Source organism: Clostridium algoriphilum (assembly GCF_020443705.1).
In the GTDB taxonomy this organism is placed as follows: Bacteria; Bacillota; Clostridia; order Clostridiales; family Clostridiaceae; genus Clostridium_AD; species Clostridium_AD algoriphilum.
Window position 1 is genome coordinate 346,029 of record NZ_JAIZZK010000001.1, and the last position, 57,671, is coordinate 403,699.

At 30.8% G+C, this 57,671-nt stretch carries 57 protein-coding genes, 1 pseudogene and 1 other annotated feature (2 of these 59 cut by a window edge); of the genes and pseudogenes, 6 read left to right on the plus strand and 52 right to left on the minus strand.

Annotated elements, in window-relative coordinates; translation table 11 throughout:
- From der to LGK95_RS01875, 31 genes are all read right to left on the minus strand, one after another.
- A protein-coding gene (gene der / locus LGK95_RS01725; protein ID WP_226121513.1) for a ribosome biogenesis GTPase Der crosses the window boundary here: on the minus strand, positions 1-1,187 show its 5' portion. The gene continues 130 nt to the left of window position 1, outside the view; only the first 1,187 of its 1,317 coding nucleotides appear in the window; it begins with the start codon at positions 1,185-1,187; its stop codon lies beyond the left edge, outside the window.
- Entirely contained in the window at positions 1,187-2,524 is a 1,338-nt protein-coding gene (locus LGK95_RS01730; protein WP_226121515.1) for a DUF512 domain-containing protein, read from the minus strand. The genes der and LGK95_RS01730 overlap by 1 nt, the downstream gene beginning before the upstream one ends.
- A 312-nt stretch (positions 2,525-2,836) precedes the next feature.
- The gene (locus tag LGK95_RS01735) at positions 2,837-3,661 is read right to left on the minus strand and encodes a substrate-binding domain-containing protein (RefSeq protein ID WP_226121517.1); all 825 of its coding nucleotides are present in this window, start codon (positions 3,659-3,661) and stop codon (positions 2,837-2,839) included.
- Positions 3,662-3,736: 75 nt separating this feature from the next.
- On the minus strand, positions 3,737-4,393 hold the full coding sequence (phoU, locus tag LGK95_RS01740; protein WP_226121519.1) for a phosphate signaling complex protein PhoU: 657 nt from the start codon (positions 4,391-4,393) through the stop codon (positions 3,737-3,739).
- A gap of 23 nt (positions 4,394-4,416) precedes the next feature.
- Positions 4,417-5,169 carry a phosphate ABC transporter ATP-binding protein PstB gene (pstB, locus tag LGK95_RS01745; RefSeq protein ID WP_226121521.1) on the minus strand — a complete coding sequence of 251 codons (753 nt, stop codon included), beginning with the start codon at positions 5,167-5,169 and terminating at the stop codon, positions 4,417-4,419.
- Between the two features lie 11 nt (positions 5,170-5,180).
- Entirely contained in the window at positions 5,181-6,068 is an 888-nt protein-coding gene (gene pstA / locus LGK95_RS01750) for a phosphate ABC transporter permease PstA (protein ID WP_226121523.1), read from the minus strand.
- Positions 6,068-6,979, minus strand: a complete 912-nt coding sequence (pstC, locus tag LGK95_RS01755; protein ID WP_226121525.1) for a phosphate ABC transporter permease subunit PstC — start codon at positions 6,977-6,979, stop codon at positions 6,068-6,070. The genes pstA and pstC overlap by 1 nt, the downstream gene beginning before the upstream one ends.
- 69 nt (positions 6,980-7,048) lie before the next feature.
- Entirely contained in the window at positions 7,049-7,924 is an 876-nt protein-coding gene (locus tag LGK95_RS01760; protein ID WP_226121527.1) for a phosphate ABC transporter substrate-binding protein, read from the minus strand.
- Positions 7,925-8,105: 181 nt separating this feature from the next.
- The gene (gene pnpS / locus LGK95_RS01765) at positions 8,106-9,809 is read right to left on the minus strand and encodes a two-component system histidine kinase PnpS (RefSeq protein WP_226121529.1); all 1,704 of its coding nucleotides are present in this window, start codon (positions 9,807-9,809) and stop codon (positions 8,106-8,108) included.
- Positions 9,810-9,811: 2 nt separating this feature from the next.
- Positions 9,812-10,507 (minus strand): response regulator, encoded by a 696-nt coding sequence (locus LGK95_RS01770; protein ID WP_226121531.1) that lies wholly within the window; start codon positions 10,505-10,507, stop codon positions 9,812-9,814.
- A 27-nt stretch (positions 10,508-10,534) separates the two neighbouring features.
- The gene (gene pgeF, locus LGK95_RS01775; protein WP_226121533.1) at positions 10,535-11,248 is read right to left on the minus strand and encodes a peptidoglycan editing factor PgeF; all 714 of its coding nucleotides are present in this window, start codon (positions 11,246-11,248) and stop codon (positions 10,535-10,537) included.
- Positions 11,249-11,326: 78 nt separating this feature from the next.
- A complete protein-coding gene (gene nrdR / locus LGK95_RS01780) occupies positions 11,327-11,782 on the minus strand; it encodes a transcriptional regulator NrdR (RefSeq protein ID WP_226121535.1) in 456 nt (151 codons plus the stop codon).
- A gap of 60 nt (positions 11,783-11,842) precedes the next feature.
- Positions 11,843-12,103: a YlmC/YmxH family sporulation protein gene (locus LGK95_RS01785; RefSeq protein WP_226121537.1), complete on the minus strand. Its 261-nt coding sequence runs from the start codon at positions 12,101-12,103 to the stop codon at positions 11,843-11,845.
- 236 nt (positions 12,104-12,339) lie between these two features.
- Positions 12,340-13,047, minus strand: coding sequence for an RNA polymerase sporulation sigma factor SigE (gene sigE, locus LGK95_RS01790; protein ID WP_226121541.1), 708 nt, complete (start codon positions 13,045-13,047; stop codon positions 12,340-12,342).
- Positions 13,048-13,137: 90 nt separating this feature from the next.
- Positions 13,138-13,944: a sigma-E processing peptidase SpoIIGA gene (spoIIGA, locus tag LGK95_RS01795; protein ID WP_226121543.1), complete on the minus strand. Its 807-nt coding sequence runs from the start codon at positions 13,942-13,944 to the stop codon at positions 13,138-13,140.
- Positions 13,945-14,234: 290 nt separating this feature from the next.
- The gene (gene ftsZ / locus LGK95_RS01800; RefSeq protein WP_226121544.1) at positions 14,235-15,326 is read right to left on the minus strand and encodes a cell division protein FtsZ; all 1,092 of its coding nucleotides are present in this window, start codon (positions 15,324-15,326) and stop codon (positions 14,235-14,237) included.
- 15 nt (positions 15,327-15,341) lie between these two features.
- Positions 15,342-16,595, minus strand: coding sequence for a cell division protein FtsA (gene ftsA / locus LGK95_RS01805; protein ID WP_226121546.1), 1,254 nt, complete (start codon positions 16,593-16,595; stop codon positions 15,342-15,344).
- A gap of 372 nt (positions 16,596-16,967) precedes the next feature.
- Positions 16,968-18,023: a type IV pilus twitching motility protein PilT gene (locus LGK95_RS01810; RefSeq protein WP_226121770.1), complete on the minus strand. Its 1,056-nt coding sequence runs from the start codon at positions 18,021-18,023 to the stop codon at positions 16,968-16,970.
- A 250-nt stretch (positions 18,024-18,273) separates the two neighbouring features.
- Complete coding sequence (gene sigK / locus LGK95_RS01815) at positions 18,274-19,002, minus strand: RNA polymerase sporulation sigma factor SigK (protein ID WP_226121548.1); 729 nt, start codon at positions 19,000-19,002, stop codon at positions 18,274-18,276.
- A gap of 95 nt (positions 19,003-19,097) precedes the next feature.
- Positions 19,098-20,828 carry a penicillin-binding transpeptidase domain-containing protein gene (locus LGK95_RS01820; RefSeq protein WP_226121550.1) on the minus strand — a complete coding sequence of 577 codons (1,731 nt, stop codon included), beginning with the start codon at positions 20,826-20,828 and terminating at the stop codon, positions 19,098-19,100.
- Between the two features lie 61 nt (positions 20,829-20,889).
- Positions 20,890-21,525: a uridine kinase gene (udk, locus tag LGK95_RS01825; RefSeq protein ID WP_226121552.1), complete on the minus strand. Its 636-nt coding sequence runs from the start codon at positions 21,523-21,525 to the stop codon at positions 20,890-20,892.
- The gene (locus LGK95_RS01830) at positions 21,525-22,757 is read right to left on the minus strand and encodes a peptidase U32 family protein (RefSeq protein ID WP_226121554.1); all 1,233 of its coding nucleotides are present in this window, start codon (positions 22,755-22,757) and stop codon (positions 21,525-21,527) included. The genes udk and LGK95_RS01830 overlap by 1 nt, the downstream gene beginning before the upstream one ends.
- A complete protein-coding gene (locus LGK95_RS01835) occupies positions 22,754-23,422 on the minus strand; it encodes an O-methyltransferase (RefSeq protein ID WP_226121556.1) in 669 nt (222 codons plus the stop codon). Before LGK95_RS01835 ends, LGK95_RS01830 begins: the two co-directional genes overlap by 4 nt.
- Before the next feature lie 165 nt (positions 23,423-23,587).
- Positions 23,588-25,414, minus strand: coding sequence for a translational GTPase TypA (gene typA / locus LGK95_RS01840; protein WP_226121558.1), 1,827 nt, complete (start codon positions 25,412-25,414; stop codon positions 23,588-23,590).
- Between the two features lie 240 nt (positions 25,415-25,654).
- A complete protein-coding gene (locus tag LGK95_RS01845) occupies positions 25,655-26,107 on the minus strand; it encodes a Fur family transcriptional regulator (RefSeq protein ID WP_226121560.1) in 453 nt (150 codons plus the stop codon).
- A gap of 154 nt (positions 26,108-26,261) precedes the next feature.
- Positions 26,262-26,519, minus strand: coding sequence for a DUF1292 domain-containing protein (locus LGK95_RS01850; protein ID WP_226121772.1), 258 nt, complete (start codon positions 26,517-26,519; stop codon positions 26,262-26,264).
- 63 nt (positions 26,520-26,582) lie between these two features.
- Entirely contained in the window at positions 26,583-27,002 is a 420-nt protein-coding gene (gene ruvX / locus LGK95_RS01855) for a Holliday junction resolvase RuvX (RefSeq protein WP_226121562.1), read from the minus strand.
- Positions 27,003-27,072: 70 nt separating this feature from the next.
- On the minus strand, positions 27,073-27,330 hold the full coding sequence (locus LGK95_RS01860) for an IreB family regulatory phosphoprotein (RefSeq protein WP_216306100.1): 258 nt from the start codon (positions 27,328-27,330) through the stop codon (positions 27,073-27,075).
- A gap of 181 nt (positions 27,331-27,511) precedes the next feature.
- A complete protein-coding gene (gene alaS, locus LGK95_RS01865; protein ID WP_226121564.1) occupies positions 27,512-30,157 on the minus strand; it encodes an alanine--tRNA ligase in 2,646 nt (881 codons plus the stop codon).
- Positions 30,158-30,215: 58 nt separating this feature from the next.
- Positions 30,216-30,409 (minus strand) — a binding site (T-box leader).
- A gap of 63 nt (positions 30,410-30,472) precedes the next feature.
- Positions 30,473-31,501, minus strand: coding sequence for an AI-2E family transporter (locus LGK95_RS01870; RefSeq protein WP_226121567.1), 1,029 nt, complete (start codon positions 31,499-31,501; stop codon positions 30,473-30,475).
- Positions 31,488-31,994, minus strand: coding sequence for a PRC-barrel domain-containing protein (locus LGK95_RS01875; protein ID WP_226121569.1), 507 nt, complete (start codon positions 31,992-31,994; stop codon positions 31,488-31,490). The genes LGK95_RS01870 and LGK95_RS01875 overlap by 14 nt, the downstream gene beginning before the upstream one ends.
- Before the next feature lie 181 nt (positions 31,995-32,175).
- Here LGK95_RS01875 and nagZ point away from each other — a divergent pair, with 181 nt between their 5' ends.
- Positions 32,176-33,384, plus strand: a complete 1,209-nt coding sequence (gene nagZ, locus LGK95_RS01880; protein ID WP_226121571.1) for a beta-N-acetylhexosaminidase — start codon at positions 32,176-32,178, stop codon at positions 33,382-33,384.
- Positions 33,385-33,437: 53 nt separating this feature from the next.
- Here the strand turns inward: nagZ and nifU (LGK95_RS01885) are convergent, their stop codons facing one another.
- The 5 genes from nifU (LGK95_RS01885) to LGK95_RS01905 form a co-directional block, all read right to left on the minus strand.
- A complete protein-coding gene (gene nifU / locus LGK95_RS01885) occupies positions 33,438-33,836 on the minus strand; it encodes a Fe-S cluster assembly scaffold protein NifU (RefSeq protein ID WP_226121573.1) in 399 nt (132 codons plus the stop codon).
- A 95-nt stretch (positions 33,837-33,931) separates the two neighbouring features.
- Entirely contained in the window at positions 33,932-35,008 is a 1,077-nt protein-coding gene (mnmA, locus tag LGK95_RS01890; protein ID WP_226121575.1) for a tRNA 2-thiouridine(34) synthase MnmA, read from the minus strand.
- Between the two features lie 9 nt (positions 35,009-35,017).
- Positions 35,018-35,446, minus strand: coding sequence for a Fe-S cluster assembly scaffold protein NifU (nifU, locus tag LGK95_RS01895; RefSeq protein WP_226121577.1), 429 nt, complete (start codon positions 35,444-35,446; stop codon positions 35,018-35,020).
- A gap of 2 nt (positions 35,447-35,448) precedes the next feature.
- Positions 35,449-36,633 (minus strand): cysteine desulfurase NifS, encoded by a 1,185-nt coding sequence (gene nifS, locus LGK95_RS01900; protein ID WP_226121579.1) that lies wholly within the window; start codon positions 36,631-36,633, stop codon positions 35,449-35,451.
- A complete protein-coding gene (locus LGK95_RS01905; RefSeq protein ID WP_226121581.1) occupies positions 36,626-37,066 on the minus strand; it encodes an RrF2 family transcriptional regulator in 441 nt (146 codons plus the stop codon). The genes nifS and LGK95_RS01905 overlap by 8 nt, the downstream gene beginning before the upstream one ends.
- Before the next feature lie 466 nt (positions 37,067-37,532).
- Between LGK95_RS01905 and hisS the strand changes: the two genes are divergently transcribed.
- Together hisS and LGK95_RS01915 are read left to right on the plus strand one after the other, a co-directional pair.
- Positions 37,533-38,849 carry a histidine--tRNA ligase gene (hisS, locus tag LGK95_RS01910; protein WP_226121583.1) on the plus strand — a complete coding sequence of 439 codons (1,317 nt, stop codon included), beginning with the start codon at positions 37,533-37,535 and terminating at the stop codon, positions 38,847-38,849.
- Between the two features lie 94 nt (positions 38,850-38,943).
- Entirely contained in the window at positions 38,944-40,293 is a 1,350-nt protein-coding gene (locus LGK95_RS01915; protein WP_226121585.1) for an aminotransferase class V-fold PLP-dependent enzyme, read from the plus strand.
- A 98-nt stretch (positions 40,294-40,391) separates the two neighbouring features.
- On the opposite strand, the gene LGK95_RS01920 is transcribed toward LGK95_RS01915, so the two are convergent.
- From LGK95_RS01920 to LGK95_RS22635, 5 genes and pseudogenes are all read right to left on the minus strand, one after another.
- On the minus strand, positions 40,392-40,892 hold the full coding sequence (locus LGK95_RS01920) for a flavin reductase family protein (RefSeq protein WP_226121587.1): 501 nt from the start codon (positions 40,890-40,892) through the stop codon (positions 40,392-40,394).
- A 32-nt stretch (positions 40,893-40,924) separates the two neighbouring features.
- Positions 40,925-41,833 carry an AEC family transporter gene (locus LGK95_RS01925; protein ID WP_226121588.1) on the minus strand — a complete coding sequence of 303 codons (909 nt, stop codon included), beginning with the start codon at positions 41,831-41,833 and terminating at the stop codon, positions 40,925-40,927.
- A gap of 128 nt (positions 41,834-41,961) precedes the next feature.
- Entirely contained in the window at positions 41,962-42,732 is a 771-nt protein-coding gene (locus LGK95_RS01930; protein WP_226121591.1) for a histidinol phosphate phosphatase, read from the minus strand.
- A gap of 148 nt (positions 42,733-42,880) precedes the next feature.
- On the minus strand, positions 42,881-43,288 hold the full coding sequence (locus tag LGK95_RS01935) for a hypothetical protein (protein WP_226121593.1): 408 nt from the start codon (positions 43,286-43,288) through the stop codon (positions 42,881-42,883).
- Between the two features lie 156 nt (positions 43,289-43,444).
- Positions 43,445-43,555, minus strand: a pseudogene (locus LGK95_RS22635) (hypothetical protein); the annotation flags it as partial.
- A gap of 224 nt (positions 43,556-43,779) precedes the next feature.
- On the opposite strand from LGK95_RS22635, the gene LGK95_RS01945 reads away from it, so the two are divergent.
- Positions 43,780-44,856: a PTS transporter subunit IIC gene (locus LGK95_RS01945; RefSeq protein WP_226121595.1), complete on the plus strand. Its 1,077-nt coding sequence runs from the start codon at positions 43,780-43,782 to the stop codon at positions 44,854-44,856.
- A 99-nt stretch (positions 44,857-44,955) separates the two neighbouring features.
- On the opposite strand, the gene LGK95_RS01950 is transcribed toward LGK95_RS01945, so the two are convergent.
- Positions 44,956-46,197 (minus strand): serine hydroxymethyltransferase, encoded by a 1,242-nt coding sequence (locus LGK95_RS01950; protein WP_226121597.1) that lies wholly within the window; start codon positions 46,195-46,197, stop codon positions 44,956-44,958.
- A gap of 446 nt (positions 46,198-46,643) precedes the next feature.
- Here LGK95_RS01950 and LGK95_RS01955 point away from each other — a divergent pair, with 446 nt between their 5' ends.
- Positions 46,644-47,417 (plus strand): threonine/serine exporter family protein, encoded by a 774-nt coding sequence (locus tag LGK95_RS01955; protein WP_226121599.1) that lies wholly within the window; start codon positions 46,644-46,646, stop codon positions 47,415-47,417.
- A complete protein-coding gene (locus tag LGK95_RS01960; protein WP_226121601.1) occupies positions 47,414-47,839 on the plus strand; it encodes a threonine/serine exporter family protein in 426 nt (141 codons plus the stop codon). The genes LGK95_RS01955 and LGK95_RS01960 overlap by 4 nt, the downstream gene beginning before the upstream one ends.
- A gap of 42 nt (positions 47,840-47,881) precedes the next feature.
- On the opposite strand, the gene LGK95_RS01965 is transcribed toward LGK95_RS01960, so the two are convergent.
- The 10 genes from LGK95_RS01965 to secD all read right to left on the minus strand — a co-directional run.
- Complete coding sequence (locus LGK95_RS01965; RefSeq protein ID WP_226121603.1) at positions 47,882-48,169, minus strand: metal-sensitive transcriptional regulator; 288 nt, start codon at positions 48,167-48,169, stop codon at positions 47,882-47,884.
- Between the two features lie 55 nt (positions 48,170-48,224).
- A complete protein-coding gene (gene aspS, locus LGK95_RS01970; protein WP_226121605.1) occupies positions 48,225-50,006 on the minus strand; it encodes an aspartate--tRNA ligase in 1,782 nt (593 codons plus the stop codon).
- Positions 50,007-50,101: 95 nt separating this feature from the next.
- The gene (locus tag LGK95_RS01975) at positions 50,102-51,529 is read right to left on the minus strand and encodes a coproporphyrinogen III oxidase (protein ID WP_226121607.1); all 1,428 of its coding nucleotides are present in this window, start codon (positions 51,527-51,529) and stop codon (positions 50,102-50,104) included.
- Positions 51,530-51,579: 50 nt separating this feature from the next.
- On the minus strand, positions 51,580-52,194 hold the full coding sequence (locus LGK95_RS01980; protein ID WP_226121609.1) for an MBL fold metallo-hydrolase: 615 nt from the start codon (positions 52,192-52,194) through the stop codon (positions 51,580-51,582).
- Positions 52,195-52,213: 19 nt separating this feature from the next.
- Positions 52,214-52,651: a D-aminoacyl-tRNA deacylase gene (gene dtd, locus LGK95_RS01985; RefSeq protein ID WP_226121611.1), complete on the minus strand. Its 438-nt coding sequence runs from the start codon at positions 52,649-52,651 to the stop codon at positions 52,214-52,216.
- A 35-nt stretch (positions 52,652-52,686) separates the two neighbouring features.
- Positions 52,687-54,867: a RelA/SpoT family protein gene (locus LGK95_RS01990; protein ID WP_226121613.1), complete on the minus strand. Its 2,181-nt coding sequence runs from the start codon at positions 54,865-54,867 to the stop codon at positions 52,687-52,689.
- Between the two features lie 129 nt (positions 54,868-54,996).
- On the minus strand, positions 54,997-55,515 hold the full coding sequence (locus LGK95_RS01995; RefSeq protein ID WP_226121615.1) for an adenine phosphoribosyltransferase: 519 nt from the start codon (positions 55,513-55,515) through the stop codon (positions 54,997-54,999).
- Positions 55,516-55,646: 131 nt separating this feature from the next.
- On the minus strand, positions 55,647-56,522 hold the full coding sequence (locus LGK95_RS02000; protein ID WP_226121617.1) for a DHH family phosphoesterase: 876 nt from the start codon (positions 56,520-56,522) through the stop codon (positions 55,647-55,649).
- A 173-nt stretch (positions 56,523-56,695) separates the two neighbouring features.
- Positions 56,696-57,562, minus strand: coding sequence for a protein translocase subunit SecF (gene secF / locus LGK95_RS02005; protein ID WP_226121619.1), 867 nt, complete (start codon positions 57,560-57,562; stop codon positions 56,696-56,698).
- A gap of 4 nt (positions 57,563-57,566) precedes the next feature.
- A protein-coding gene (gene secD / locus LGK95_RS02010; RefSeq protein ID WP_226121621.1) for a protein translocase subunit SecD crosses the window boundary here: on the minus strand, positions 57,567-57,671 show its 3' portion. It continues 1,134 nt past the right edge of the window; 105 of the gene's 1,239 nt are visible here — the last part of the coding sequence; its start codon lies off the right edge, out of view; its stop codon occupies positions 57,567-57,569.

The window sequence follows — 57,671 nt, forward strand, 5'->3', positions numbered from 1 at the left end:
AATGTTGGCGGTTTTGAATCTACTTGAGTAACGTAGAATATCTTAAGTCTCTTATTTGCTACTGTTGGAGGTTCTTGCATAAGTACTGCTTTATTTATAACCTCATTAAGTATCCCTGTAGATATTCGTTTTGAATAATTATCAAAACATTCTTTTACTGTTGCTAATACCTTATGTACTCTTTGACCTGTTTTTGCAGATATAAATAAATAAGGCGCATATGCCATAAAGTTTAATCCTGCTTGTATTCTCTTCTTATACTCAAGCATTGTTTTGTCATCTTTCTCAATAAGATCCCATTTATTTACTATTACCAGGATTGCTTTTTTCATTTCATGAGCATAGCCGATAATTTTTTCATCTTGATCACTTAATTCTTCAGTCGCCGTAAGCATAAGCATAACCACATCAGCTCTCTCAACAGCCGCAAGTGATCTAATAACACTATATCTTTCAATACCTTGTTCTACCTTACTTTTTCTTCTGATTCCTGCAGTATCAATAAGTACAAATTTACCTTCATTAGTTTCTAATTTACTATCTATTGCATCTCTTGTAGTCCCTGCAATAGCAGTTACAATATTTCTTTCTTCTCCAAGCATTCTGTTTATTAATGAAGACTTACCAACATTCGGCTTGCCTACTACTGCAACTTGAATATATTCTTCATCTTCTACTTTTGAATAAACACTATCAAAATGTACTACCACTTCATCAAGCATATCACCAAGTCCAAGACCTTGAGTTGCCGAAATAGCTACAGGAGTACCTATACCTAAATTATAGAACTCAAATGCATTAGCTTCTAGTTCAAGATGATCTATTTTATTTACTACAAGTACTATTGGTTTTTTACTCTGTCTTAGCATTTGAGCAACTTCATAATCTGAACCTGTAAGGCCTTGTTTACCATCTACAATAAAGATTATAACATCTGCTGTTTCTATAGCTATTTGTGCCTGTCTTCTCATTTGAGCTAAAATAATATCTTGACTTTCAACTTCAATACCACCTGTATCAATTATTGTGAAATTATGCCTTAGCCAATCAGCATCAGCATACACCCTGTCTCTTGTTACACCTGGTGTATCTTCAACTATTGATATCCTTTTACCTGCTAACTTATTAAATAAGGTAGATTTTCCTACATTGGGTCTTCCTACTATTGCTACGATCGGTTTTGCCATTATTTTTCCTCCTTACTATTTTCGTTTATTATATGGATTAAATCTTCTCCTGAATAATCACATATTAAAACTTTTGTGTTTAAACTTTTTTCTATATCCCTAACGGTAATATCATCTAAGAATATTTGCTGATCATTGTTTCCTAATTCATATCCGTTTTTCAGCATATTACTAGGCATAATTAAATAATCACCTAGTTTTTCATCCTTTAGTTGCTCAATTATATCGCTTCCTGTTAAAAGACCTGCTACAGTAATAGTTTCGCCAAAAAAATGGTTTGTTATTTTCTTAACTTCAATTTTAATTTTATTATTACAAGCAGTAATTTTCTCAGCTACCTTTAATATTTCCGCGTAAGCTGAATGACCAGTTACAAAAGTAAAACTACCCCTGTTCTGTAGTTCTAAGGTTGCTAAATCTTCATTAATAACACTTCTTAGTAGTCTTATCATGCCAATGCCATCCTCTAATTGCTCATAACCATCATAAAACTCTTCTCCTGGAACATCAATTCCAGCTGAAACATAAAATTCATCAGACAACCTTATGAAAGGTGAACCTATTTCCCTAAGATATTTTTCTTGCAAATGTTTCACACTTTCAATCTCTTGCGACGAAGAGTATTTATCATACAATGTTAAATTAAATAGCCCTTTTCTGTATTTGGTTACTCCAACTGGAACAACTGCCAAATTTTCAATGTTCGGGTAAAGTTTATATAAATCCTCGATAGTTTTTATAAGCTCAGACCCATTGTTTATACCGGGACATGAAACCACCTGACAATTAATTTTAATACCAGCTTGAGCTAATTTTTCTAACCTAGCATATACATTTCCAGCAAATTTATTGTTTAACATTCTTTTTCTAAGTTCAACATCAGTAGTGTGGACTGAAACATTTATAGGGCTTATTTTATATCTAATAATCCTATCGATATCCTCTTCCTTCATATTCGTTAAAGTTACAAAATTACCTTGAAAAAACGATAATCTTGAATCATCATCTTTGAAATATAAAGTTTCTCTCATTCCCTCTGGCAATTGGTCAATAAAACAAAATATACAATTATTATGACAACTCTTTGGCTTATCTAAAATCGCATCAATAAATTCGATTCCTAAATCTTCATCATATTCCTTTTCTACTTCAATTTCCCAAACTTCGCCATAAGTCTTCTCAATTTCAATATTAATAAGTTCATCGGTAATTAAAAATTTGTAATCTATAATGTCTATTACATCATTTCCATTTATACTAATTAATCTGTCTCCCACTTCTAACTCGATTTCTTCTGCAATACTTCCTGGAAGTATCTTAGCAATTTGGTTTTTCATTTTTACCTCCTGTTTGTAAGTAACCTTTATTGTATAAGGTTTTATGAGGAATTAGAAATACTAATTAACATTAAATAATAGCTTTTAACGTTAGATTTAAATATATAATAAGTAATCAATTGAATAATAAATTATAGCATTCCATTAGTTATATTACATGAATTAAATACCTAAGTCAACGCATAAGCCTCTAAAACAAGAAAAAAAAGCAAATATCGCGTATTTTGCTATTTTTTTAATACCTTCTATTAAAAGCATCTAAGTTGTCACAAAATTTGTTACAGAATAAAAATACCTCCTAAGAAGGAGGTACTAAAATGCTTCTATGCAATATTTTCTTATAATCTTCTTACCATCTTCACTTTTAAGGTACTGAAACAAGTCTTTTAAACTATCAACTTTTTCTTTAGAATAATACATTTTAATTGGAAATCTAAGTACATAAAGTTTATTTTTTATATTTGACGCAGTCATTTCAATACCACTTAATGTTAAAAGCTTATTCTCTTTATTATACCACTGTCCTGGTATAAAACCTATAGCATTCTTATTCTGAGCAACAAAATTATTCATTTCTTCCACACTTGACACATATTGAATGCTATTACTCATTTGTTCTTTTACAGGAGTATCTTTTATTTGCATACTAAATTCTTGCTCTACTGAATTAAAATTGTCTTTATATGCTACAGGTACTATTGTTTTAGATTCACCATTTAACTTTCCCCAATTTGTTATGCTTCCAGTGTATATTTTTTTTAATTCTAGAGTTCCAATACCATTTACTTTATTGCTAGTGTTAACAATAACACCTATAGCATCGTAAGCTATTTTTTCGGACTCAACTTCCTTATTAGTTTTCTGAACATACCCAACTAATGTATCTGCCGTGGATTCATTTAGTTTATTAAAAGCACTTTCTCTCTCGTCACTTTCAACTGTAACTACTGAGTCGTTATTCAAATTATAATCACGGGCTAAGTCTTTTACCATTGGTAAAACTGAGTCTTCACAAACAATTTTAATGCTTTTGGGTTTCTCTTCATTGGCTGCTGTATCTTTTTTGCATCCAACATTAATCATTATCATGATAATACAAAAAAATAATGTATAAGTTCTTAATTTTTTTTTCTTCATAATCACTACTCCACTACAATATTCTGAATATATCCCTATCCAGGTTTATTGTAGTTTTTGTATTTTTATATAAAACTATTCGTTTAAATTAATTTTTTCTCCTGTAACCAAATAAATTGTCCATTCACATATGTTTGTTGTATGATCGGCAATTCTTTCTAGCCATTTACAAATAAATAAAAGTTGAGTAGATTGATTTATTGTGTCTTGATTTATAATCATTACTTGTAGAAGATCATTAAATACTTCCTTATATAACTTATCAACTTCATCGTCTCTTTTGCAAACCTCATATGCCTTTTCAACATCTCCTTCAACATAGGCGTCCAAGGCGTCTCTTATCATAAGCACAACTAGTTCACCCATTCTAGGTATACATACTAACTGCTTCACGTATTTTTCATCTTTTATTCTTACTGTTATTTTAGCAACATCAACAGCGTAGTCAGCCATTCGCTCGAGATCAGTTACTATTCTTGTTGTAGTGAAAATGTTTCTTAAATCTATTGCTAAAGGAGCTTGCATAGCGATTAATCTTATTGCTTTGTTTTCTATCTCTCGCTCCAAATCATCAACTATATCATCATCCTTCATTATTTTTTTAGCTTTTTCAACATCTTTAGTAACTAAAGCATCAATACAGTCATGAATTTGTTTTTCAACAATGCTTCCCATCCTAATTAAATCATTGTGAAGTTCTTGAATATTCGCTTCAAATGCTTTTCTTATCATATAATCACCTTCCCTTCTATATTTTAGCCGAATCTTCCTGTAATGTAGTCTTCTGTCCTTTTATCTTTAGGTTTATAAAATATTTCCTCTGTTTTTCCATCTTCAATAATTTCTCCATTTAAGAAAAATGCTGTAAAATCAGAAATTCTACCTGCTTGTTGCATATTATGCGTAACAATTATAACTGTATATTTTTTTTTCAAGACATCCATTAGTTCCTCAATTTTCAGAGTCGATATAGGGTCTAAGGCTGAAGTTGGCTCATCCATAAGCAGAACATCAGGTTCTACAGCCAAAGTTCTAGCAATGCAGAGACGTTGCTGTTGTCCGCCAGATAATCCTAATGCACTCTTTTTAAGTCTATCTTTTACTTCATCCCATAGCACCGCACCCTTTAAGCTATTCTCTACAATTTCATCAAGTTCTTTCTTGTTTTTAATTCCATGAATTCTAGGTCCATAAGCTACGTTATCATATATAGACATAGGAAAAGGATTAGCTTTTTGAAACACCATTCCTATTTTTTTTCTTAAATCTATTACATCATAATCGGGATCGTATATATTTTTATTTTCATATATTACTTCACCTTCTATTCTAACAGAACTTATTAAATCGTTCATCCTATTAATTGTGCGTAAAAATGTTGACTTACCACACCCTGATGGACCTATAAGGGCAGTAACCGAATTTTTCTCTATATTAATGTTTACATTTTTTAATGCTTGAGTATTTCCATAATATAGATTTAAATTCTTTGTAATAACTATTCCCATATTGTTACCTCCTATTTACTTCCTGCGTGAGATTCATATAATTTCTTTCCTATTATTCTTGCTGATATGTTGAATATAAGCACTGCTATTATTAAAACTGCTGAAGCTCCATTTGCTATCTTACTAGCATCAGGTACCATTCCTTCAGAATTAATCTTCCATATATATACAGATAAAGTTTCAGCTGGTCTTAATAAACTAAAAGCTGAAATTTTACCGGTTAAGCTTAAATTGGTAAAATTTAAAGTTGGTGCACTCATACCTGCAGTATATAGTAAGGCTGCGGCTTCTCCAAATATTCTTCCAGCAGCTAGTATAACACCTGTTAATATTTGTGGCATTGCAGATGGCAATATAACATTTTTAACAGTTTGCCACCTAGTAGCACCTAATCCTAAACTAGCTTCTTTAACATCATATGACGCTGCTTTAATAGCATTTTCACAAACTCTTGTCATACCTGGTAAATTAATTATAGTTATTGCTAATGCTCCAGCAATAAGAGAATATCCCCATTTTGCCATGTTAACAAAAACTAAAAGTCCAAATAAACCAACAACTATAGAAGGTAATGCTGCCATAGTTTCTATGCATAACCTTATAACATTTAATAGCTTGCCTTCTTTTGCGTATTCAGCTAGATATATTCCAGCTCCTATACCCAGTGGTATAGTAATTATAAGTGTTATTACAAGCAAATGTATTGAATTGTATAATTGACGTCCTATTCCTCCGCCCGCTTCACCAATTTTTGGTTCACCAAGCAAGAACTTTAGATTTAAAGACTCTCGTCCATTATACACTATATATCCAATGAGGCTCACAAGCAATAGAATTACTAAAGCAGAAACTATGTATAGAACTATTGTTGCTATCTTGTCTTTAACCTTAGAACTCATTATACCTCACCCCTTTTCCCAATTTTTCTAATAATAAGTATAAATATAAATGATATTATAAGTAATAGTAATGCCATTGACCATAATGCATCATTCCAAGCCGTACCAGATAATGTATTTGCCATATCCATAGTAAGAATACTTGTTAATGTTGATGTTGTTCCAAGCAATCCCTTAGGGAACGTAATTGAATTTCCTATAACCATTTGCACGGCAAGTGCTTCTCCAAATGCTCTTGAAACGCCTAATACAATGCCTGTTAAAATCCCACTTTTTGCTGCAGGGATAATTACCTTAATTATAGTTTGCCACCTAGTTGCCCCAAGTCCATAAGATGCTTCTATGTAATCTTTAGGTATAGTTCTTATAGCATCTGAGGAAATACTTGTGATTGTAGGTAGGATCATTACGCTTATAACTAATACACCTGCAAGGAGACTAAAACCTATTCCTCCAAAACAAATTTTAAGAAAAGGTACTAATACACTTATACCTATCCAGCCATAAACAACTGAAGGTATTCCTACAAATAACTCTATTGCTGGTTGAAGAACTTTCGTTCCAAGTTTCGGTGAAATCACATTCATAAATACAGCTAATGCTACTCCTATTGGTGCACTAACAATTACCGCAAGTAACGACACTACTGTAGACGCAACTACAAATATTAAAGCTCCAAATTGAGGAGGCACAGCTCCACCACTACCATCTGGGTTCCAATCACCAGAAGAGATGAATTTAATTATTGAGTAACCATGTTTTATAAAGGTATTTAATCCTTTGGTAGTTAAAAAAATTATGATTGTAAACGTAAGAATGACTATAAGTGCACCACAAAATGTTGCATATCCACGTCCTAAATATTCATTTTTTAATTTAAGTAAAAATTTATTTATATTATTATTTTTCATATAATTTTACCTCGAAGAAATTATTTTAATGCAAAATAAAGACTGGTTTTAACCAGCCTTTAGAGAACATTAATCTCTTGTAGCTTTCATATCTGCCATTGGAATATATCCTAATTTTGCTATTGATGATTTCATTTCATCACTTAACATATAAGTTACGAATGCTTTTGTAATTCCTGTAGCTTCACCTTTAGTGTACATATGTTCGTATGACCAAATTTTATATTTATCTGTGCTTATATTTGCTGTAGTTGCTTCAACACCGTCTATTTTCAATATATTTAAGCCTTCTTTCTTAGCTGGATCAGCGAAGTAAGATAATGCTAAATAACTAATTGCTCCATCTGTTGCTTTAACTACTTTTTCAACACTTCCGCTTGAGTCCTGAGTTAAACCAGCTGCTTCTTGCTTACCATCCAAACCATATTTTATGAATGTCGCTCTAGTTCCTGATGATTTTGTTCTATTTATAATAGTAATCTTAATGTCAGCTCCGCCAACTTCTTTCCAATTTTTTATTTTTCCTGTAAATATATCAATTAGTTGTTGTTTTGTTAAAGATTCAACCTTAGCTTTTGGGTTCGTAACTGCTGCAAATCCTATAACACATACCTTATTATCTTTTAATGCTGTCGCATCAACTCCGGTTTTTTCTTTTGCATATATATCAGAATTACCTATTTGTGCGCTACCTCCGGATACTAATGTTAGTCCAGTACCACTTCCCCCACCTTGAACATTTACAGTTGCTCCTGGGTTTTTATCTAGAAATTTTTGGGAAGCTAGTTCAGCTAAAGGCTGAAGTGCAGTTGATCCTGCTGCAGTTATTGAACCTGACAATTCGGCTTGTTTAGTTTCTGTTTTACTTGAACAACCAGTAAAAATTCCTGCTGTCATTGCAACTGCAAGTGCAGCCACCATAAATTTTAAGTTTTTCCTTGTCATTGATATTTCCTCCATTCATTCTTTAAATTCATTTCGGTTACTACTCATTACTCTTATTATAATATACCCTTTAAGTTAACTTTGTATTATGCCAAAGTTAACTTAAGTTTAACTAATGTTAATTAAACTTAACAATGCGTAAAAATAAAGCTATCACTATGATATTGTGATAGCTTTATCATTATTTGTTATATGGAATTTCAACTATAAATTTACTTCCTACACCTAATTTACTTTCCACATATATTTTTCCATTAAATTGAAGCACTATATGCTTAACAATTGCAAGTCCTAATCCCGTACCACCTTTAGACCTTGACCGAGCCTTATCTACTCTGTAGAATCTTTCAAAAAGACGTGAAATTTGTTTTTTATCTATTCCAACTCCTGTATCTTCAACCCACAGAATACACTTATCAGCCTTACTCTCCATTCCAATACAAACACTATCTCCTGATTCTGAGTAGTTTAGTGCATTGTCTACTAAGTTAATTAACATTTGTTTAAACCTATCTGTATCACCTATAATTGTCTTTATGATCTGCTTTTGAACTACCAACTTAATTCCTTTTATATTTGCGGTATTTATCATTAAATTATAGACATCTTCTATAATTTTATTAACATCAATATTTTCATTTTTAACTTCCTTTTGTTGTTCTATATGAGAAAGCGTTAAAATGTCAGTAATCAATCTAGTTAATCTTTCAACTTCTTCATTAATTATATTTAAGAATTTTTCCTTTGTTGGGGCATCATCAACATATTTCAGTGTTTCTGCAAACCCTTTAATAGATGTTAAAGGTGTTTTAAGCTCATGCGAAACGTTTGCTACAAATTGAGTCCTCATTTTTTCTAGTTTTTTCACCTCAGTAATGTCTTGTACAACTGCCACAGTCCCAATGTGCTCGTTATCGTTAATTATATCAGCAGTTTTAATTCTTAATTCTCTTTCTTCTGGCCAAGCTATTTTTATTTCTTTATAATTATCATCACTATTATTGAGCATATTCTCTAATTCAAAATTTCGTATGTTATCAAGAAGATTTTGTCCTATAATGTCTTTAGTAATTCCAAATGTTTTTTTTGCATATGGATTAATTATTATTACCTTATTCTTTCTGTCAACTGCAATAACTCCACTCTCCATACTTTGAAGAATAGCCTCTAGCCTATTTTGTTTGTCTGTAACCTCCTTTAATGTAAGCTCTAATTTATCTGCCATCTCATTAAAATTTTTAGCAAGCTCACCTATTTCACCATCCGATAGTATTCTAACTCTTCGATGAAATTCACCCTTACTGATTCTTGAGGTAATAAAAATTAGGTCTGTAATAGGTTTTACTATATTGCGGGATAGTTTTAGTGAAAACCAAATTGATACTATTGCCGAGAATATGATAGCCAAAATGTATAGTTGGAAATACTTACTTCCTAATCCATTTACAATTTTAAGAGGCATCGAACTTCTAATAACAAAACCGTCATCAAACGTGGTTGCAAAATACATCATATTTTTCTCAGTGGATTTACTATATCTTACAGTAAATCCATTGCCATTTTTCCTTGCTTTTATTATTTCTTGCCTTTCATTATGATTATCCATAGTTTCTGCATTTATAATTGAATCTTGAATAACTTTGCCATTTTTATTAACATATGTAACTCTAAAATCTGAACTAGCTAAGTTCTCCTTAAAAAATTTCCCGTAGTCTTTTAAATTATTACTTTGAATTAAGCTAATTATCATATTGTTATTTGTTTGGAGTTTACTTTTTAAATTTTGTTCATATTCATAATTAAAAATAGATACAATTAATGTAGTTACTACTAAAAATATAAAAATCACAGTACTTAATAAATATATTAATAATTTTTTTTTCATTATCATTCCCCAAAGTTAAATCTATATCCTATACCTCTAATGGTTTGGATATATACTGGATTTTTATCATCATCTTCGATTTTTTGTCTTAAATGTCTTATATGAACGTCTACCGTTCTTGTTTCTCCCACATATTCATACCCCCATATTTTATCTAGCAAGAAGTCTCTAGTCATCACTCTACCTTTATTCTTTATTAGTATCTGTAATAATTCAAATTCCTTTAATGTTAAATCAATCTTGTTTTCACTTTTAATAACCTCGTGTTTACCAAAGTCAATAACTAGATTCCCAACTTTAAACGTTTTTTCAACTATTTGCATAGTAGTCCTTCTTAGAATAGCTTTAACCCTTGCAACCATCTCTCTTACTGAGAATGGCTTTGTAATATAATCATCAGCACCTAGTTCAAGTCCTATTATTTTATCTATTTCTTCTCCTTTTGCTGTTATCATTATTATAGGCATATTTGCCATGTTAGAGTCTCTTCTTATTTCTTTGCATACGTCTAATCCGTCCATTCCAGGTAACATTAAATCTAATAACATTAATTGAGGCAGTTGTTCTTTAACAAGTTTTATAGCATCTATGCCGTTGTTTGCACATATAACTTTATAACCACTTTTTTCTAAATTAAATTTAATTAATTCCTGTATATGTTCTTCATCATCAACCACTAATATTTTTTCTTCAGCCATATTAATCCCTCCATATTTTTAATAACTTTATTGGTTTAGATAAACAAAAGAAAACATTCTTCCTTGTTTATTTTCACTAAATCTATAAGAATATAAATCATGTTCCTTATTACAAGCAGTGCAAATTTTAGTAGTACTAATATTTTCTTCCTTAATATTTTTTTCTTTAAGTTGTGCTAAAATACATTTTTCTAAATCTAATCTATTATTATTACTTATTTTAATATTACTATAAATAGCCTGACTAGTAAACTCTTCTATAAGTTCACTACTCACTTCATAGCAACACCCTCCAATATGTGGTCCAATATAAGCCCTAATATCCTTCATCCTTGAGCCATAGTTTTCCTTTAGTTTTTCTATAGTTTTGCTCACTATCATTAATTTTGTACCTTTCCAACCACTATGTATTGCAGCTATTACCGAGGCTTTACTGTCTACTAAAATTACTGGAACACAATCTGCCGTAAAAATGCCTATAGCCAAGTTTCGCTTATCTGTTATTAAAGCATCTCCATCTCTTATCTCACCATTAAACTCAAAAATATTATCACTGTGAATCTGATTTAAATATCCAATGTCTTGTAGATTGTAATATGCTTTTATTTTTTTTAAGTTTATTAACCCTTCATCACAATTTTTATTAAAGTTTAGTCCATTTTTTGCAGTTGAAAACACAATTACTGCGTCATCATGTTCAAACTTTATAAATTCATAATTATTAATAGTTTCACTATTCATTAATTCAACCCCCATTATTTCCCTTATAAGCCTTTAACAAAATTTAATATTTTAACGGAAAAATGTCTAAGGGTATTCCTACTCCTTAGACATTAGTTTTCTTATTTCTTCCATGAAAGTGTTAATATCTTTAAATTGCCTATAAACCGAAGCAAACCTAACATACGATACCTCATCAACATTCTTTAAAATACTCATGATAATTTCTCCTATGTAATCAGATTTTACTTCTGTAAGCATTTCATTGTTTAACTGTTTTTCTACTTCATCACATATAGTTTCTATTTGCATTCTTGAAACTGGCCTCTTTTGACATGCCTTCATAAGACCATTCAATATTTTTGTTCTATCAAAATATTCTCTATTGTTATCCTTTTTTATTACTAAAATAGGTACATTTTCCACTTTTTCATAAGTAGTATAACGTTTAAAACAATTTAAACACTCTCTTCTTCTTCTAGTCGCAATATTATCATCTGTTGATCTAGAATCAACTACTTTACTTTCTTCACAGCTACAATATGGACATTTCAATGTTATTCACGCCCTTTTCCTAGTATAGTTAGCAAATATACTAACATTATACACTCTTTCTTATTCGTTTTCTATATCAACATCACTTCCATCTACAAGAATAACATCTACACCAATTTTTTTAATTTTTTCCCAAGGTATCTCAACGCTATTATTTTTATTGAACCAAGATGATTTTTGAGTTGGAAGAAGAATTGAAATAATTCTATAATCATCACAATCCACTTTAAAATCCTTAATATATCCTAATTTTGATCCAGAATTAATATCTATAATTTCCATCTGTCTTAAGTTATTTATTGCAAACATTAAGCTTTCCATTTTATTACCCCCCTATCAGTTTTCTCCAAACGTTTATCAATACAGCTAGTTAGTATGCTAGTCTATTTTTTTAAAATACCTATACTTTATATTATTTATATTCATTAGGTGTTAGATTTATTATTTAAAATTGAAATATTTTTTTAATTTTAAAATAGCATTAAAAATAAGCTTACAAAAAGGGTCCTACTAGAGAACCCTAAACATAATTTCTATCTAAACTTATTCAGTTTTGACTAAACCATTTTATTAATTTCTTTTTGCAATCTTTTTATTATTCTTTTTTCAAGTCTCGATATATAAGATTGCGATATTCCAAGAATGTCCGCCACTTCCTTTTGTGTTTTTTCTATAGTCCCATTTAAACCAAACCTTAACTGAACAATTTCTTTTTCCCTTGCATTTAAACGTTGCATAGCAAGCCAAAGTAATTGTTTATCTACATCCTCTTCAATAATATTGTAAACTACATCATTATCTGTGCCAATAATGTCTGAAAGCAATAGTTCATTACCATCCCAGTCAACATTTAATGGCTCATAAAGAGATATTTCTGTTTTAATTTTACTATTTCTCCTAAGATACATTAATATTTCATTTTCAATACATCTTGAAGCATATGTAGCTAGCTTAATTTGCTTTTCTGGATCAAAGGTATTAACTGCTTTTATTAATCCAATGGTTCCTACAGAAATTAGATCTTCAACATTTACACCTGTATTCTCAAATTTCCTTGCTATATATACTACGAGTCTTAAATTTCTTTCAATCAAAGTGGCCCTTATTTGTTTATCACCTGTGTCTAATTTATTCACTAATTCATACTCTTCATCTTTTGTTAAAGGAGGCGGAAGTGCATCATTTCCTCCTATATAAAACAAATTGTTTGAAAACATTTTGAATTTTGCAAATAAATTGTTTAACATCACTTTAAAATTAAACATAATATCCCCCTTAACTCTATTATTATCATAAAACAATCATTATCATTAATCAATTATTATCATTAAGCAATTATTAATATTTGCAGCTAACTAACTGAGTATGCCTCTAGACATTAATCCATTATAGTCGTTATCTTTGCTTAATTTGTACTCACAAAAGGCTATAATTACATCCTTTGTTTCAATATTTTTTTCGTCAATATGAATACTAATATATTCTGGTTTGAAACCTATAAGTTTGCCATTTGTTCCATTAACTACAGTGTATGGAATAAAGTAGGTATTGTTTTTTTCAAGCATTATTTCACTTAAACTATCCCGTTCAACAATTAATACTGGTAATTTTGTAGCAGGCTCGCGAAGCTCGTTTCCGGTATCTAAAAATGCCTTAATAGTTTTTTTATAGTTTTTATTTATTATATCAATAGTGTATATAAGCGTTGACATTTTTTTTCTATCTCCTATAAAAATGATAATCCTATATATCAATATATAAATTATCATTACTGAAAGTAGTAATTTTTCATAAGGAAAATTTATTATGATTACATTGAATGACATATCTTTACTATTATTCATCTGAATAAATAAACACATTCCTGCTAAAAGAATTGAATATAATAAAAAGATTAAAGATGCCTTAATATTGAATAAAATATTCTTTTCTCTAAAAGTGATTAAAATCATCACAATTAATATTAGTATTTTAAAAGGAAAGTATGTTAAGGATTTAAGCTCTGGGTACAACACTGTTAAGACATACAAGCTACCTACAAAACTTGATACACACATCCAAATAAGCTTTACTCTTTTTCTTAATGTCTGAACGGTAACATGCAATATGAATAGATTAACTATAAAATTCACTAACAAAAGAACATCTACATATACTACCACTCGCTCCTCCTCCTTTGGAATTATTATATAACTTTTGAGCTCAATATTTTGTCATTTTTTACCACATAATAATATTTTTATTTCTCTATAAAACGTCATTACTTCCCATATTATCTTAAATATATATTTAATAAAAAAAAAGGCACATTCCCAACATATTAATTGTGTTAACAAACCCCCTTTAAATGGTTTCTGCTAAGTCAATTACAATATGTAGAGCTATATGTCCTATAAAGGTTTAAATCTGTTCTAAACAAAAATAAAGTGCCATATAGGCACTTTACTATGTATTATTTGTTTTGTCTTCTTAAAAAAGCTGGAATTTCTAAATCTGAGTCTTCATAATCTCTAGTTGACGCAACTTCTTCAATAGGTTTAATTGTCTCTTTTACTTTAGATTTTGGTACAGGTTTATTTTGCATTACTTTGTCATTTTCAAAACCAGTTGCAATAACTGTTATTCTTATTTCATCCTTTAGACTTTCGTCTATAACTGCTCCAAATATAATATTGGCATCTGGATCAGCTGCTCCTTGAACAATTTCAGCCGCTTCATTAATTTCTAATAATCCGAGGTCCATACCACCAGTAATATTTAAAAGTACTCCAGTAGCACCAACTATAGAAGTTTCTAGAAGTGGACTTGAGATAGCTTGTTTAGCAGCCTCTTGAGATCTATTATCCCCTGAAGCTTTACCAACACCCATATGTGCAAGGCCTTTAGCAAGCATTATTGTTCTCACATCTGCAAAATCTAGATTTACAAGACCAGGTATAGTGATCAAATCGGATATACCTTGTATACCTTGTCTTAATACATCATCTGCCATTTTAAAAGAATCCATTAGTGTTGTTTTCTTATCAACCATGGTTAATAATCTTTCATTCGGAATCGTTACTAATGTATCTACTACTTCTTTAAGAGTTTTTATTCCCATTTCAGCATGAATCATTCTTTTTCGGCCTTCAAATGGGAATGGTTTTGTTACAACTCCTACCGTTAATATTCCCATGGATTTAGCAATCTCCGCAACCACAGGTGCAGCTCCAGTACCTGTGCCACCTCCCATACCTGCAGTAATGAATACCATATCTGCTCCTTTTATTGCTTGAGAAATTTCTTCTTTACTTTCTTCTGCTGCTTTCATACCTATTTCCGGATTAGCTCCTGCTCCTAGACCCTTAGTTAGTTTATCACCAATCTGAATTTTTTGAACCGCATGGGAAAGAATCAAAGCCTGTTTGTCTGTATTTATAGCTATAAACTCTACATTTTTAAGACCCTCAATAATCATTCTGTTTATAGCATTATTTCCTCCGCCTCCACACCCAATTACCTTAATCTGAGCAAATTCTTGAACATCAACATCAAAATCTAGCACAACACTACCTCCTCTTTAGAAAAAATCTGCAAAAAAACCTTTAACTTTTGATGCAAATCCATTTTTCCCTTTTATATTTTGGTTTTTTGACCAATTATTATCATATGATTGTTCATCTAATTCTTCAAATGAACTATTACTAGTTTTCAGATTATTAACAGCTTGTATAACTATTCCTACTGCAGTAACATATATAGGGCTAGCCGCTCCTACATACTCCGGTGAACCTATTCTAACTGACTTATCTAGTACCTCTTTGCTTAGTTCATTAGTGCCTCTAAATAAAGATATACCTCCACCAACTATAACAACACCCGAAACTTCTTTATAAAATCCACTATTTAATAAATTTCTTTTTATTAGTTGTAATAATTCTTCTACTCTCGCATGAATTATATCAACTAATAAATTTTCATCAATTTCCATTAAATTATTATAAGAATCCTTAACTCTTATTTTATGTGTGTCGTCTCCTTTTCCTTTAACAAGACTTCCATATTTAAGCTTTAATCTTTCGCCTTCGCTAAAAGGAACTTTAAGGCATACTGATATATCATTAGTTATGTTATCCCCACCTAATTGAACAATGGAAGTATATTTTAATTTACCACTTTTGTAAATAGATATATCAATAGTTTGAGCTCCAACATCTACAAGGGTTATGCCCATATCCTTCTCTTCTTTTCTAAGTACAGCCTCAGATATTGCTGATGGTTGAAGTACTATACCATTAACTTTAATTCCCGCTCTTTTAACACTTTTCAGTAAATTACTAACTACTGTGGATTGAGCCATGACAACTTGTCCTTCTACTTCGAGCCTTACTCCACTCATGCCTCTAGGATCTTTAATATTGTCATATCCATCGACAATATATTGCTCAGGCTCAACTCCTACAATTTCTTTATCTGATGGAACTGAGATAAGTTTAGCTGCTTCAATTACCCTGTCCACATCACTCTGTTTAATTTCTCTGTCTTCAGAAGATATCGCAATCATACCTGTATTTCTTACCAGTTCACAAATCCCTCCAGGCAATGATATATATCCCTCACTGATTTGTGTATCTGTCATACGTTCTAATTGTGTAATGCATTGTTTTATAGCTTCAGCTGTGCTATCAATATCTATGACAACTGATTTATTTAAACCACTACATGCAACTGATGTAATGCCTATAATCTGAAGTTTCCCATTACTACTAACTTTACCAACTGCTCCGCATACTTTTGATGATCCTAAGTCTATTCCTACTATTTGTTCATTCATTAAGTTTATCCCCCCTCATAAGAGAAACCTTAAGTGTATATATTCAACAAAAAAATAAATTTTCCTCTTATTTAAATCATTTTTTTAAAATATTTATTATAGATACAAATACAATTAAAACTAATTACATTTTATTGTATTTTTGCGGATATATATAAACTTAATTTCAAATTAGTAAACTACATTAAATTAATAATGTTAAAAAGCTAACTTGTTCTTCTAAACTAAGTATAATAGCAATATATAGAAAAAGCAATATTATATCGTGAAGAATATTTATCCAAACGGAATAATCTCCTTTTTTTTACATTTTAACATAAAAAGAAAGCTAAAAGCTATAATTCTTTATACTTTTAGCTTTTTTTATTATTTCTATAATGATAACATTCTTAGCATCATTTCATTATCAACTGAATAAGTCATGGCTTCATCTTTAGATATAGTACCTTTTTTATATAACTCTGCAATTGACATATCCATAGTTTTCATACCGTATTTACCACCAGTTTGAACACATGATTGCAATTGATGTGTTTTACCCTCGCGAATAAGATTTTGAATTGCTGGAGTTGATATCATTATCTCGAGCGCCGCAACTCTTCCTTTTTCACTTATCTTAGGTATTAATTGCTGCGAAACTATTCCCTGCATTACAGCGGCTAATTGTACTTTAATTTGTTGCTGTTGGTGTGTAGGGAATACATCCACTATTCTGTCTACTGTTTTTGCTGCGCCTATAGTATGTAGCGTAGAGAAAACCAAATGTCCAGTTTCTGCTGCAGTAATAGCAATAGAAATTGTTTCAAGATCCCTCATTTCCCCTACTAATATAACATCTGGATCTTCTCTAAGTATAGCCTTCAATGCATTTTTATAATTTTTACTGTCTTTCCCAATTTCTCTTTGATTAATAATGGATTTATTGTGTTTGTGCAAATATTCAATAGGGTCCTCAAGTGTTATAATATTACATGCTCTAGTAGAATTAATTTCATTAACCATAGCAGCGAGTGTGGTACTTTTACCACTTCCCGTAGGCCCCGTTACTAAAACTAACCCTCTTTGTTTTGTAGTGAGAGACCTTACAACCTCTGGAAGACAAAGCTGTTTAAGTGTAGGTATTTTTAGCGCAACTACCCTAATAGCTATAGTATCGCTTCCTCTTTGCTTATAAACATTAACTCTAAATCTTCCGAGACCTCCAACAGAGTACGAAGTATCAATTTCCCCATTTTCAAGGTATTCTCCATAATAATCTTCTAGAATTTCCCTGGAGTATTTTTCTGTATCAGCTGGAGTTAGTTTATCTTCTCCTACTCGTATTAAATGACCATTAACTCTAATTACCGGTACCGATCCAACTGTTAAGTGAAGATCCGATGCATTTTGATTCGTGGTTTTTTCTAGTAATTCATTAAGAGGTATCATCATTGGTCCTCCTGTTCTTTAATGAAGTTTCACAAATATCTATGGCAATATCAGTTTAAAACTTTCACATATCTTTGCCATTTATAAATTCGCTCCATTTTCTTCAAATAACTGTATAAACTTTGTTTTATATAACATATAAGATTAGTTATAAATTACTTTTCACTAAATCATTTTTAAGCTTTAGCCTAAATTAGTTAACTCCATTATTACATATAATGGTGTACAATTTACAATTATACCATAGTTGCTACAATTTATTAGAATTATTTAACCTATTTTTATTAGTACCATTTAATTTCTTATTAAGTTTCTTTAATGCTCTCTTTTCAATTCTTGAAACATAGGACCTAGAAATGCCTAAAATTAATGCAATTTCCCTTTGAGTTCGAGGGTTACCGTCAAGTAATCCATAACGCATTTGAATTATCATTTTTTCTCTATCCAATAGAGCTACATCTATCATGCTATAAAGTTTTTTAACTTGTATTTTACTCTCTACAATATCTATAATTGAATCTTCATCACTACTTAAAACATCCATAAGAGATATCTCATTTCCCTCTTTATCAATACCAATAGGGTCCTGCAGGTATACTTCCCCTTTTGTTTTCTTATTATTTCGAATAAGCATAAGTATCTCATTTTCTATGCACCTTGCAGCATACGTGGCAAGCCTTGTTCCCTTACTTATATCAAATGAATCAATAGCTTTTATGAGTCCTACAGTTCCAATAGATATGAGGTCATCTACATCCTTGCCTGGATAAGAATATTTTTTCACTATATGTGCAACCAGTCTTAAATTCCGTTCAACTAATACGCCTTTAGCTAATAGGTCACCATCCTTTAACTTTATTAAATAGGATTTCTCTTCTTCCTCACTTAATGGTTGCGGGAATGAGCTACTTCCAGTTATATAAGCCGTTAAAAATGTAACATTTCCAATCATATTTAATAAACAATTTACGAAAAACACAGCTGTTCCTCCTAATAGAGCTTATTAATATGATATGATTGATACTTTTTAAAGTGCATGGACATGAAAAAAACATCTAATCAATTGAAACGTTTTTAGTCCATAACTTTAAGTGCATTAACCACTTTTTTAAAGATCGGAGCAGCTGTACCTCCGGCTTCTTCATCTGCTACATTTTTTGCATTACTTATCGTAATATTATTCACATATACAACCAGAGAATAATTTTTTCCATCTAAATTAAAAAAACCAACAAACCATCCATCAGAACTTTTTTGGCGTTCTTTTTTTCCATCTACAATTTTACTTGTATAATACGTAGTAGTCCCTGTTTTCCCACCTATACCCATATTTTCAATGTAAGCTGATTCCCCTGTGCCTCCCTTAACTTTATCTACTACGTCCATCATATGAAGTTTCACAATTTCTGCCGTTTCACTTTTTAATATGGTTGTAGTTTTAGATGTATTTTTTTCTACAATTTTATTATTATCATCAACATATGTGTCTATTATTCTTGGCTGTACATATATACCATCATTTATTATAGTATTAGGGATACTTATGGCTTCTAAAGGCGTCATTGTAACATTTTGACCAATAGCTGTTTGACTTGTTTCCGACGGTGTAGGATTTGATATATCCTCCTGAAACTTACCACTGCTCTCTTGCTCAAGATTTAATACTTTACTTAATATCCCTTGTTTTTGGGCATAATTATATATATTCTTAATGCCTACTCTCCAACCAATTTGAGCAAAAACGTTATTAGAAGAAACAGTTAGAGCCTTCCCAACTGTAAACGGTCCTCCGTTTCCCTTCATAGGTTCCTCTTTAAATATATTAGACTTTAATTTAAATTCTTCATTATCTTTTATCAAATTCGTGTCTAACCCAGCCTCATCAACAATAACTTTAAATATCGATCCTGGCAAATATCCATTTGTACCTGCCATTCCTAAGTTTGCATTATATGTATTATCATCTTTTTGTGCCATTGCTTTTATCTTTCCACTACTGCTCTCCATTAATACGACACCAATTTGAGCATATTTTTCATAGTTTTGTTCCTTAAGAATTGCTCCAACTTTATCTTGAATTTTTTTATCTATTGTAAGTCTTACATTAACATTGTTTTTAGGTTTAATAATTTTCCCTGTAGATATTTCGCCATTAACCCCTTTAGAAAACCTAATTTTTGTGTATTCGTTATCTTTAGTTTTGTTGTATATTTGCATTTCTAAAGATTCGGATTTCTTTGTTGTCTCTACTCCTGCCGCATTAAAATATTTTGTATTTGTCAATATATTTTCTATTTTCCAATATCCGTCCTTTATTACATCATTAGATTTAAAAGTATAAAAGCCTTTCACTTTTTTTATATCCTTAAGTTTATTATAAGTTACCTCATCTATTTTATATCTTAGTTTCTCCCCATTACCATTGCCTTTAATTTTTTCTAAATCATATTTCTTATTATAGTTTCGTAGTGTAATAGTCAATGCTTCTAAGTCATATTTACTGGTATATTCATTGAACCTTATATAATCTACTGGGTCAATAATTGCATAGTAGTTTATTTCATATGTTAAAAGATCGTGTCCATTGCAGTCAGTTAAACTATATTTAGGTCCATACGTCTCATCTATAGTATATTGTGCATTAAACATAGTTTTTAAAGGCTCTGAATTAAAATACATGAAGTTTGCAATTCTCCAAGTTAACAAACAAAATAATAGCATAAATAGACCTAATATCATCCAAGTTCTTTTTCGTATTTCACTCCTTTGATTTGAATAACCAAAGATATTATTTCTACTATTCATAAAAAACACCTCACCTAGACTAATTCTCGCCTAGAATGAGATGTTTTATACTCTGGTGTTATTATTTCTGAACCTGTTGTTTCTGAAGTATTTGACTTATGTTTGCAGTTATTATATCTATAGCTACCTTATTATGTCCACCCTCAGGTATAATTATATCTGCGTGTCTTTTGGTGGGCTCAATGAATTGTTCATGCATTGGTTTAACCACATTTAAATATTGTGTTATAACAGAATCAGTTGTTCTTCCTCGCTCGTTTATATCTCTAGTAAGTCTTCTTATAAACCTTACATCTGCATCAGTATCTACATATATCTTAATATCTAGCATATCACGAAGAACTTTATCAGCTAGTATAAGGATTCCTTCAAAAATAATGATTTCTCTTGAATTTACAGAAACTGTTTCTTTTATTCTATTATGTATTTCAAAATTATATATGGGCTTTTGAATAGCTTTCCCTTCTAAAAGAAGATTTAGATGTTTAACTAAAAGATCTGTATCAAAAGCGTCTGGATGATCATAGTTTGTTTTGGTTCTTTCGTCATAAGAGAGATTACTCTGATCTTTATAGTAAGAATCTTGCTCAATCATTGCAATGCAGGTCTCATCAAAATGTTTATATATTTCTCTTGCAATAGTGCTTTTACCTGAGCCTGTTCCCCCAGTTATACCTATTAAAATAGGGCGAGTCATTATTTTTTCTCCTTAGACTTAATAAGTATATCATTCTCACAAAGCTTTTCTTTAACATGTACAGTAAATAACATTTGAGCGCTTGGGGCAGAAGGTATGCTTTCTCCCTTTGAATTTTTCATATCATTAAGTATAATTAAGACATTATCTCCTATGGGCCTTAATACTTCGACAGTATCTCCAAGGAATGTTTTATTTTTTTGCTCAATCATTGCAATACTATTTTCTTCATTATATTCGCGAACAACTCCAACTATATCGTAATTTCTAATATATGATGAAGATTCATATATCTGATTGCTAGGATCTGCAAAATAAAACCCAGTATAAAATTGTCTATGGCTAGGTTTTAGAAGGTTATCCATCCATTTCTTCTGAAATTTATAATTTACTGAATCATCTATATACGCGTCCACAGCCTCTCTGTATGATTTGCATACAGACGCAACATAATATGAGCTTTTCATTCTTCCTTCTATCTTAAAGGAAGCTATGCCTGATTCTATTAGTTCTGGTATATGTTCTATCATGCATAAGTCTTTTGAATTCATTATGTAAGTACCCTTCTCATCTTCAAGTATAGGAAAGTATTCTCCATCCCTTTTTTCTTCCATAAGGAAATACTTATATCTACATGGCTGAGCACATTGTCCACGATTTGCATCTCTACCTGTCATATAATTTGACATAAGACATCTTCCAGAATAGGACATACACATAGATCCATGAACAAAGGCTTCAAGTTCACAAGTATCAGGTAACTTTGCTCTTATTGCTTTAATTTCATCAAGAGATAGTTCTCTTGCTAGTACAATTCTTTTAACCCCTTGTTTGTGCCAAAAAATAGCAGATTTGTAGTTTACATTGTTAGCCTGAGTGCTTAAATGTATGTCTAGATTTGGTACAACTTCAAGGGCTGTCATAATAATTCCTGGGTCAGATACAATGATAGCATCTGCACCTAGCTTGTATATTTCTTTCAAATAATCTTCTAAGCCTTCTAAATCATCGTTGTGAGGAAATACATTTAATGTAACATAAACCTTTTTCCCTCTCAAATGTGCAAATTCTATACCTTCTTTTAAATCCTCGTTACTAAAATTATTTGCAAAAGCTCTTAAATTTAATTTACTTCCACCTAAATAAACTGCGTCTGCTCCAAAATTTATAGCTGCTTTTAACTTTTCTAAATTACCTGCAGGTGCTAGTATTTCTGGTTTCATTAGTTTCATTCCTCCTTACTACTTACTTTATTCCTTCTTATCGTAACTGAGATACCATCACCCATTGGTATTACAGAAGTTATAAGTTCATTATTACTTGATACTAGTTCTAGATAGGTTTGCATACGTTTTATTATAGTGACCTTTCTTCGCGTTGCAATCTTTTTTGATGCAACCATTCCGCGAAAAAGCACATTATCAGCAATAAGGACCCCTTCTTTTTTTAAGAGCCTTAAACAGTGAGGAAGAAAATGATTATAATGTCCTTTTCCTGCATCAATAAAAATCATATCATATTCATCTTGAAGATTTTCAAGTATTTCTAGGCAATTTCCTTCTAAAATAGTAATTTTATTTTGTAGTCCGTATTTTTGTATATTCGACTTTGCAATCTCTATCATTTTTTCGTCTCTTTCAATAGTTGTGATTTCACTTATTCCACCAGAAGTTAAATTCATTAAAATAGCTGAATATCCTATTGCAGTTCCCAGTTCTAATATTTTTTTGGGCCTATTCATTGTAATCATTAATTCTAAAAATTTAGCAGTTTCTTTTTGAACTATAGGTACTCTATTTTCAAGCGCAAAATCTTCTAAATCTTTTATAATTCCAATATTGCTTGGAATTAGCGCTCTTAAATATTGTTCCATATAATCATATGTTACTCCACTCATTTAATTTCCTCCAAAAATTCAATAACACAAGTTTACTAAGGACTTGTGTTAGATCTTTAATTTCATATGTAAATTAAAAAAGAAAACCTTCCAAATTAATCTTCCGGTTTTCTTTTTCAATAATAAAACTATTTATTTTTTTGTTTTATTTACTTTATCTACTATTTACTTCTTTTTGCCACCTGCTCTTTTTCTTTCGCCCGAGTCTAATAGTCTTTTTCTCATTCTAATATTTAGAGGAGTAATTTCAACTAGCTCATCTATAGCTATAAATTCTAAGCACTGCTCTAGTGACATAGGTTTTACTGGAACTAATTTTGGTGATTCATCTGCTCCTGAAGATCTAGTATTTGTTAATTGTTTTTTTCTACAAACATTTATTTCCATGTCTCCACTTCTTGCACATTCTCCTGCAATCATTCCAGCGTATACAGGTACTCCTGGTTCTAAGAAAAGAATACCACGATCTTGAGCATTAAATAATCCGTAAGTTATAGTTTCTCCACCTTCAAATACAATTAGTGAACCTCTACTTCTATCTGGAATTTCTCCTTTGTACTTATCGTAACCATCTAGAACGTGATTCATTATACCATTACCCTTAGTATCAGTCATAAGTTCACTTCTAAACCCAATCAATCCTCTTGATGGTACTTTAAATTCTAATCTAGTGTATCCATTTATAGCAGAAGTCATATTAACCATCTCTGCTTTTCTAGGTCCCATTTTTTCCATTACTACGCCCATAAATTCTTCTGGAACGTCAATTGTAAGTAACTCAATTGGCTCTGTTTTATGGCCATTTTCCTCTTTATATATAACATTTGCTTTTGACACTTGGAATTCATATCCTTCACGTCTCATAGTTTCAATTAGAACTGAAAGATGAAGTTCTCCTCTTCCACTTACTTCAAAACCATCTGCTTCTTCAGCTTCTACTACTCTTAAACTAACATTTGTTTCAAGTTCTTTCATAAGTCTATCTCTTATGTGTCTTGATGTTACAAAAGTTCCTTCTTGACCTGCAAAAGGAGAATTATTAACCATGAAATTCATAGTTAAAGTAGGCTCATCAATTTCAACGAATGGAAGTGCCTCTGGCTCAAGCATATCAGCTATTGTTTCACCAATGTTAATGTTTGGAATACCAGAAACTGCTACGATATCACCAAGAATTGCTTCTTCAGTTTCTACTCTCTTAAGTCCATCATAAACGAAAAGAGCTGAAACTTTAACGTTGCTTATTGTTCCATCTTTAGCTATAAGTGCTATTTGTTGATTTCTTTTGATTGATCCTCTTTGGATTTTTCCTATTCCAATTTTTCCAACATACTCATTATAATCAATAGTTGAAATAAGCATTTGAAGTGGCATATCTAAATATCCTTCTGGTGCCTTTACATTCTTTACTATAGAATCAAATAATGGTTCCATGTTGTCACTTACATCATCAACTTCAAATTTTGCAAACCCTTCTCTAGCAGAAGCATATACCACTGCAAAGTCTAATTGTTCATCATCTGCTCCAAGTTCAACAAATAGGTCAAAGACTTCATCAAGAACTTCAGTTGGACGAGCATCTTTTCTATCAATTTTGTTTATAACAACGATAGGTCTAAGGTCTAATTCTAATGCTTTCTTTAAAACAAATTTAGTTTGTGGCATCGGACCTTCATATGCATCAACTACAAGAAGTACACTATCAACCATCTTAAGTACACGTTCAACTTCTCCACCAAAATCAGCATGTCCTGGAGTATCAACTATGTTTATTTTAATTCCATTATGCATTACTGCAGTATTCTTAGAAAGAATTGTTATTCCTCTTTCTTTTTCTAAGTCATTTGAATCCATTACTCTTTCTTGTACCTTTTCATTTTCTCTAAAAACATTGCTTTGTTTAAGTAAACAATCCACTAGTGTTGTCTTGCCGTGATCTACATGGGCAATAATTGCTATATTTCTAACATCATTTCTTGTAAATAAATTCATATTAATCCTCCAATTTTTTTCGTGTGTTTACACATTTTACACAAACGAAAATTGGATACGTCTTTGTGTATCCAATTTTCGCACTTACTATACTTATTCTAATATTATCTTGCAAAAAAGTCAACTATGTCTATTATTCATTATCAGCAAATGATAAATTTACTTCAATTGCATCATATAATTAGTTTTTTCATCATATAATCCCACAAAAGACCATATGTTGATTCCTAAGCCTTTAGCTTATTTTCCTAAACACTTATCACAAACGCCATAAAATTTCAAGCTATGATCTTCTATCTTAAAATTATACTTTTTTTCAACAATTGTTTCAAGATCATCAAGCAAATCTCCTTGTACCTCTAATACTTTACCACACCTATTACATATCAGGTGGTGATGTTGATGGTGTTCATCTTCATGGTTAAGTTCATATCTACTACAACCATCATCCAAATCGAGCTTTCGTATTACACCCATTTCTTCTAAAAGTTGAACTGTTCTGTAAATTGTAGCTAAACCTATTTCAGGGCAGTCAGTCTTAACCAAATCATATAGTTCTTCAGCTGTAAGATGGCTACCTTCACTCTTAATTATTCCATTTAAGATAGCTCTTCTTTGTGGAGTTAGCTTATATCCCTCTTGTTTTAAAGATTCTTTTAAACTCTCAACGCTCTCTGGAGATACTTTTGACATATATATACCCCTTTTCTGCAACTATCATTTGACAAATCATTGTAAACATATTCACTATAGGTATAGTGTAATACTTTATTGAAATATTGTCAATTGATAATCATTTAGTTTTAAGAAAACAGGCTGAGTGGTTTGAATTTCTGTTAAAGTTAATTTAGATCTCATCAGAAGAAATCGCATCATAAGCTTCCGAAATCATTTCAAACTCTTCATCCTCTTCGATTGTAACTAAAATATCGTTACCCTCTGCATCCTTATCTATTCTTAGTGCGATTGCATCAATGTCCTCTTCTCCAGTTGGCGCAACTATGACATATTCCTTGTCTTCAATATCCAATTTTGTTAATACATCAAATTCAATTTCTTTACCCTCTTCGTCGTATAACATGATAGTTTCAACATTATTATCCATTTTATTTTCTCCTTTCAAATTATAATATCTCCATTTAGATTACATATTATGTAAAAATAAATTTTATAAACGTGTACCTAAGCTATCTAAATATCCTTGCAAAATGAATGTAGCAGCAATTTTATCTACAATCTTTTTTCTTTTTGATCTAGACAAATCTCCCTCTAACATCACTCTATTAGCAGCTACTGTAGTTAATCTTTCGTCCCACATTTTTATTGGCAGATTCAAGGTTTCCTTAAGTTTCTCACAAAAGCGTTGAACCTTTTCTCCTTGTGGTCCTATAGTACCATTCATATTTTTGGGAAGACCAGATACAAAACTTTCTACATTGTACTGTTTACATATTTTATCAATTTCTTCTATATCTAAAACTATGCTTTTTCTTTTAATTGTTGTAATGCCTTGTGCTGTTAATCCTAAAGGATCACATACAGCTATCCCTATTGTTCTGTCTCCAATATCTAAACCTAATATTCTCATGTGCATACTCCTTTAATAATAGCCTGATTCCAGCACTATAGTCAAAAAATAAAATGCCCCTATGGGCATTTTATTTTTTTATGTCTAGATAAGATTTCAAGACTTCTTCAAGTATTTCATCTCTCTCTAGCTTTCTTACTAACGCTCTTGCTCCATTGTAGTTCGTTATATATGTTGGATCTCCAGAAATTAAATATCCTACCATTTGATTTACTGGGTTATACCCCTTTTTTATAAGTGAATTATATACGTCAGTCAATATAGTTTTTGTTAAATCTTTTTTATCTTTTACAAAATCAAATTGGACTGTATTTTGATTAATATCCATTCTATACACCCCTTCCCTTATAATACGATGATCACTGTAATTTATCCTACTTAAGTATATTTGGAAATTACTTGGTAATATAGTACGTCTTTTATTACAAAAAAATCCATAATTACATACTAACGATAATACAATTACTTCTTACTACTTATATTATAAAACAACTATTACAAAAAGTATACTATTTTACTAATCTTTCAATTATAGAACATACATTATCTATTGCTTTATCCAATTTTTCTGGAAGTTTCCCACCTGCTTCTGCCATATCAGGTCTACCTCCACCGCCGCCTCCAGCTATTTTAGCAACTTCTTTAATTATTTTTCCACAGTGTATGCCTTTATCTGTAGCAGATTTAGATGCCATTGCGACAAATTGTACTTTTTCATTTATGTTGCTTCCAAGTACCACTACACCATCACCAAGTTTATCACGAAGTTTGTCAGCTAAATTTCTCAAAGCATCCACGTCCATATCTCTCACTGTTCCGCAAATTACCTTTACACCTTTAACCTCTTTAATATTATCTAACATTTCATCAACTGAAGAACTAGCTAATTTACCTTTTAGTAACATTATTTCCTTTTCTTTATCTTTTAATTCATCTAATTGCATTTGCAATTTATTTATTATATCTTTTTCTGAACATTTTAATGCATTAGATATACCTTTTAATAGATCATTTTTATCTTCTACATATTTTATATATTCACTACCTGTTATAGCCTCAATTCTTCTAACTCCTGCAGCTACTCCTGCTTCGGATAAAATTTTAAATAACCCTATTTCCCCTGAGTTTTTAACATGAGTACCACCACATAATTCTTTGCTATACTCGCCAACAGATACAACTCTAACATCATTTTGATACTTTGCATCAAATAAAGCTATAGCTCCGGTTTCCTTAGCCTTATCTATGGTCATTACATTAGTATCAACCCTGCAAGCTTTCATAATATTGTCATTTACGTCTCGTTGAACTTTAGTGATTTCTTCATCTGTTAGTGCAGAAAAATGAGTAAAATCAAACCTTAATTTATCCTCTTTTACATAAGAGCCTGATTGATGCACATGCTCACCTAAAACTGTTATTAATGCTTCTTGCAGCATGTGAGTTGCAGTATGATTTTTACAAATGGCAGATCTTCTATCCTCATCAACCTTAAGGGTTACTAATTCATCTACTAGCAATGTTCCCTCAATTATTTCAACAAAATGTACAACTTTGCCTGATGCATTCATCTTACAATCTAAAACTTCTGCCATAAAGTTACTGTTAAAAATTGTTCCAGTATCTCCTATTTGGCCGCCCATTTCAGCATAAAAAGGTGTGACTCCGGTTACAATAATTCCTTTTTCTCCCTTAGATAGTTCTTTAACAAGTTCCTCACCATTAATTAATATTAATGCCTTAGATTGCAACAAAGTTTTATCATAACCATCAAACTTTGTTTCTATCTCTTTAGGTATTAAATTAAGTACATTATCTCCACTCCCCATATAATTTGACTGTCCTCTAGCATCTCTTGCTCTTTGTCTTTGGCTTTGCATTTCCATATTAAATTTTTCTAAATCAATTTTTATACCTGCATCCTGTAATATTTCTTCCGTAAGTTCATATGGAAAACCATATGTATCATATAACTTAAAAGCTTTTTCTCCACTTAAAATTTTATCGTCGTTACTTTCAAGCTCTTCTATATAAACTTTTAATATATCCATACCTGAATCTAAAGTCTCTAAAAATCTTTCTTCTTCAATTTTTATAACTTTTTTAATATAAGATTCTTTTTCTTTTAATTCTGGATATGCTTTAAATGAATTTTTAATAACAGTATTGCAAAGCTCACTTAAAAAAACATTCTTAATTCCAAGTAGTCTACCGTGCCTTGCTGCCCGTCTAATTAGCCTCCTAAGGACATACCCTCTACCCTCATTAGATGGAAGTACACCATCACTTATCATAAATGTTGTGCTTCTAACATGATCAGTTATTATTTTTAATGATATATCCTCAGTGATACTTTCACCACATTTTACACCTGAAACTCTTGAAACTTCTTGTAGAATGTTGTTTATAGTGTCTATTTCAAAGATACTGTCTGTTCTCTGCATTATGGCAGCTATTCTCTCAAGCCCCATACCTGTATCTATGTTTGGATTCTTTAACTTATTGTAATTACCTTCTGCGTCCTTATCAAATTGAGTAAATACTAAATTCCAAAATTCTATTACTCTATCTTCATTGCCTGCTTTAATAAATTCTTCCTTAGTTTTTATTTGCCCAAGTTCTACAAACCGATCATAGTGTAGCTCTGAACTTGGTCCACAAGGTCCTTGGCCTATTTCCCAAAAATTATCTTCTTTTCCCAACCTAAAAATACGGGAAGGATCAATGTCAGTTTTTTTACTCCAGACATTAAAAGCTTCATCATCTTCTAAATATACAGTTATGTACAAACTTTCTTTTGGGATATTTAAAACCTCTGTTACATATTCATAAGCCCATGGAATAACCTCATTTTTAAAGTAATCACCAAAAGAGAAGTTACCAAGCATTTCAAAGAAAGTACCATGTCTTGAAGTCTTCCCTACATTTTCAATATCTCCGGTTCTAATACACTTTTGACAATTAGTTATTCTAGTATTAGGTGGTGTTTGAATTCCTGTAAAATATGGTTTAAGTGGTTGCATGCCGGCATTTACAAGTAATAAACTACTGTCATTCTTAGGTACTAGTGGAAAACTCTCTAGTCTAAGATGTCCTTTACTTTCAAAAAACTTTAGAAAGGATTCCCTAATTTCATTTAACCCTAATTTCTCCATAATATCTCCTCCGATTAATTATAATGCTTAAATATAAAAAAAACTTCACTCCCCTAAAGCAAGGGACGAAAGTTTTCCGCGTTACCACCCTAATTATACCACTTCATAATTAAAAGAAATTAATTACTTAGTGGTATCTCTCATCTACATAAGGTTCAAAGACAGCTTCAATATATTTATCAAGAAGTTTTCACCATCCACTTCCTCTCTAAATGATTAAATATATTTAATAATTCTTATCATTACCTAATATTAACCTATACTTATAAAGTATAGCACATTTTTCCTTAATATTTCTATATATATGACTTATAATCAAAATAAATAATAATTTATGTCCTCATATATAACTTTAAAGACTACCCCAAGCGGTACTGCAAGAATCATTCCTAAAATCCCACCAACCTTCCCTCCAATGGTTAATAACAGTATTACTGTTAACGGATGCATACTTATGCTTTCTCCAATTATTTTTGGGGACAATATGCTTCCCTCAATTTGTTGAAGTGCAAAAACCCACATTGCTGTATATAAAGCTATTTTTGGAGAAGCTAAGAGGCCTATCAAAATTATAGGTATAATACCAAATATAGGCCCAAAATATGGAATTATATTAAAAATTCCATTTATTAAGGAAAGTATTAGAGGAAAATCAATTTTCATAAAAATTAATATGAAAAAGGTTGCGATTGTTATAATTCCACATAAAATAAGTTGACTTATGATATATCTCCCTAGTACCTTATCAATGTCCTCAATAATTTTTTTTATTATATTTCTACTTTCTGGGGGGAAAACTATTAATGTCTTATTGATCATGTTTTCGCTATCGCATAAAAAGTAATATATTATTAGTGGCGCAACCATATAAGTTAATAAATTTTCACCAAGGCCCATAATAGAATCAAATATTTTGTTAAATATTACAAGTATCTGAACATTAGCCTTATGGTATATGGTATTTATAACACTACTCATAACTTCGTTTGAACTTAATACTTTTATTTTCATATTTGCATTAATTAGATATTTTCCCAAATCATTTATTGCCTTATTTATGTGCAAGCTTTCTCTAAATATTGATGGAATTACTACAACAAATGTTAACAAAATTAAACATAATAACCCGATTATTATTAAAGAAGCGGCAGCTTTTTTATTGATTCCTTTTTTAATTAAAAGCATATATAGTGGTTTTAGTATATATGAGACAATGAATGATATAAACACTAAATTCACCAATTGTTTAACTATAGGTATCTTTATTGCAACAGATAAAATTAAAGCAAAAATAAAAATGATTATAATAGTAATAATTAATTTTTTTGTATTAATTTTTTTCATTTGCTTTTCCCTCTACAAAAAAGTTATGTGCCATACTTTTAAAACTATATTCATTGCAACTTGAAATATAGAGAAGATTTTCTTCTCCCAGTATAAGTTCATTAATTAACATTATTCTTTTTCCTCTAAGCAAGTTTGTAATAAACCCAGAAGATACTATGACTCCTTTTATATCAAAAGAATCATATGTAAAAGTAATGTCCTCAACCATTCCAAATACATTCCTGCTTTTATCTATTACATCCATATTAATAAAGCTATGCAGACATAAATATTTATTCTTTTCCACTTTTTTAACTACCATATGTTTATTAAAGTATACAATGTCTTCTTTTAATACGCTTAAATTTTTATGAAAGAATTTATAGGGTGATATTACAAAACCAATTACCTTCCCTTTGTTGAAATCTATTAGCAAGTCTCTAATAAAACCAATTTTTTTACCTTCTACACTTACAACATCCATAAATATAAAATCTTTACTTTTAAACATATTATCTCCTAGATGAAAACTATTTTATTATTTTAGTTATAATTATGTTTTCCAAATAATCTAATAATTATTACAAAAACAAAGATTAATGTTGAATATATATGTTTTAAATAGTATAGTTGTTTATGGATTTTAATTTTAACAATATTTACATTTTGTTAAAGAGGCGGTGAAATTTTTAATGAATAAATTAATTATAAGCATACTATTGTTTTTGGGTTTGTTTTTAACTGGATGTAATGCAACAAATTCAAGTCGCAGTTCTAAAAGTGTGGTTCATAAACCGCAAATTAAAAGGATTGATGCAGTGCAAAACAAAATAAATACTATGAGTTTAGATGAAAAAATTGGGCAACTAGTAATTGTGGGACTTGATGGCTTTGCAATGAATAATAACATAAATAATCTGATTAAAGAGCATAAGGTTGGTGGTGTTATTTTATTTAGTACAAATGTAGATAATTCCAGTCAGCTAGTTAAACTAACTAATTCACTAAAAGCCACTAATCATCAAAACAAAACTCCTTTATTTATATCTGTAGATGAGGAGGGTGGACAAGTATCAAGGATGCCAAGTGAAATCAAGAATATTCCATCCAATAAAATTATAGGAAAAAAGAATAATAGTAATTTAAGTTACAAGATTGGAAATATAATTGGAGAAGAGCTAAAAATATTTGGGTTTAACATGGATTTTGCTCCTGTCCTAGATATAAATAGTAATATTAATAATCCTGTAATTGGAGACAGAGCATTTGGGAATAATCCAAGCATTGTAAAAAAATTAGGCATTAAAACAATGGAAGGTATGCAAGATAACAAAATAATTCCTGTTGTAAAACACTTTCCTGGACATGGAGACACTTCAGTAGATTCTCATGTAGGGCTTCCCATAGTGAATAAAGATCTAACAAAACTAAATAATTTTGAACTGACACCTTTTAAAGAAGCTATAAAGAATAATGTAGATGCTATTATGGTGTCTCATATCTTACTTAACAAAATAGATGCTAATTATCCTGCGAGTATGTCAAAAATTATTATAACTGATATATTAAGAAAATCTTTAAAATTCAATGGATTAGTCATTACTGATGATATGACTATGGCTGCCATTATAAAATATAACGACATTGGCGATGCTGCCGTTAAATCTTTTAATGCTGGGAGTGATATTATCTTAGTATGCCATGAATATGACAATGAGATCAAAGTAATTAATTCACTAAAAACTGCTGTAAAAAATAAATTGATACCAGAAAAAAGACTGGATGAGAGCATATATAGAATACTAAAACTCAAAGAAAAATATAATCTTAATAATAATATAAGAAGCTCAATTGATATTAATGCAATAAACGATAAAATAGAAACCACATTAAGAAATTAAAAGCAACTACATTGATTAAACCCCAATATAGCTGCTTTCTAAATTACTTTAAATTACTTTAAATTACTTTCCCAAAGTTCAAGTTTTTGTAATTTTCTGTAATTATTTATCGCATTGTGTATAGTTTGTTCTGCAAGAACAGAACAATGCTCTTTAATTACTGGCAATCCTTGTAGAGCTTCAATAACAGATTTGTTAGTTAGCTTCCATGCCTCTTCGAGTGTTTTTCCCTTTATAAGTTCTGTTGCAATGCTAGAAGATGCGATAGCTGAACCACAACCAAAAGCCTTAAACTTAACACCAGTTATTATATTACTCTCAACTTTAATATATATCTTCATTATGTCACCACATTTAGGGTCTCCAGCCTCTCCAATACCATTAGCATCAATTAATACTCCCATGTTCCTAGGACTGTAAAAATGTTCCATAACCTTATCACTATATATCATAATTTTGCTCCTTTCTTTCAAAATACAGAGGGATACCTAGTCTTTAACAAGATATCCCTCTGCCTAAATAATCTACCAAAGTAGCTTTATTGTATTTATAAAATTTTCTCAATAATTCCCCCACCAACTACTAAGTTTTCTATATAGAAAACCACTGATTGGCCTTTTGTAATAGCCCTTTGTTTCTCATCAAAAATAACCTTTACTCTATCATTTTCTATAGGAACTAAAGTAGCTAATTGAGGTTTTGCAGAATATCTGATTTTAGCTGTTACTCTTAAACTTGAAGGAAGTTTATCAAATAAGATAAAATTCAAATCTTTTGCTATAAGCCCAGTTTTAAAAATATCTTCTTCGTCACCTATTATCACTTGGTTTGTTATAGGATTAATGTCATTGACAAAAACGGGTTTGCCTATTGCTATACCTAATCCTTTTCTTTGTCCTATAGTATAGTATACAATCCCTTTGTGTGTTCCCATGACTTTACCCTGCTTGTCAACAAATTTTCCTGGCTTTATGTCACGACCACTATACTTCTTAATATAAGCTCCATGGTCATTATCAGGTATAAAACAAATTTCTTGGCTATCTCTTTTTTTAAAGACTTCTAATCCAATTCGCTCTGCTATTTTACGTATTTCAGGTTTAGAATAATCTCCACAAGGCATTAGAGTATGTTTTAATTGTTCTTGATTCAAGGTATACAAGGCATAAGTTTGATCTTTTTTATCATCTTCTGATTTTTTAAGTACATATCTCTCTTCTTGTTTTTCAATTTTAGCATAATGCCCTGTAGCTATATAATCAGCACCAAGGGCCTTAGCTTTCCTTAAAAATTCTTTAAACTTTATTGTCTTATTGCAAACAATACATGGATTTGGCGTTCTGCCTTCCATATATTCATCAATAAAGTTATCAATAACATTTGTTTTAAATACATCTTTAAAATTCATAACATAAAAAGGTATATCTAATACATCTGCAACGCGTCTTGCGTCGTTTGCGGCTGAAATAGAACAACACCCGCCTTCATTTTCTTCATAATCAGGATTATCCGGAGATAGCTTCATCATAATTCCTATAACTTCATATCCTTTCTCTTTCAAAAGATATGCAGCTACAGAGCTATCTACTCCACCACTCATTCCAATAACTACTTTTTTTTTCATTTATATCACCTATTCTTCGTGTACTTCACCATGTATATCGTCATGTTCTTTGTAATTCCATACTTCTAGCCCAGCTTTAGTTCTGTAGTCATTAATTGCTATGTGGATAGCCTCTTCAGCGAGTACCGAGCAATGCATCTTTATTGCTGGAAGCCCGTCTAAAGCCTCAGCTACAGCTTTATTTGTTAATGTCCATGCATCATCTATAGATTTACCCTTAATAAGTTCTGTCGCCATACTTGAAGATGCTATTGCTGATCCGCAACCGAAAGTTTTAAATTTTGCATCTACGACTATATTATCTTTTACTTTTAGATAAACCTTCATAATGTCACCACATTTAGCATTCCCAACTTCACCAATTCCGTCAGCATCAGGAATTTCGCCTACATTTCTTGGATTTGTAAAATGGTCCATAACTTTTTCACTATACATCATAATTATTTTTCCCCTTTCTTTAAGTAGTCATCATATAGTGGTGACATATCTCTTAATCTTTTAATAACCTTTGGAACTGTTTCTAAAACAAAATCTACTTCTTCCTCAGTAGTAGCATCACCTAAAGTTAATCTTAGTGAACCATGAGCTATCTCATGGATAAGACCTATTGCTAGTAACACGTGAGATGGATCTAAAGAACCTGATGTACATGCGCTTCCACTTGACGCTGCAATCCCATTTGCATCTAACATTAGTAATATAGATTCACCTTCAACAAACCTAAAGCAAGTATTGGAATTACCTGGAAGTCTTTTTTCTCCTATTGGTCCATTAAGTCTTGTATAAGGTACTTTTAGTAATCCATTCATTAATTTATCTCTTAAATAAACTAATTTTTTATTGTTTTCTTCCATATTTTCTACAGCAAGTTCAAGTGCTTTGCCAATACCAACTATGCCAGCTACATTCTCAGTACCAGCTCTTCTATTTCTTTCTTGGCCACCACCATGTATTAAATTATCTATTTTAATACCTTTTTTTATATATAATGCACCTATGCCTTTAGGTCCATAGAATTTATGTCCAGCAAGAGACAATAAATCTATATTCATTTCTTTTACATCTACTGGAATATGACCTACAGCTTGAACTGCATCTGTGTGGAAAAGTATTTTTTTACTTCTACATAATGCTCCAATTTCTTTTATTGGTTCAATTGTTCCAATCTCGTTGTTTGCAAACATTACTGATACTAAAATGGTTTTGTCTGTAATTGCATTCTCTAAATCTTTAATACTAATAAATCCATATTCATCAACTGGTAAATATGTAATATCAAATCCATTTTTAGCTAAATATTCACAAGTATGAAGAACTGCATGATGTTCAATAACTGTTGTTATTATATGATTTCCCTTTTTCTTATAAGCAGAAGCTATTCCCTTTATAGCCCAGTTATCTGCTTCCGAACCTCCGCCAGTAAAAAAGATTTCATTTGAATCAGCATTTATTGCCTTTGCTACCTTGTCGCGTCCAATATCTATTGCTTTCTTAGTTTCTCTTGCAAGAGTGTATATTGAAGAAGGATTTCCAAAATATGTTGTAAAATAAGGAAGCATCTCTTCCATAACTTCTTTTTTAGTATATGTGGTTGCAGCATGGTCCATGTAAATTGATTTATTCATTATCTTTCACTCCTTTAATTAGTGCCATTTTGTTATAATCAGAGACAATATCTTTTAAATTTATTGAGGTAGTCACACTATCTATACTATTTTTTATTTTCTTCCATAATAACCTTGTAGCACAGCAATCAATATTAGTACATTCTTCGTCTTCAAGACAGTTAGAAATTTCTATTGGTCCTTCTAGTACATTAATAATATCATATATAGTTATATCCTCTGGTGATCTATTGAGTATATACCCGCCTTGAGATCCTCTTACACTTTTAATAAGTTTAGCCTTTCGAAGTGATGAGAATAATTGTTCTAAATAATATTCAGAAATACTTTGTCTTTCAGATATACTTTTTATAGATACAGGTTGTTCTCCATAGTTTATTGCTAAATCTACCATAGCTTTAACCCCATATCTTCCCTTCGTAGATAATTTCATTTAATCACTCCTTTATCATCACCTGCGGTGCTTAATTTAACGACTTAAGTAGGAGATTTATGCTCCTACTGAAATTTTCATTTTCCTAAATATGTAATCCCTACTTATAACAGAGGGGACGTTCCTTCTGAAATGTCGTTAAAGTAGAGTGTTTTACTATACTTTCTAAATTCATAATATCAAACCCTAGTAATCTTGTCAACTATAAATATTTCAAATTTCTTTTATTATTCCCTTATATAAGCCATAATATTGTATTATCCACTAATAATCAACCTATACATCAGTAATACTCATCATTCTATATTTAATTAAACTTTGAGTTAACATGCTCACAAAACGCATATTCATCCTTGAAGTATTCCATTATATATAGTATAATTTAAAAAATGCTCTAGATGATTATCACCCACGTAGCTATGCCACTTACGTCGGGTTTTTTATATTTTTATAGGAGGTATTAATAATGAAAAACGAAATTGTAAAACCATCAATCCTACCTGGATTTATGGAGTTATTACCAACAGATCAAATTCAGTTCAACAAATTATCAGATACTATAAGGACAACTTATGAAAGCTTTGGCTTTATGCCCATAGATACACCAGTAATAGAAAAATCAGAAATTTTACTCGCTAAAGGTGGAGGAGAAACAGAAAAGCAAATTTATAGATTTTCAAAGGGTAATAATGATTTATCACTTAGATTTGATTTAACTGTACCACTCGCAAGGTATGTAGCTCAAAATTATAATTCATTGATTTTCCCTTTTAGGAGATATCAAATTGGAAAAGTTTATAGAGGAGAGAGAAATCAAAAAGGCCGCTTTCGTGAATTTTACCAATGTGATATTGATATTGTTGGAAACAATAGTTTAAGCATCTTGAATGATGCTGAAATACCTAGTATTATTTATTCAATATTTAACAATCTTGGTTTTGAGGATTTTACCATAAAAATAAACAATAGGAAACTTTTAAACGGCTTTTTTGAAGCATTAGAAATTGAAGACAAATCGGACGTTTTAAGAATTATTGATAAGATAGATAAAATTGGTGTATCAACTGCAACCAATGAACTAATAAGTAGTGGCTTAAGTAATGAAGTTGTAGAAAAAATTCTTGAATTCATTAATATAACTGGAAGTAATCAGGACATTTTATCATTATTACAGAATTTAGACGTCTCTAATGAAAGCTTTAAAGATGGCATACATGAGCTTTCAACAGTCATTAAATACGTAAAATTGTTTGGTGTTCCTGATGATAATATTAAAATAGATTTAAAAATATCCAGAGGTCTTGATTATTACACAGGAACAGTTTATGAAACATTTTTAAATGAATATCCGTCGATTGGTTCTGTTTGTTCAGGTGGACGATATGATAACTTAGCAGAGTATTATACAAAACAAAAGTTACCTGGAGTAGGAATTTCTATTGGTCTTACGCGTTTATTCTACCAATTAAATGAAGTTGGATTCTTTAATAATGATACTAAAACCGGTATTACAAAGGTACTAGTAATACCCTTAAATAATAATATCGATTATGCAATAACTTTTGCAAATACTTTGAGACATAAGGGCATAGTTACAGAAATATACCTTGAAGATGCAAAAATCGTAAAGAAACTTGGGTATGCAAATAAATTAGGCATTTCTTTTGTAATTTTAATAGGTGATGATGAAGTACAAAGTAAAACAGTAACAATAAAGAACATGCTTACTGGTGATCAGACAACTGTTGACTCAGGCTTAGCTTATAAAATAGTTAATGTATAAAAAACAATTAGGCAAAATATGATTATTTTTTAATCACCTTTTTCTCGTAAAATTAATACTATATACTGTGGATGATTTTACGAGGAGGAGTATCATGTCAAATAAAGATAATAGTCCAAGCTACAGAGACCTGATACTTGGCGTAAATAAAAAGGTACCTCTTATATCTGGAAAATGTGTTACTGCAATTAATTTTGATAATGCAGCAACTACACCACCTTTTAAATCTGTTATGGAAGATATTATTGATTTTGCTCCATGGTATTCCTCCATTCATCGTGGTGAAGGATATAAATCTCAACTAACTACCAAATTATATGAGAATTCTAGAATTGTTGTTAGCAATTTTGTTAATGCTAATGTTAATAATACTGTGATCTATGTTAAAAATTCAACAGAAGCATTTAACAAATTATCGAACCTTTTGTATGAGCCATATAAAAGAAATGTTATATTAACAACAGATATGGAGCATCATTCAAACGATCTACCTTGGAGAGATAAATTTATTGTTGATTATATATCTATAGATGAAGCTGGCATGTTGTCACTAGAGGACTTAGAAGCTAAACTAAATAAATATAATAATTATATAAGACTAGTCACAATTACAGGTGCTTCAAACATTACTGGCTATAAAAACAAAATTTATGATATCGCCAAGTTAGTTCACAAATTCGGCTCTAAACTACTTGTTGATGGTGCACAATTAGTGCCTCATGCTCCTTTTATTATGAGTAATAAGAATTTAGAATATAATATAGATTTTTTAATTTTCTCTGCTCATAAAATGTATGCTCCTTTTGGCATCGGAGTCTTAATTGGGCCTAAAAGTATTTTAGATAAATGTGAACCTGATATTGTAGGTGGTGGAACAGTAGATATTGTTACTCATGATTATATAAAGTGGAATGACTCACCTCAACGTCATGAGGCTGGTTCGCCAAACGTTATAGGGTCAATTGCTCTAGTTTCAGCTATTAAGACACTAAGTAATATTGGTATGAATAATGTGGAACGCATTGAAAGAAATTTGACTTCCTATGCTATATGTCAGATAAGAAACATTCCAAACTTAAAGATATATTGTGATCTTTCTAAAGAAACCAGCAGGGTAAGTATAATCCCCTTTAATATTTATGGTATACAACATGCTTTGGTTGCAAAAATTCTTTCCTATGAATTCGGAATTTCTGTAAGAAGTGGGTGTTTTTGCGCTCAGCCCTACGTTGTTAAGTTATTGCATATTTCTAATGAATTTTTAAGTAAGAAAATAAAAAACCCTGATTTATACAGTCCTGGCATGGTTAGAATTAGTTTTGGAATATATAATACCTACTCAGAAATTGATATATTAGCTTATGCCTTAAATAAAATTTCTTTAAAAAGAGACTACTATAACCTCAAATATGGAAACATGAAAAAAACTCTTTTTGATGTTTAAAAAATACCAATAAAACGAAAAGAAATAGTACACTACCCTATGTGTACTATTTTAATAATTATATATCTATTTATTATAAACAATTATATGACCCTTTGCTATTTAGTATAGGCATCTACTATTTCTCCATAATATAAGGTATGATAATCTCCATCTTTATAAGAGCTTTCTACAATATCTTTTGAAAGAAGCTCTGAATTCATCTCTTGTTTATATACAATTTTGCATTCGTAATGAAGTTCACACTCTCCAATTATTGGAGAATCAACCTTTTTACTATCCTCTAAGGTCAAGTTACACTCCTTAAATTTATTAATGTCTCTACCAGATTTACTTCCACACACCATTAATTGATTTTTTAGATTTTTACTTAAGGGTATACTTACTGTAAAATTATTTGAGCTCTCTATAAGCTCATGTGTGTATCTTGATTTTCTTACCATAACGGTAAATATAGGTCTATACCATATATATCCCACGTTTCCCCAGCCTATCGTCATAGTATTAATATTATCACCAGATTTCACTGTTAAGAATGCCCCTTGAGTTCGTAAAAATTCTATACCTTTTTCTAAATTTTCAGTAAAATTAACTTTCATTTATAAAACCTCCATTTTTATTTACTGTCTAACTATAAGAATAATATTATTATTGGAATAGTTATTCCAGAAAGTATTGTAGTTATAAATACGCATTGTGACGCAAGTAAACTTTCACCACCATATTTTTCAGCAATTATTGGAGCCATTACTGCTGCTGGCATTGCTTGAAGTATAACACATATGTTAAGTAACAAATTATCTACCTTTAATAGTTTTAACACTACATAAACAGTCATTGGAACTATTAAAAGTCTAACTACTGCAGCATAATATACAGAAATATTAGTAAACGCATCCTTAAATTTCATTTCTGCAAGCATCGATCCAACAATTATCATAGAAATCGGTGTTGTGGTAGATCCCACTAGTTTTAGTGAAGTTTCAATAGGTAAAGGTAATCTTATTGAAAACACGAATAAAATAAGGCCAATAATTACTGCTATTATCGCTGGGTTTGTTACTTCTTTCATCATTGATTTAAAATCCTTTTCCCCTGTAAATAACATTACACCTACTGTCCAAACTAAAATGTTAAAGGCAATATTGAATATTGCAGCATAAAAAACACCTGTTCCTCCATAAATACTTTCAAGCACTGGATAACCCATAAACCCTACATTAGAAAAAATAGTAATAAATCTAAATACTTGCTGTTTATTTTTCGCAAGTTTAAAGAAAAACATTTTACTAATAAATATTAACCCTATGTGTATTAAGAAAGAATATATTAAAATCTTTTGTGCATTACTAACCATTTCTGCTTCATACTTAATATTAAATGATGTTACTATCATAAATGGTAAAGTTATATTTAGTAATAGTTCTGACAAACCTTTATCAACTACATTATTAAGAAACTTCTTTTTCTTAGCATAAAAACCTACCGCCATAATAACAAATAATACGATAACTTGATTAATTAATTGGCTATTATCCATTTTCAATCTCCTTAATTAATAAAAACATGCTAGCAACTTACTATTACCACATTAAATAGAAATAGCTAACAATTATTAATATGTAATGGCAGTATTAAGAATTCTTAATACTGCCATTACATATTTACTTATATAGACATATACTCCATTTTTCTTTTATTGAAATACACAGGTTTTAAGTTACATGTCTCGCATATTTTTATAGCCTCTTTAAAGTTATTACCAATATCCTCTGCATGATGAGCATCAGAACCAATCGTTACATATTTACCACCCATTTGGTTATACGCCTTATAGATATTAGTTAAATTAATATACGCTTCCTTACTTCCCAGTCTTCTTGTATTAATCTCCATTACTTTCCCACTATGTAATACAGCTTTTATAACTCCGTTTATATACTCAGTAAACTCATGATAGTGAATTTCATTATCTTGGTAAGTACCATATCTAGATATATAATCAATATGCCCTAGACTATCAATAAAGTCGTACTGTTTTACACAATCTACCATACTTGAGAAATAGCTTTCGAAGGCTTCTTTTTTAGTTTTGCCCTCATAAAATTTCGGATAATAAATGTCTTCTCCCTTTGCTACATGAATAGATCCAATTACATAGTCAAAAGGATATTTTTGCACTATGTTTCTATTATCCTTAAAACAATTTTGTTGCATACCAACTTCAATTCCAAGCATAATGTTGCTCTTCTTATACTGCTCGTAGTCATTAAAATATTTATCTATATCAAAAGTAATATCTGTTCCTTCTGAAAATTTTAAATCTAGATGCTCTGTAAAAGTCAAACCTATATTATTCTTTTTTGAACGTTCAAGCGCATGCTGAACTTTCATTTGAGAGTCTTCTGAAAACTCTGTATGTACATGTGAGTCAATCATAATTCATCCTCCTAGTGTCCTTTAGAGTTTTTAACAATGTTTAATTCTGTTGTTATACTCGATTATATCAAAAATCGGCACAAAAAGATATAACCCCAAGTCCAGTCTTAGAGTTATATCCTTTTTTCTATTATCATTATAAAATTTATTATGGAATGACTTTATGGTTTGTTTTCAGTATATCTCCCCCACCAGAAATTGTGGCATCATATGTTCCAGACATAGTTCTCATACTAACAATCCAATTAAATGTAGTTACTCCTGTTCCGTCTGTAGTACGCCATTGTATTACAGACACTGTTTTATTAATTAGTTTATATGAGGTCTTTATACTATATAAAGTATTGGGTGTTCCTTTTATAGTTATGACACCTGTACCTCCACGCTTAACTGCAGCTACAGAATTTATAATTGTCAAATTACTTTGAGATTTTACAGATAGTAAATGCGTCATATTTGACTCATTTACTATCGTTACAGCTTCAGTAGTGTGATTGTATCCCATCATACACATACTTAAAAGTAAAATACATACTACCTTAATTTTAATTCTCATTAGATCACCTCTTTATATATATTAAGGTACCCATATTGCATAATATTATTAGATTTGCTTACTATTATACACATTAGTATCTAACTCATTCATTATTTTTCCTGTAACTAGCCCAGTTACCATTGAGTCACTAACATTAAGAGCTATTCTAGCCATGTCTATAAGTTGTTTTATAGCTATTAGAAGACCCTCAAGCCATCCACAAAGTCCAATAGCAGATAATACAGTTAAGGTTGCAAATATCGCTCCTCCACCTACTCCAGCTATACCAAATGAACTTAACTCATGAAATTACTTTACAAAACAAATTAGTTTGTGTATAATTCATAATCACAAACATTAGTTTACCTAATTATGAGTTTTAATACTATAAATTACTTTTTTAGTTTAAATATAGTATGTATGTGTATTTCTATAATTAAATGTAACCGAAATCATTGATTTTATAATGTTTTTATATCTGTTTCATAAATTTTAAGGAGATGACATTAATGAACAATTTAAATACTTCTACCAAGGAGGTAGAAAGTAGTAATTTTTGCGCAGAAAACGAAAATAAGGAATCAATAAGAGAAATGGCTAATAAAGTAGCAGCAGGGATAGCGAATTCGGTACTTGTGATGCTTGGTATTGGCCTTCTTTGCGAAACTATTGGTAAGTTTATACATTGGCAAGCCTTTATAGGAATAGGAACAATTGCCAAATCAATGCTTGCACCTGCACTTGGTGCTGGGGTTGCATATCAGCTTAAGGGAAACACGCTTGTTATATTTAGTGCAATGATTGCGGCAACAGTTGGAGCTAATGCTGTTCACTTTACTCCTCTTGGACTAACTTTCGTATCTGGACAACCTATCAGTGCAGTAATATCAGCAATTATAGCTGTGTATGTAGGAAAAAAAGTAGCTGGAAAAACAAAGCTTGATATGATGGCCATACCATTTTGCGCAGTTGTAGTTGGTGGTATTGCAGGACTTGGTCTTGCGGCAGTAGTAACACCTGCACTTAATTGGCTTAGCGCTCAAATTGCCTATTCAATAAAGATTTCACCATTAATTGGATCCGCCTTAGTATCCCTTAGTTGGAGCACCCTTCTAATGACACCTGCATCATCTGTAGCCATTGCAATTGCACTTAAACTCGATCCAGTATCAAGTGCTGCAGCACTAATAGGCTGTACCATTCAGTTTGTGGGTTTTACTATAATGTCATTTAAGGAAAATGATGCAGGAGCAAACATAGCTCAAGGACTTGTAACACCCAAAATACAGTTTCCAAATGTAATTAAGAATCCCAGACTATTGATACCACCCTTTATAGCATCAATTATTTGTGCACCTATAGCAACAGTTTTATTTAAATTCACTTCAACCTATGAACTCGCAGGTCTCGGACTTAATTCATTAATTGCACCGCTTAACATTCTAGCAACAAAAGGATTAAAAGGAATTTTAATTTATCTTTTTACAGGAATAATTCTCCCTTCCGCTATAATAATTCCTATATATCTTGCAATGAAAAAAACAGGACATGTAAAACCTGGGGATATGCATATGAAAATACAGTAAAAAAATAGCAGTAACCTTTATAACTAGGTTGCTGCTATTTCTTTGTTATTATTTAGAATAAGTTAAACTAAATCTGCTCATCTATCTACTTTATTATAGTTATATACTTTCCTTATATAGTGGGAATCTACTACATAACTCTTCTACTTTCTTTCTAATTGGTCCTAAATTTTCTTCTTTATTAACTATAGTTTCATTTATAAGCATAGCTATTTTTTTCATTTCTTCTTCCTTAAATCCTCTTGTAGTTACAGCTGGTGTACCAATTCTTATACCACTTGTTACAAAAGGGCTTAATGTTTCATTAGGTACTGTGTTTTTATTTACAGTAATACCCACAATATCTAATAGCTTTTCAGCATCCTTACCAGTTATATTTTTATTTGTTAGTTCTATTAGTAAAAGATGATTATCCGTACCACCTGATACTAATTTAAAACCATATTTTTGAAGTTCTTCTCCAAGTACCTTTGCATTTTTAACCACTTGCTCAATGTAAACTTTAAATTCTGGCTTAAGCGCTTCTCCGAAACAAACGGCTTTAGCAGCTATAGTATGCATTAATGGTCCACCCTGCATTCCTGGGAAAATAGATTTATCTATTTGTTTTGCATATTTCTCTTTGCATAAAATAACTCCACCTCTAGGGCCTCTTAATGTTTTATGTGTAGTAGTAGTAACAAAATCTGCATATGGAACTGGGGACTCATGTGCTCCTGTTGCAACAAGGCCTGCTATATGTGCCATATCCACAAACATATATGCATTAACATCATCACAAATTTCTTTGAACAGTTTAAAATTTATAGCTCTTGGATAAGCGCTAGCACCAATAACTATCATTTTAGGGTTATGCTCCTTAGCTAAAGCTCTTACCTTTTCATAGTCTATTGTCTCCGTTTTTAAATCAACGCCATAAGGAATGAAATTGTATAACATCCCCGAAAAATTTACATGACTTCCGTGAGTTAAATGTCCACCATGGTTTAAATTCATGCCTAGTACTGTATCTCCTGGTTTAAGCACAGAAAAGTATACAGCCATATTAGCTTGAGACCCTGAATGTGGTTGAACATTAGCATGATCTGCACCAAAAAGTTCCTTAATTCTATCACGAGCTAGGTTCTCTATTTTATCAACTACTTCACAACCTCCATAATATCTTTTACCAGGATAACCTTCTGCATATTTATTGGTAAGTATAGAACCATTTGCATCGAGTACAGCTCTGCTAACAAAATTTTCAGAAGCAATTAATTCTATATGATCCTCTTGCCTCGTATTTTCCTCTTTAATAATTTCATAAATTTTTGTATCACTTTTTTTTAAATGTTCTTGCATATTTATGACCTTCCTCTCATCTATTAAAATAACTAATGCAATAAGTGCTTCGATTAATTATTTTAAGTTAATATAAATATTACGTTTTAATTATAAAATATGTACTATACTTATATTATAAAATTTAATAAGTTATTTATCAACTAAAACCCGAAAGTTTTCCCTAAATCTTCTGAATTTTTTATATAATTTGATTATTAAAAAGCATAGAGTCTAAATTAGCAAATAACTGTATATTTTATTTTTGCATGTATACGTTTTACACTGTAAACTACAAATAATAGTAATTAATTAAACTTAATTTTCTAACTAATAATGATTTATTGAATTTATGGTATATACTAATAGAGCAATTTTAATATTATTATATACTATACAAAATTTAATACTTAAACCTTATGTTGGTCTAATCAATTTAAATTAATTGTATATTGAAAGGAGAATTTATGCATATCGATGATATTATTCATATAGCTGCTGAAGCTGGTAAAATCATATTAGAAAATGGTGGAGAGACTTATAGAGTTGAGCAAACAATTACTATGATATGTAAATCATATGGCATACCACGTACAGAAAGCTTTGTTACTCCTACTGGCATTATGATTTCTATAACTAGTGCTGATAATCAGACAATTTCACTAATTAGAAGGATAAATATAAGAACAGTTAACCTTAGTAAAGTTTCTATGATCAATAATCTATCTAGAGAATTAGTATTAAATCCTTTATCCATAGAAGAGATAAGAAAAAAAATTGAATACATCAATAATTTATCACCTTATTCTCTTAAGACAACTACTTTTTTTTCTGCTTGCTGCTCAGGATTTTTCACTTTGCTTTTTGGTGGAAATTATAAAGACTTTTTTATAGCCTTTATAATTGGAGCTCTTATTAATTGTTTAAGTGGAAGCCTTGATAAATTAGAAGTAAATAGCTTTCTAAAAAATATGCTTGCTGGTGCTTTGGCTGCGTTCCTTGCCCTCGTTGCTACCTCTCTAGGCCTAGTTGGTAACATGGATACTATAATAATAGGATCTATTATGCTTCTAGTGCCTGGTATTGCCATTACAAATGCAATAAGAGATACTATTGCCGGCGATTTAGTTTCTGGTATATCTAGGTCAATAGAGGCCTTATTCATAGCCGTTGCAATATCTTCTGGGACAAGTATAATTTTTAAAATATGGTTCTTGCTGTTTGGAGGTACTTTAATATGATTCTTAACTCTATTTATGCTTTTTTTAGTTCTCTTGGTTTCGGAATACTTTTTAATATTCGAGGCAAACTTTTAATTATTGCGTCACTTGGAGGGGGCCTTGCATGGCTTACCTATCTAATTGCTGGAAGACTACAACCCTCTATAGTTTTTTCATTATTCCTTGCCGCAATGATGGGAAGTATTTACTCTGAAATAATGGCAAGAATATATAAAAACCCTGTAACTATGTTTATAATTTGTGCAATTATACCACTTGTGCCTGGTGGTGGCATGTATTATGCTTCTCTTGAAGCAGTAAAGGGTAACTTTAATGTTGCACTAAGTAAAGGCGCTGAGACCCTATTTAGTGCAGGTGCAATTGCAGTTGGAATTGTATTCGTAGCATCAATAAGTACAATCTTCAAAAAAATAAAGAAGTAAAATTTGACTCCAAATTTTACTTCTTTATTTTTTATTTATTTTTTATTTTAAAAACATGATAAAAGTTGAGACTAACTCTTCAATTTTTTGTTTATCGACTTCGTTATCTTCATGAATAAGACAGTTTTTCGTATATCTTTCTAGTACAAGTCCACCAACTTTATTCATAGCAGCCCTTACTGCAGCAACTTGCACTAAAATGTTTTTGCAGCAAGCTTCACTAGAAACCATCTTTTCTATACCTTTAACCTGACCTTCAATTTTTCTTAACCTAACTTGGATATCTTTCACATGCTCATCATCAATTAAATTATCTTTGACTTTTGTCATTTTACCACTCCCATACATAATATAGGCACATTCAAAAAAAATAACAACCAGTATTCTATTTTCCTTCTGTTTTTGTAATACCAAGCTCTTTTAGCTGCTTCTCATCAACCATATTTGGAGCTTCACTCATTGGACAATAAGCATTTTGATTCTTAGGGAATGCTATTACATCTTTAATATTTTCTGTTCCTGCTAAGAACATTATCATTCTATCTAGCCCAAAAGCAAGTCCGCCGTGAGGTGGTGGTCCATATTTAAATGCTTCTAATAAGAATCCAAATCTTTCCCATGCCTTTTCACGCGTAAATCCTAGAACCTTAAACATAGTTTCTTGCAAATCAGAACTATGTATTCTTATACTTCCTCCACCTAATTCTTCTCCATTTAAGACTATGTCATAGGCTTTAGCGCGAACTCTACCTGGATCTGATTCTAAATATTGTAGATCTTCATCCATTGGCATTGTGAAAGGATGGTGCGCTGCTATATATCTATTTTCCTCTTCGCTATAATCAAATAAAGGGAATTCTGTAATCCATACAAAGTTAAATTCCTTATTATCTTTTAAAATTTCAAGTTCTTTAGCCACCTGTAGTCTTAGTGCACCTAAACTTTGCAATGCTACACTATCCTTGTCCGCAACAATAAGTACTAGATCTCCAGTTTTCGCATCTACCTTATTTAATATATCTTGCATTTGTTCATCACTCAAGAACTTAGCTATAGGTGATTTAATTCCATCTTCTTTACACGCAATCCATGCAAGCCCTTTAGCTCTGTACGTCTTAACAAACTCACCTAATTTGTCTAATTTCTTTCTTCCCATGTCGGAATGATTATCAACTTTTATAGCTCTTACTGAACCACCATTTTCTATGGCACTTTTAAATACTACAAATTCACACTCTTTTACTTCATTTGTAATATCGTTAATTTCCATTCCAAATCTTATATCTGGCTTATCTGAACCATATTTACTCATAGCTTCTTTATACTTCATCCTTCTTATAGGAAGTCTAACATCTTCATTTACAACTTCTTTAAATACTTTTTTAATTAAAGCTTCATTTACAGCTATAACATCATCTTCTTCAACAAAGGACATTTCTATATCTATTTGTGTAAACTCTGGTTGTCTATTCGCCCTTAAATCTTCATCTCTAAAACATCTTGCTAATTGAAAGTATTTATCATATCCAGACACCATTAACAATTGTTTAAACAATTGTGGTGATTGTGGAAGTGCATAAAACATACCTGGATAATTTCTACTTGGAACTAAATAATCACGAGCACCCTCAGGGGTACTTTTTGTAAGCATAGGTGTTTCTATTTCTAGGAATCCATTTTCATCTAGAAAGTCGCGAACAACCTTAGTTGTTTTAGAGCGTATCATAAAGATTTTTTGCATATCTGGTCTTCTTAAATCAAGGTATCTATATTTTAGACGTATATTTTCTGCCGCATCTAAACCTTCCTTTATGTATATAGGTGGTGTTTCTGATTCTGATAATATCTTTATGTTTTCACCTTTAAGCTCTACAAGCCCTGTTGGTAAATTTTCATTTGGAGATTGTCTTTTAACAAGTTCACCAGTTACCGCAATGCAATACTCTGGTTTCGCTAAATCCGCCTTTAGAAAAGCTTCTTTGTTTATTTCTTCTCCAAATACTAATTGCAATAAACCTGTTCTATCTCTTATATCAATAAAAACAAGTCCTCCTAGGTTTCTTTTCCTTTGCACCCATCCCATTACTGTTACTATATTTGATATATGTGATTCCCTAAGGTCCCCACACATATTGGTTCTTTTTAAACCATCTAATGCTTCTGCCATTTTATCTTTTTCCTCCCTTAATCCTTAACTATATTAACGATTTCTTCTATGTTACCTAATTTAATCTAGTCCTTTTCCTTAGTATTACTATTATATTAACCATATAAAGTTTCGAGCAACGAAATTTTCTTTTCAATCATCTCATCAACCCTTTTTATGTACTCGCGAACATCTTTAATATTTGCAAACCTTTCATGCCTATTTTCATCTAAAAAAACAACTTTACAAACTGCATCCGCACCAAGTGCAATAACTGTCTGTCTTTCTTCAATCATTTGAATATTGTATATTCCCTCTTTACCTGGTCTTGTATACCCAACATTCTCCATACTTCCCACCATGTTTTTCTGCCTATACATATAATAGGGTTCCATATTAAGTTTTTTAGATAAATTAACAGTAAGCTCATACATTTGATTTAATTCATCTTGACCCGGTATTTCGAACTTATAATTGTTAAGCATATTTTCATGCAGCCTAGAAGCCCTTTTTATAGACATTCCATGAATTGTAATACTATCAGGTTTTATTTCAAATATTTTATCACAAGTTTTTGTCATATGTGAAATTTTTTCCCCTGGCAGTCCTACTATTAAATCCATATTTATGTTATCAAACCCTAATTTTCTAGCCATATCAAATGTCTCAAATACATCTTTTACTGAATGATTTCTCCCAATTAATTTGAGCGTATCATCATTCATAGTTTGTGGATTAATGCTTATTCTATCTACTCCATATTTTTTCATAGACTTTAACTTTACTAAAGTTATACTATCTGGTCTCCCACATTCAACAGTAAATTCTTTCACATTATTATTCTCAGTAAAAGCTTCATAAATACACTTCATTATGAATTCAAATTGCTCATCATTTACAGAAGTTGGTGTTCCCCCTCCAAAATAAACGCATTCTATATTTAGCTTTTTCTTCTTAATATAGCTACTTATGCTTTTAATCTCGAGAGATAATGCTTCAAGATAAGGCTCTACAATGTTTTTGCATTTTGCAATTGGATTAGATGCAAAGGAACAGTATATGCAACGGGTAGGACAAAAAGGCATACCAATATAAACACTAATGTTGTCTTTATCTTTATTAACAATATTCCTCTCAAACTTTGCAACATCAATACAAAGCTTAGCCTTATCTTCTCTTGCGATATATTTTTCTTTAAAATCTGCTATTATAGCATCATCAGAAAATCCCTTTTGTAAAAGCTCAAGTGCTCTTTTAGAAGGTCTTATTCCTATTAAAGTACCCCAAGGAAGCTCCTGAGTTGTATTCTTTGAAAAATATAAAAAAACAGCCTTTTTAACTTCTTCTTTAAGTTTGTACGATTTATTGATTTTATATTTAAAAATTTTAGACTCTTTTTGGATTTCTATTACCTCTTCTTTAACGTTAACATTAAAATCATAGTTTTCTTCTACGAATTTAATATCTGGAAAAAGAAAGAATAAATTTATCATTTGATATACATCATAGTTAAATTGTGCATTATTTAATTTTACCTTAATCATCTTAACTCCTTAATAAAATATAGTGTATAATATTTTAGTATTATTTAACTCTACATTAATCCTGTGAGAAACGGGTTATTTAGTTTTTCATTACCTATTGTGCTATATAGTCCGTGACCTGGATACACCATAGTATCCCTATCAAGGCATAAAAGCTTTGATTTTATGCTATTAATTATAGTATCAAAATCTCCTCCTGCAAAATCTGTTCTTCCTATAGAACCTGCAAAAAGTGTATCTCCAGTGAACGCACAGTTATTAATTAAAAAACTCATGCCCCCTGGTGTATGTCCTGGTGTATCGATGCATGTAATTTCTAAGTTAGATATTGTTATTTTATCTCCATCCTTTAGTAGTTTATCCGCACCTCCTTGAATGAGAGGCCCAAATAATTGAACACCTGCAGTTATAAGATCATCATCTTTTTTATTTATACATACTATTGCCTTTGTAACCGCTTTTAACTCCGCAACACCTGTTGTATGATCTAAATGTCCATGTGTCAAAAGTATATACTTTACCTTTGCTCCTAAGTTATCTATGACGCTAACAATATTATCCACATTACCACCCGGATCTATAACAAATGCTTCTCTGGTGTTTTTATCCATTACAATATAACAGTTAGATTCATATACTCCTGTAACAACTTTTTTTATCTCCATTTTAGTCCTCCTAAAATTCTTACTTACTCTCTAAAATTAAAGTTACTGGTCCATCATTTTGTATATATACCTGCATATCTGCTCCAAATTTCCCAGTTTTAACTTCTCCTAGCATTTCTTTGCATTGTTTTACAAACTCTATATATAATGTTTCAGATTCTTCTCCACCAAGTGCTTTCATAAAACTTGGCCTTCTACCTTTCCTACAATCCCCATATAATGTAAACTGAGAAACTATAAGAAGTTCACCTTTGACGTCTAATAAGGATAAATTCATTTTCCCATCTTCATCAAAAATTCGAAGATTTAATATCTTGTCTTTTAAATATTTTATATCATCCTGCGTATCACCCTCGCATATTCCGAGTAACACATTTAATCCGCTGCCTATTTCACTTACTAATTTGCCATCTATCTCAACCTTTGATGATTTAACCCTTTGCACCACTGCTCTCATAATTACTCATCTCCTAAATCAAATAGAGCTCCTAATTAGTTTTTAATTCTGTAGACTTCTATTACACCAGTCAATTTATTCATTTTCTTTTGTAATTCTTTGAGATTCTCTATGCCAGCTACCTTTAACTTTATGTTTATTAAAGCGACGTTGTTTTTTAAGGTTTTTGCGTTTATTGAGTATAACTGTGTTTTTGTAATTGTTATTACTTCCATTATGTTAGACAATAAACCATATCTATCATCAGCTTTTATTTGAATTTCAGTAATGTAGTCTTTTCCCTCAGAAGCTCCCCAGTTCACCTCAACTACCTTGTTTACTTCATTTTTTGTTAAGGCTTCAACATTTTTGCAATCCTTCCTATGAACAGAAACTCCACGTCCTTTAGTTATATAGCCTATTATTTCGTCGCCAGGAACAGGATTACAACACTTGGCAAACCTTACAAGAACATTGCCCTCGCCCTTGACAATAAGGCCTTGGTAATCCATTTTCTTTTTTTCATCTTTTATAGCGTTCTTGTTTAACTTTTGCTCAATTTCTTCAACAGTCATATTTTCTTTGTTTTTATTTTCAAAAACCTCTCTCAATCTATTAACTACAGTTGAAGGCATGATATCTCCTACTCCAACATAAGCAAACAAATCATCTACAGTTCTAAAATTATATTTTTTATATATTTTTTCTATCGCATCGCCCTTAGCAATCTCACCAAAATTATATTCTTGTCTTTTAGATTCTCGCTCTAATAGTTCTTTACCTTTTTCAATACTCTCATCTCTTTTTGCTTTTTTAAACCAAGATTTAATCTTGCTTTTAGCTTGATTACTCTTAGTAATATTAAGCCAATCAATATTTGGGCCTTTAGGAGTGGGTGAAGTTAAGATTTCAACTATTTCCCCGGTTTTCAAATGATATTCTAAAGGTACCATGCGTCCATTTACTTTCGCACCCATACACTTATGACCTATATCCGTATGGATTCTGTATGCAAAATCAATTGGTGTAGCATCAAGTGGCAAGTTTATCACCTCACCCTTTGGTGAGAATACAAAAACCTCATCTGAAAATAAATCAATCTTAAAGCCTTCCATAAACTCTTCAGCATCAAAAGTTTCTCCTTGCCATTCAAGAATATCTTTTAGCCAAGATAGTTTAGAATCAAGATTCCCGTCCTCACTATTCTCTTCACCTTCTTTATATTTCCAATGAGCAGCAATACCATACTCTGCAGTTTTGTGCATTTCATAAGTTCTTATTTGAATCTCAAAGGGTTTCCCGTGTGGTCCTATTACCGTTGAATGTAATGATTGATACATATTTGGCTTTGGCATTGCAATATAATCTTTAAATCTCCCTGGAATTGGTTTATAAACTGTATGAACTATACCAAGAGCTGCATAGCAATTTCCAATATCATTAACTAGTATTCTAACCGCAGTTAAATCAAAAACTTGATCTATAGTCTTATTTTTAGTAACCATTTTCCTATATATACTATAAAAATGTTTTGGTCTACCGTCAATATCTGCTTCAATTCCAACAATATTTAAGTTATACTTTAATTCAAGCATTATATTATTTATATTTTCTTCTCGCTCAACTCTTTTTTCTGCAATTTTTCTAACTAAATTATAATATTCATTTGGATTTAAATACCTTAAAGATAAGTCCTCTAGCTCCCATTTAATCTTAGACATTCCAAGTCTGTGAGCGAGTGGTGCATAAATGTCCAAAGTTTCCTTTGCCTTTTGCTTTTGCTTTGCAACTGGCATATATTTTAGTGTACGCATATTATGAAGTCTATCTGCGAGTTTAATGAGTATAACTCTGATATCCTTTGCCATGGCGAGCAGCATTTTACGAACATTATCCGCTTGTTCTTCTTCCTTAGTCTTATATTTTATAAGTCCAAGTTTAGTTACGCCCTCCACTAAAGTTGCAACCTCTACATTAAATTCTTTGCTTATATCTTCAAAAGTATATACTGTATCTTCAATTACATCATGAAGTAAGCCTGCAATAATTGTGCTAGTATCAAGTCCCATCTCTGCTAAAATACATGCTACTTCTAATGGGTGCACAATATACGGTTCCCCTGATTCTCTCTTTTGCTCTTTATGCGCTGAATACGAGAAATTATAAGCTTTTATAATGAGATCTTTGTCTACAGCATTACAATTATTTTCAATTTTATGTAACAATTTTTTAAGCATTGCTTATACACTCCTAAAATCAAAGGCTGGTTAAATAACCAGCCAATACTTTTTACTAATATTATATAATATTTTGTAGATTTATGCAATTTTAATTTAATAACTCACTACACTAAGTTTAAATAGACATTATATATCATATTTTACAAGAGACATTATGTCATAATCCTGCAACTTACCTTTTCCATTAAGCTCTGTTAACTCAATTACAAAATTTAAGGAAACAACTATGCCACCCATTTGCTCTATAAGTTTTGTTACTGCTGCAACTGTACCACCTGTCGCAAGTAAGTCATCTACTATTGCAACCTTTTGTCCAGGCTTTATTGCATCTTTATGAATTTCAAGTTTATCGCTGCCATATTCAAGTTGATACTCAATTTGTATAGTTTCAGAGGGAAGCTTACCCGGCTTTCTAACTGGTACAAAACCTGCTCCTAAAGCATAAGCCACAGGTACACCAAATAAAAATCCTCTTGCTTCTGGTCCTACTATAACATCTACTTGTTTATCTTTTAAATATTCTACCATACCATCTATAGTGTACTTAAGTACGCTTGCATCTTGTAGTAACGTAGTTATGTCTTTAAAACTAATACCATTTTTCGGAAAATTTTCTATTATTCTAATACTATCTTTTAGATCCACTGCTATTCCCCCTAAAATAAATGCAAAATTTACAATCACAAGAACATTTAATCAATTTTATTTTTTACTTGCACTGACCATTATATAATATAATGCCTTATATATGCAATGCAAAGATTATGTAGTATTTATTAAATTATGAGGCTGTTTCTTAATTCTTTATCTAAGTATTTTGATATCTGCAGTGCTCTATTTTTATCTGAGGTTATAAACAACTCAACAACTATTTTAGCATTATCCATTCTTCCAACAGGATTAATTGTAGGCATTACTGTTAATGCTAGCTTTGATACTGTGTCTTCATTAATAATCTTAATATTGTGAGTTTTTAACAATGCGCAAATTCCATAATTATTTGTGCAATTTAATTGCTTTATACCTTCTTCAGCAATTATTTTATTTTCACTCTCAATTTTCATTTTGCTATAAATAGTACCTATCATTACTAAATCCATATATTTATTTACAGATTTCATTTTATAGTAAGATGAAATTGCTTGAGCTAGTTTAAACGCAATTCCCGATGTACATAGTCCTTTAAAAGGGTAATTACATCCTTTCTGCTTTGGATTAACAACAATAGTATCAGGGGTGTGTTTAATAGGTTCGTGAAAATCTGTGATGATAACATCAATTCCTATGTATTTACATAATTCAACTTCACTGTAAGAATTAATCCCACAGCCTAAGGTTATTATAAGTCCTGGTCCCAAATATTTTATATGATTCGTAATATCATTTTCAAGTAAATCACGACTATCACTTAATTCACTTGGTATAAAATACTCAACATCCGCATTTAGAAAGTTAAGCACTAACATCAATAATGAAATCGCCGTAATACTATCAACATCATAAAATCCATAAAGGACAATTTTTTCTCTCTCATTTATAGATTTAACAATTCTGTATAATGCATTCTCCATCCCTTTTAATAAAAATGGATTGTACATATCATAATCTATAAATTTATTATTTTCTTGCATGTTTTTAAGACAATCCACCATAAAAACTCCTCAAAGTTAATAGAAAACATATTAAATATAATTTAGGCTCATGATTTTCTACTCAATAATTAATCTAATAATTTTATAATCCCATATAATACAATATAAAAAAGACAAGGAAGTACCTAATACATCATACTTCTCTGTCTTTAATTTTGTGTTTCTTAATATACTTAAGCTGTTACTCTCTTTTTTCTTTTTTTAAGCACAACCCAAACAGGACTTGCTATAAAAATCGAAGAATAACATCCAACTGCTATACCTATAATTAATGGTTCACTTAGCTCTCTTATAGATGGTACAAGTGCATATACTGCAATTATACTAATTAGAACTGTAAGAACTGTATTAATTGATCTTGCTAAAGTTTGTGTAATACTCGTATTAGCAATCTCTTCTATAGATGATTTTCTCATAATCCTTTGGTTTTCCCTTATTCTATCAAATATAACGATAGTATCATTAATAGAATAACCAATTATAGTAAGAATAGCTGCAATAAAAGGTGCATTTACCGGTATTCTGAATACTGCATATACTCCAAGAGTAATTAGCACATCGTGTAACAATGCAATTATAGCTGCAATTCCAAATTTAAATTCAAATCTGATGCCAATATACACTAACATACAAATTGTAGCAAAAATTAAAGCGACTATTGCTTTTGACTTTAATTCATTACCAACAGATGCTCCAGTTGTATCTTGTGAAACTAAATCGCTAGATTTAAATTGGGTCTTAATTTCTTGCACCATGGTTGCAATTTCATCAGCAGAAAGTGCATCACTTTTTACGATTATTTCTATATCTTTGCCATTATCAACTGTTTTAGATAGATATTCGCCTTTTGCGTATTTGTCTACTATTTTATCTACATCTGATTTATCAAATTTTTGATTCATACCTATTGTAAGTGCAGTACCACCCTTAAAATCTATTCCTAAGTTTAGTCCTTTCACTGCCATAGTCCCCATTCCTATCACAATTATGAATAGAGAGATAGCAAACCATAGTTTTGTTTTTTCAACTATCTTTAGCATATGCTTACCCCCTCTTCACGCCAAAATGAGATATTTTACTTAGTAGTCCCATTTCAACCGCTAATTTTAATAAGAACTTAGTACATGTAAGTGCTGTAAATATACTTAT

What these genes read in the sequence shown, in the direction of transcription:
- pstA (WP_226121523.1), bottom strand. Translation starts at nt 6,068, where the DNA reads ATGAGTTCTAAGGTTAAAGACAAGATAGCAACAATAGTTCTATACATA.
- LGK95_RS01810 (WP_226121770.1), bottom strand. Translation starts at nt 18,023, where the DNA reads ATGATACCTCTTAATGAATTACTAGAAAAAACCACGAATCAAAATGCA.
- LGK95_RS01915 (WP_226121585.1), top strand. Translation starts at nt 38,944, where the DNA reads ATGTCAAATAAAGATAATAGTCCAAGCTACAGAGACCTGATACTTGGC.
- secF (WP_226121619.1), bottom strand. Translation starts at nt 57,562, where the DNA reads ATGCTAAAGATAGTTGAAAAAACAAAACTATGGTTTGCTATCTCTCTA.
- LGK95_RS01850 (WP_226121772.1), bottom strand. Translation starts at nt 26,519, where the DNA reads ATGGATAATAATGTTGAAACTATCATGTTATACGACGAAGAGGGTAAA.
- pnpS (WP_226121529.1), bottom strand. Translation starts at nt 9,809, where the DNA reads ATGAAAAAAAAATTATTAATATATTTATTAAGTACTGTGATTTTTATA.
- LGK95_RS01990 (WP_226121613.1), bottom strand. Translation starts at nt 54,867, where the DNA reads ATGCTTAAAAAATTGTTACATAAAATTGAAAATAATTGTAATGCTGTA.
- LGK95_RS01950 (WP_226121597.1), bottom strand. Translation starts at nt 46,197, where the DNA reads ATGCAAGAACATTTAAAAAAAAGTGATACAAAAATTTATGAAATTATT.
- typA (WP_226121558.1), bottom strand. Translation starts at nt 25,414, where the DNA reads ATGAATTTATTTACAAGAAATGATGTTAGAAATATAGCAATTATTGCC.
- nagZ (WP_226121571.1), top strand. Translation starts at nt 32,176, where the DNA reads ATGAATAAATTAATTATAAGCATACTATTGTTTTTGGGTTTGTTTTTA.
- LGK95_RS01935 (WP_226121593.1), bottom strand. Translation starts at nt 43,288, where the DNA reads ATGAGAATTAAAATTAAGGTAGTATGTATTTTACTTTTAAGTATGTGT.
- hisS (WP_226121583.1), top strand. Translation starts at nt 37,533, where the DNA reads ATGAAAAACGAAATTGTAAAACCATCAATCCTACCTGGATTTATGGAG.
- LGK95_RS01770 (WP_226121531.1), bottom strand. Translation starts at nt 10,507, where the DNA reads ATGGCTGAAGAAAAAATATTAGTGGTTGATGATGAAGAACATATACAG.
- pstB (WP_226121521.1), bottom strand. Translation starts at nt 5,169, where the DNA reads ATGGGAATAGTTATTACAAAGAATTTAAATCTATATTATGGAAATACT.
- nifU (WP_226121573.1), bottom strand. Translation starts at nt 33,836, where the DNA reads ATGATATATAGTGATAAGGTTATGGAACATTTTTACAGTCCTAGGAAC.
- LGK95_RS01945 (WP_226121595.1), top strand. Translation starts at nt 43,780, where the DNA reads ATGAACAATTTAAATACTTCTACCAAGGAGGTAGAAAGTAGTAATTTT.
- LGK95_RS01870 (WP_226121567.1), bottom strand. Translation starts at nt 31,501, where the DNA reads ATGAAAAAAATTAATACAAAAAAATTAATTATTACTATTATAATCATT.
- sigE (WP_226121541.1), bottom strand. Translation starts at nt 13,047, where the DNA reads ATGTTTAATTTTAAAGTGATGTTAAACAATTTATTTGCAAAATTCAAA.
- LGK95_RS01860 (WP_216306100.1), bottom strand. Translation starts at nt 27,330, where the DNA reads ATGGATATTAATCAAAATACAGTCCAATTTGATTTTGTAAAAGATAAA.
- LGK95_RS01980 (WP_226121609.1), bottom strand. Translation starts at nt 52,194, where the DNA reads ATGGAGATAAAAAAAGTTGTTACAGGAGTATATGAATCTAACTGTTAT.
- LGK95_RS01960 (WP_226121601.1), top strand. Translation starts at nt 47,414, where the DNA reads ATGATTCTTAACTCTATTTATGCTTTTTTTAGTTCTCTTGGTTTCGGA.
- LGK95_RS01975 (WP_226121607.1), bottom strand. Translation starts at nt 51,529, where the DNA reads ATGATTAAGGTAAAATTAAATAATGCACAATTTAACTATGATGTATAT.
- LGK95_RS01735 (WP_226121517.1), bottom strand. Translation starts at nt 3,661, where the DNA reads ATGAAGAAAAAAAAATTAAGAACTTATACATTATTTTTTTGTATTATC.
- ftsA (WP_226121546.1), bottom strand. Translation starts at nt 16,595, where the DNA reads ATGAATGAACAAATAGTAGGAATAGACTTAGGATCATCAAAAGTATGC.
- ruvX (WP_226121562.1), bottom strand. Translation starts at nt 27,002, where the DNA reads ATGAGAATATTAGGTTTAGATATTGGAGACAGAACAATAGGGATAGCT.
- LGK95_RS01920 (WP_226121587.1), bottom strand. Translation starts at nt 40,892, where the DNA reads ATGAAAGTTAATTTTACTGAAAATTTAGAAAAAGGTATAGAATTTTTA.
- pstC (WP_226121525.1), bottom strand. Translation starts at nt 6,979, where the DNA reads ATGAAAAATAATAATATAAATAAATTTTTACTTAAATTAAAAAATGAA.
- udk (WP_226121552.1), bottom strand. Translation starts at nt 21,525, where the DNA reads ATGACTCGCCCTATTTTAATAGGTATAACTGGGGGAACAGGCTCAGGT.
- phoU (WP_226121519.1), bottom strand. Translation starts at nt 4,393, where the DNA reads ATGATAAGAAAAGCATTTGAAGCGAATATTCAAGAACTTCACAATGAT.
- dtd (WP_226121611.1), bottom strand. Translation starts at nt 52,651, where the DNA reads ATGAGAGCAGTGGTGCAAAGGGTTAAATCATCAAAGGTTGAGATAGAT.
- aspS (WP_226121605.1), bottom strand. Translation starts at nt 50,006, where the DNA reads ATGGCAGAAGCATTAGATGGTTTAAAAAGAACCAATATGTGTGGGGAC.
- pgeF (WP_226121533.1), bottom strand. Translation starts at nt 11,248, where the DNA reads ATGAATAGTGAAACTATTAATAATTATGAATTTATAAAGTTTGAACAT.
- LGK95_RS01965 (WP_226121603.1), bottom strand. Translation starts at nt 48,169, where the DNA reads ATGACAAAAGTCAAAGATAATTTAATTGATGATGAGCATGTGAAAGAT.
- LGK95_RS01830 (WP_226121554.1), bottom strand. Translation starts at nt 22,757, where the DNA reads ATGAAACTAATGAAACCAGAAATACTAGCACCTGCAGGTAATTTAGAA.
- mnmA (WP_226121575.1), bottom strand. Translation starts at nt 35,008, where the DNA reads ATGAAAAAAAAAGTAGTTATTGGAATGAGTGGTGGAGTAGATAGCTCT.
- LGK95_RS01955 (WP_226121599.1), top strand. Translation starts at nt 46,644, where the DNA reads ATGCATATCGATGATATTATTCATATAGCTGCTGAAGCTGGTAAAATC.
- nifU (WP_226121577.1), bottom strand. Translation starts at nt 35,446, where the DNA reads ATGATGTATAGTGAAAAAGTTATGGACCATTTTACAAATCCAAGAAAT.
- LGK95_RS01905 (WP_226121581.1), bottom strand. Translation starts at nt 37,066, where the DNA reads ATGAAATTATCTACGAAGGGAAGATATGGGGTTAAAGCTATGGTAGAT.
- LGK95_RS01820 (WP_226121550.1), bottom strand. Translation starts at nt 20,828, where the DNA reads ATGAATAGTAGAAATAATATCTTTGGTTATTCAAATCAAAGGAGTGAA.
- LGK95_RS01730 (WP_226121515.1), bottom strand. Translation starts at nt 2,524, where the DNA reads ATGAAAAACCAAATTGCTAAGATACTTCCAGGAAGTATTGCAGAAGAA.
- LGK95_RS02000 (WP_226121617.1), bottom strand. Translation starts at nt 56,522, where the DNA reads ATGGTGGATTGTCTTAAAAACATGCAAGAAAATAATAAATTTATAGAT.
- LGK95_RS01785 (WP_226121537.1), bottom strand. Translation starts at nt 12,103, where the DNA reads ATGGAAAGCTTAATGTTTGCAATAAATAACTTAAGACAGATGGAAATT.
- nifS (WP_226121579.1), bottom strand. Translation starts at nt 36,633, where the DNA reads ATGAATAAATCAATTTACATGGACCATGCTGCAACCACATATACTAAA.
- LGK95_RS01835 (WP_226121556.1), bottom strand. Translation starts at nt 23,422, where the DNA reads ATGAGTGGAGTAACATATGATTATATGGAACAATATTTAAGAGCGCTA.
- LGK95_RS01845 (WP_226121560.1), bottom strand. Translation starts at nt 26,107, where the DNA reads ATGTCAAAAGTATCTCCAGAGAGCGTTGAGAGTTTAAAAGAATCTTTA.
- LGK95_RS01925 (WP_226121588.1), bottom strand. Translation starts at nt 41,833, where the DNA reads ATGGATAATAGCCAATTAATTAATCAAGTTATCGTATTATTTGTTATT.
- LGK95_RS01760 (WP_226121527.1), bottom strand. Translation starts at nt 7,924, where the DNA reads ATGACAAGGAAAAACTTAAAATTTATGGTGGCTGCACTTGCAGTTGCA.
- LGK95_RS01930 (WP_226121591.1), bottom strand. Translation starts at nt 42,732, where the DNA reads ATGATTGACTCACATGTACATACAGAGTTTTCAGAAGACTCTCAAATG.
- LGK95_RS01875 (WP_226121569.1), bottom strand. Translation starts at nt 31,994, where the DNA reads ATGTTTAAAAGTAAAGATTTTATATTTATGGATGTTGTAAGTGTAGAA.
- alaS (WP_226121564.1), bottom strand. Translation starts at nt 30,157, where the DNA reads ATGGAGAAATTAGGGTTAAATGAAATTAGGGAATCCTTTCTAAAGTTT.